General features: G+C 64.7%; 58 protein-coding genes (2 of these 58 cut by a window edge). 28 read left to right on the forward strand and 30 right to left on the reverse strand.

The features are described 5' to 3' along the window. On the forward strand, positions 1-1,070 hold the 3' portion of the coding sequence (locus tag ACIBI6_RS16510; RefSeq protein ID WP_364351468.1) for a dihydrodipicolinate reductase. It extends 10 nt beyond the left edge of the window; only the last 1,070 of its 1,080 coding nucleotides appear in the window; its start codon lies beyond the left edge, outside the window; it ends in the stop codon at positions 1,068-1,070. Then, on the forward strand, positions 1,067-1,552 hold the full coding sequence (locus ACIBI6_RS16515) for a carboxymuconolactone decarboxylase family protein (RefSeq protein WP_364351471.1): 486 nt from the start codon (positions 1,067-1,069) through the stop codon (positions 1,550-1,552). The genes ACIBI6_RS16510 and ACIBI6_RS16515 overlap by 4 nt, the downstream gene beginning before the upstream one ends. Positions 1,553-1,624: 72 nt before the next feature. Here the strand turns inward: ACIBI6_RS16515 and ACIBI6_RS16520 are convergent, their stop codons facing one another. Then, complete coding sequence (locus ACIBI6_RS16520; protein WP_364351474.1) at positions 1,625-2,308, reverse strand: hypothetical protein; 684 nt, start codon at positions 2,306-2,308, stop codon at positions 1,625-1,627. A gap of 97 nt (positions 2,309-2,405) precedes the next feature. On the opposite strand from ACIBI6_RS16520, the gene ACIBI6_RS16525 reads away from it, so the two are divergent. Both ACIBI6_RS16525 and ACIBI6_RS16530 read left to right on the forward strand, forming a co-directional pair. Beyond that, positions 2,406-2,684, forward strand: a complete 279-nt coding sequence (locus tag ACIBI6_RS16525) for a metalloregulator ArsR/SmtB family transcription factor (RefSeq protein ID WP_364351477.1) — start codon at positions 2,406-2,408, stop codon at positions 2,682-2,684. Beyond that, positions 2,684-3,073: a VOC family protein gene (locus tag ACIBI6_RS16530; RefSeq protein WP_364351661.1), complete on the forward strand. Its 390-nt coding sequence runs from the start codon at positions 2,684-2,686 to the stop codon at positions 3,071-3,073. Before ACIBI6_RS16525 ends, ACIBI6_RS16530 begins: the two co-directional genes overlap by 1 nt. 3 nt (positions 3,074-3,076) lie before the next feature. Here the strand turns inward: ACIBI6_RS16530 and ACIBI6_RS16535 are convergent, their stop codons facing one another. Together ACIBI6_RS16535 and ACIBI6_RS16540 are read right to left on the reverse strand one after the other, a co-directional pair. Then, positions 3,077-3,997: an LLM class flavin-dependent oxidoreductase gene (locus ACIBI6_RS16535; protein WP_364351480.1), complete on the reverse strand. Its 921-nt coding sequence runs from the start codon at positions 3,995-3,997 to the stop codon at positions 3,077-3,079. A gap of 57 nt (positions 3,998-4,054) precedes the next feature. Continuing rightward, the gene (locus ACIBI6_RS16540; RefSeq protein ID WP_040690789.1) at positions 4,055-4,564 is read right to left on the reverse strand and encodes a GtrA family protein; all 510 of its coding nucleotides are present in this window, start codon (positions 4,562-4,564) and stop codon (positions 4,055-4,057) included. A 194-nt stretch (positions 4,565-4,758) separates the two neighbouring features. On the opposite strand from ACIBI6_RS16540, the gene ACIBI6_RS16545 reads away from it, so the two are divergent. Next, positions 4,759-5,562, forward strand: coding sequence for an aldose 1-epimerase (locus ACIBI6_RS16545; protein WP_364351483.1), 804 nt, complete (start codon positions 4,759-4,761; stop codon positions 5,560-5,562). A gap of 3 nt (positions 5,563-5,565) precedes the next feature. On the opposite strand, the gene ACIBI6_RS16550 is transcribed toward ACIBI6_RS16545, so the two are convergent. After that, entirely contained in the window at positions 5,566-6,318 is a 753-nt protein-coding gene (locus tag ACIBI6_RS16550; RefSeq protein WP_364351486.1) for a TetR/AcrR family transcriptional regulator, read from the reverse strand. A 105-nt stretch (positions 6,319-6,423) separates the two neighbouring features. Here ACIBI6_RS16550 and ACIBI6_RS16555 point away from each other — a divergent pair, with 105 nt between their 5' ends. Both ACIBI6_RS16555 and ACIBI6_RS16560 read left to right on the forward strand, forming a co-directional pair. Next, a complete protein-coding gene (locus ACIBI6_RS16555) occupies positions 6,424-7,626 on the forward strand; it encodes a DUF418 domain-containing protein (protein WP_364351489.1) in 1,203 nt (400 codons plus the stop codon). Positions 7,627-7,645: 19 nt separating this feature from the next. Then, positions 7,646-8,287 (forward strand): AAA family ATPase, encoded by a 642-nt coding sequence (locus ACIBI6_RS16560; protein ID WP_364351492.1) that lies wholly within the window; start codon positions 7,646-7,648, stop codon positions 8,285-8,287. A 12-nt stretch (positions 8,288-8,299) separates the two neighbouring features. Here ACIBI6_RS16560 and dapA read toward each other — a convergent pair whose 3' ends face one another. Further along, a complete protein-coding gene (gene dapA, locus ACIBI6_RS16565; protein WP_364351495.1) occupies positions 8,300-9,193 on the reverse strand; it encodes a 4-hydroxy-tetrahydrodipicolinate synthase in 894 nt (297 codons plus the stop codon). 72 nt (positions 9,194-9,265) lie between these two features. Here dapA and ACIBI6_RS16570 point away from each other — a divergent pair, with 72 nt between their 5' ends. Continuing rightward, positions 9,266-10,153 carry a LysR family transcriptional regulator gene (locus ACIBI6_RS16570; protein ID WP_364351498.1) on the forward strand — a complete coding sequence of 296 codons (888 nt, stop codon included), beginning with the start codon at positions 9,266-9,268 and terminating at the stop codon, positions 10,151-10,153. 70 nt (positions 10,154-10,223) lie between these two features. On the opposite strand, the gene ACIBI6_RS16575 is transcribed toward ACIBI6_RS16570, so the two are convergent. Beyond that, positions 10,224-11,714 (reverse strand): carboxylesterase family protein, encoded by a 1,491-nt coding sequence (locus ACIBI6_RS16575; protein WP_364351501.1) that lies wholly within the window; start codon positions 11,712-11,714, stop codon positions 10,224-10,226. Positions 11,715-11,795: 81 nt separating this feature from the next. Between ACIBI6_RS16575 and ACIBI6_RS16580 the strand changes: the two genes are divergently transcribed. Together ACIBI6_RS16580 and ACIBI6_RS16585 are read left to right on the forward strand one after the other, a co-directional pair. Further along, a complete protein-coding gene (locus ACIBI6_RS16580; RefSeq protein WP_364351664.1) occupies positions 11,796-11,969 on the forward strand; it encodes a heme-binding protein in 174 nt (57 codons plus the stop codon). Positions 11,970-12,047: 78 nt separating this feature from the next. Further along, positions 12,048-13,565, forward strand: a complete 1,518-nt coding sequence (locus tag ACIBI6_RS16585; protein WP_364351504.1) for an FAD-dependent monooxygenase — start codon at positions 12,048-12,050, stop codon at positions 13,563-13,565. A 51-nt stretch (positions 13,566-13,616) separates the two neighbouring features. Here ACIBI6_RS16585 and ACIBI6_RS16590 read toward each other — a convergent pair whose 3' ends face one another. Beyond that, on the reverse strand, positions 13,617-14,027 hold the full coding sequence (locus tag ACIBI6_RS16590) for a nitroreductase family deazaflavin-dependent oxidoreductase (RefSeq protein ID WP_364351507.1): 411 nt from the start codon (positions 14,025-14,027) through the stop codon (positions 13,617-13,619). A gap of 132 nt (positions 14,028-14,159) precedes the next feature. On the opposite strand from ACIBI6_RS16590, the gene ACIBI6_RS16595 reads away from it, so the two are divergent. Then, positions 14,160-14,927 (forward strand): trans-aconitate 2-methyltransferase, encoded by a 768-nt coding sequence (locus ACIBI6_RS16595; protein WP_364351510.1) that lies wholly within the window; start codon positions 14,160-14,162, stop codon positions 14,925-14,927. Positions 14,928-15,129: 202 nt separating this feature from the next. Here ACIBI6_RS16595 and ACIBI6_RS16600 read toward each other — a convergent pair whose 3' ends face one another. The 7 genes from ACIBI6_RS16600 to ACIBI6_RS16630 form a co-directional block, all read right to left on the reverse strand. Beyond that, complete coding sequence (locus ACIBI6_RS16600; RefSeq protein ID WP_396956828.1) at positions 15,130-15,567, reverse strand: nuclear transport factor 2 family protein; 438 nt, start codon at positions 15,565-15,567, stop codon at positions 15,130-15,132. A gap of 87 nt (positions 15,568-15,654) precedes the next feature. Further along, on the reverse strand, positions 15,655-16,551 hold the full coding sequence (gene murQ, locus ACIBI6_RS16605) for an N-acetylmuramic acid 6-phosphate etherase (protein WP_364351516.1): 897 nt from the start codon (positions 16,549-16,551) through the stop codon (positions 15,655-15,657). Between the two features lie 16 nt (positions 16,552-16,567). Next, complete coding sequence (locus ACIBI6_RS16610; RefSeq protein WP_364351519.1) at positions 16,568-17,431, reverse strand: MurR/RpiR family transcriptional regulator; 864 nt, start codon at positions 17,429-17,431, stop codon at positions 16,568-16,570. Between the two features lie 3 nt (positions 17,432-17,434). Further along, on the reverse strand, positions 17,435-18,595 hold the full coding sequence (locus ACIBI6_RS16615; RefSeq protein WP_396956830.1) for an anhydro-N-acetylmuramic acid kinase: 1,161 nt from the start codon (positions 18,593-18,595) through the stop codon (positions 17,435-17,437). Beyond that, positions 18,595-20,124, reverse strand: a complete 1,530-nt coding sequence (locus ACIBI6_RS16620; protein WP_364351525.1) for a sodium:solute symporter — start codon at positions 20,122-20,124, stop codon at positions 18,595-18,597. Before ACIBI6_RS16620 ends, ACIBI6_RS16615 begins: the two co-directional genes overlap by 1 nt. A gap of 63 nt (positions 20,125-20,187) precedes the next feature. Next, entirely contained in the window at positions 20,188-21,117 is a 930-nt protein-coding gene (locus ACIBI6_RS16625; protein WP_364351528.1) for a BadF/BadG/BcrA/BcrD ATPase family protein, read from the reverse strand. A 10-nt stretch (positions 21,118-21,127) separates the two neighbouring features. Beyond that, on the reverse strand, positions 21,128-21,367 hold the full coding sequence (locus ACIBI6_RS16630) for a hypothetical protein (protein WP_364351531.1): 240 nt from the start codon (positions 21,365-21,367) through the stop codon (positions 21,128-21,130). Between the two features lie 120 nt (positions 21,368-21,487). On the opposite strand from ACIBI6_RS16630, the gene ACIBI6_RS16635 reads away from it, so the two are divergent. From ACIBI6_RS16635 to ACIBI6_RS16670, 8 genes are all read left to right on the forward strand, one after another. Beyond that, entirely contained in the window at positions 21,488-22,075 is a 588-nt protein-coding gene (locus ACIBI6_RS16635; RefSeq protein ID WP_364351534.1) for a hypothetical protein, read from the forward strand. Positions 22,076-22,133: 58 nt separating this feature from the next. Further along, entirely contained in the window at positions 22,134-22,541 is a 408-nt protein-coding gene (locus tag ACIBI6_RS16640) for a TIGR03668 family PPOX class F420-dependent oxidoreductase (RefSeq protein ID WP_364351667.1), read from the forward strand. Positions 22,542-22,641: 100 nt separating this feature from the next. Beyond that, complete coding sequence (locus ACIBI6_RS16645) at positions 22,642-23,472, forward strand: mycofactocin-coupled SDR family oxidoreductase (protein ID WP_364351537.1); 831 nt, start codon at positions 22,642-22,644, stop codon at positions 23,470-23,472. Between the two features lie 399 nt (positions 23,473-23,871). Further along, positions 23,872-26,223, forward strand: a complete 2,352-nt coding sequence (locus ACIBI6_RS16650; protein ID WP_364351540.1) for an arylsulfatase — start codon at positions 23,872-23,874, stop codon at positions 26,221-26,223. A 47-nt stretch (positions 26,224-26,270) separates the two neighbouring features. Continuing rightward, positions 26,271-27,179 carry a formylglycine-generating enzyme family protein gene (locus ACIBI6_RS16655; RefSeq protein ID WP_364351670.1) on the forward strand — a complete coding sequence of 303 codons (909 nt, stop codon included), beginning with the start codon at positions 26,271-26,273 and terminating at the stop codon, positions 27,177-27,179. Positions 27,180-27,994: 815 nt separating this feature from the next. Continuing rightward, positions 27,995-29,056, forward strand: a complete 1,062-nt coding sequence (locus tag ACIBI6_RS16660) for an acyl-CoA desaturase (protein WP_364351543.1) — start codon at positions 27,995-27,997, stop codon at positions 29,054-29,056. Positions 29,057-29,358: 302 nt separating this feature from the next. After that, positions 29,359-33,531 carry a TIR domain-containing protein gene (locus ACIBI6_RS16665; RefSeq protein ID WP_396956832.1) on the forward strand — a complete coding sequence of 1,391 codons (4,173 nt, stop codon included), beginning with the start codon at positions 29,359-29,361 and terminating at the stop codon, positions 33,529-33,531. Next, complete coding sequence (locus ACIBI6_RS16670; RefSeq protein ID WP_396956833.1) at positions 33,528-34,412, forward strand: DUF4231 domain-containing protein; 885 nt, start codon at positions 33,528-33,530, stop codon at positions 34,410-34,412. Before ACIBI6_RS16665 ends, ACIBI6_RS16670 begins: the two co-directional genes overlap by 4 nt. Before the next feature lie 19 nt (positions 34,413-34,431). Here ACIBI6_RS16670 and ACIBI6_RS16675 read toward each other — a convergent pair whose 3' ends face one another. Next, complete coding sequence (locus ACIBI6_RS16675; RefSeq protein WP_396956834.1) at positions 34,432-35,331, reverse strand: glycoside hydrolase family 43 protein; 900 nt, start codon at positions 35,329-35,331, stop codon at positions 34,432-34,434. A 456-nt stretch (positions 35,332-35,787) separates the two neighbouring features. On the opposite strand from ACIBI6_RS16675, the gene ACIBI6_RS16680 reads away from it, so the two are divergent. Then, the gene (locus ACIBI6_RS16680; protein WP_364351555.1) at positions 35,788-36,834 is read left to right on the forward strand and encodes a M4 family metallopeptidase; all 1,047 of its coding nucleotides are present in this window, start codon (positions 35,788-35,790) and stop codon (positions 36,832-36,834) included. Between the two features lie 29 nt (positions 36,835-36,863). Next, positions 36,864-37,181, forward strand: coding sequence for a protealysin inhibitor emfourin (locus tag ACIBI6_RS16685; RefSeq protein WP_396956836.1), 318 nt, complete (start codon positions 36,864-36,866; stop codon positions 37,179-37,181). Positions 37,182-37,240: 59 nt separating this feature from the next. Here ACIBI6_RS16685 and ACIBI6_RS16690 read toward each other — a convergent pair whose 3' ends face one another. The 4 genes from ACIBI6_RS16690 to ACIBI6_RS16705 form a co-directional block, all read right to left on the reverse strand. Continuing rightward, a complete protein-coding gene (locus ACIBI6_RS16690) occupies positions 37,241-38,233 on the reverse strand; it encodes a TIGR03557 family F420-dependent LLM class oxidoreductase (RefSeq protein WP_364351561.1) in 993 nt (330 codons plus the stop codon). Between the two features lie 165 nt (positions 38,234-38,398). Next, positions 38,399-38,872: a CinA family protein gene (locus ACIBI6_RS16695; protein WP_364351564.1), complete on the reverse strand. Its 474-nt coding sequence runs from the start codon at positions 38,870-38,872 to the stop codon at positions 38,399-38,401. A gap of 63 nt (positions 38,873-38,935) precedes the next feature. After that, positions 38,936-40,003, reverse strand: coding sequence for a CHAP domain-containing protein (locus ACIBI6_RS16700; protein WP_396956839.1), 1,068 nt, complete (start codon positions 40,001-40,003; stop codon positions 38,936-38,938). A 285-nt stretch (positions 40,004-40,288) separates the two neighbouring features. Next, positions 40,289-42,454 carry an acyltransferase family protein gene (locus ACIBI6_RS16705; protein ID WP_396956841.1) on the reverse strand — a complete coding sequence of 722 codons (2,166 nt, stop codon included), beginning with the start codon at positions 42,452-42,454 and terminating at the stop codon, positions 40,289-40,291. Positions 42,455-42,640: 186 nt separating this feature from the next. Here ACIBI6_RS16705 and ACIBI6_RS16710 point away from each other — a divergent pair, with 186 nt between their 5' ends. Together ACIBI6_RS16710 and ACIBI6_RS16715 are read left to right on the forward strand one after the other, a co-directional pair. Further along, positions 42,641-43,342, forward strand: coding sequence for an SDR family oxidoreductase (locus ACIBI6_RS16710; RefSeq protein WP_364351573.1), 702 nt, complete (start codon positions 42,641-42,643; stop codon positions 43,340-43,342). 28 nt (positions 43,343-43,370) lie between these two features. Continuing rightward, positions 43,371-43,793: a tautomerase family protein gene (locus ACIBI6_RS16715; protein WP_396956843.1), complete on the forward strand. Its 423-nt coding sequence runs from the start codon at positions 43,371-43,373 to the stop codon at positions 43,791-43,793. A 77-nt stretch (positions 43,794-43,870) separates the two neighbouring features. Here the strand turns inward: ACIBI6_RS16715 and ACIBI6_RS16720 are convergent, their stop codons facing one another. From ACIBI6_RS16720 to ACIBI6_RS16735, 4 genes are all read right to left on the reverse strand, one after another. Continuing rightward, positions 43,871-44,518 carry a hypothetical protein gene (locus tag ACIBI6_RS16720; RefSeq protein WP_364351579.1) on the reverse strand — a complete coding sequence of 216 codons (648 nt, stop codon included), beginning with the start codon at positions 44,516-44,518 and terminating at the stop codon, positions 43,871-43,873. A gap of 338 nt (positions 44,519-44,856) precedes the next feature. After that, a complete protein-coding gene (locus tag ACIBI6_RS16725) occupies positions 44,857-45,636 on the reverse strand; it encodes an enoyl-CoA hydratase-related protein (protein ID WP_364351582.1) in 780 nt (259 codons plus the stop codon). Positions 45,637-45,825: 189 nt separating this feature from the next. After that, on the reverse strand, positions 45,826-46,395 hold the full coding sequence (locus ACIBI6_RS16730) for a hemerythrin domain-containing protein (RefSeq protein ID WP_364351585.1): 570 nt from the start codon (positions 46,393-46,395) through the stop codon (positions 45,826-45,828). Positions 46,396-46,502: 107 nt separating this feature from the next. Beyond that, positions 46,503-47,699 (reverse strand): Ig-like domain-containing protein, encoded by a 1,197-nt coding sequence (locus ACIBI6_RS16735; RefSeq protein WP_396956844.1) that lies wholly within the window; start codon positions 47,697-47,699, stop codon positions 46,503-46,505. A gap of 290 nt (positions 47,700-47,989) precedes the next feature. Here ACIBI6_RS16735 and ACIBI6_RS16740 point away from each other — a divergent pair, with 290 nt between their 5' ends. The 3 genes from ACIBI6_RS16740 (at position 47,990) to ACIBI6_RS16750 (ending at position 49,236) form a co-directional block, all read left to right on the forward strand. After that, positions 47,990-48,163, forward strand: coding sequence for a CsbD family protein (locus ACIBI6_RS16740; RefSeq protein ID WP_364351591.1), 174 nt, complete (start codon positions 47,990-47,992; stop codon positions 48,161-48,163). A gap of 78 nt (positions 48,164-48,241) precedes the next feature. Next, a complete protein-coding gene (locus tag ACIBI6_RS16745; protein WP_364351594.1) occupies positions 48,242-48,706 on the forward strand; it encodes an SRPBCC family protein in 465 nt (154 codons plus the stop codon). 374 nt (positions 48,707-49,080) lie between these two features. Beyond that, a complete protein-coding gene (locus ACIBI6_RS16750) occupies positions 49,081-49,236 on the forward strand; it encodes a DUF6131 family protein (RefSeq protein WP_364351597.1) in 156 nt (51 codons plus the stop codon). Positions 49,237-49,401: 165 nt separating this feature from the next. Here ACIBI6_RS16750 and ACIBI6_RS16755 read toward each other — a convergent pair whose 3' ends face one another. Continuing rightward, positions 49,402-49,842 carry a hypothetical protein gene (locus ACIBI6_RS16755; RefSeq protein ID WP_396956845.1) on the reverse strand — a complete coding sequence of 147 codons (441 nt, stop codon included), beginning with the start codon at positions 49,840-49,842 and terminating at the stop codon, positions 49,402-49,404. 282 nt (positions 49,843-50,124) lie between these two features. On the opposite strand from ACIBI6_RS16755, the gene ACIBI6_RS16760 reads away from it, so the two are divergent. Continuing rightward, the gene (locus tag ACIBI6_RS16760) at positions 50,125-50,523 is read left to right on the forward strand and encodes a hypothetical protein (protein WP_364351606.1); all 399 of its coding nucleotides are present in this window, start codon (positions 50,125-50,127) and stop codon (positions 50,521-50,523) included. A 183-nt stretch (positions 50,524-50,706) separates the two neighbouring features. Here the strand turns inward: ACIBI6_RS16760 and ACIBI6_RS16765 are convergent, their stop codons facing one another. Both ACIBI6_RS16765 and ACIBI6_RS16770 read right to left on the reverse strand, forming a co-directional pair. Then, entirely contained in the window at positions 50,707-51,705 is a 999-nt protein-coding gene (locus tag ACIBI6_RS16765; protein ID WP_364351609.1) for an Acg family FMN-binding oxidoreductase, read from the reverse strand. Between the two features lie 124 nt (positions 51,706-51,829). Next, a complete protein-coding gene (locus tag ACIBI6_RS16770) occupies positions 51,830-52,282 on the reverse strand; it encodes a CBS domain-containing protein (protein ID WP_364351612.1) in 453 nt (150 codons plus the stop codon). A 268-nt stretch (positions 52,283-52,550) separates the two neighbouring features. On the opposite strand from ACIBI6_RS16770, the gene ACIBI6_RS16775 reads away from it, so the two are divergent. Continuing rightward, the gene (locus tag ACIBI6_RS16775) at positions 52,551-52,994 is read left to right on the forward strand and encodes a pyridoxamine 5'-phosphate oxidase family protein (protein ID WP_364351615.1); all 444 of its coding nucleotides are present in this window, start codon (positions 52,551-52,553) and stop codon (positions 52,992-52,994) included. 70 nt (positions 52,995-53,064) lie between these two features. On the opposite strand, the gene ACIBI6_RS16780 is transcribed toward ACIBI6_RS16775, so the two are convergent. The 4 genes from ACIBI6_RS16780 to ACIBI6_RS16795 form a co-directional block, all read right to left on the reverse strand. Continuing rightward, the gene (locus ACIBI6_RS16780) at positions 53,065-53,664 is read right to left on the reverse strand and encodes a hypothetical protein (protein ID WP_396956846.1); all 600 of its coding nucleotides are present in this window, start codon (positions 53,662-53,664) and stop codon (positions 53,065-53,067) included. A gap of 5 nt (positions 53,665-53,669) precedes the next feature. Beyond that, entirely contained in the window at positions 53,670-54,854 is a 1,185-nt protein-coding gene (locus ACIBI6_RS16785; protein WP_396956847.1) for a hypothetical protein, read from the reverse strand. 358 nt (positions 54,855-55,212) lie between these two features. Then, positions 55,213-56,085, reverse strand: a complete 873-nt coding sequence (locus ACIBI6_RS16790) for a universal stress protein (RefSeq protein ID WP_396956848.1) — start codon at positions 56,083-56,085, stop codon at positions 55,213-55,215. Between the two features lie 246 nt (positions 56,086-56,331). Next, positions 56,332-57,049, reverse strand: partial view of a GAF domain-containing protein gene (locus ACIBI6_RS16795; RefSeq protein WP_396956850.1) — the end only. It continues 1,037 nt past the right edge of the window; 718 of the gene's 1,755 nt are visible here — the last part of the coding sequence; its start codon lies off the right edge, out of view — the gene reads right to left on this strand; it ends in the stop codon at positions 56,332-56,334.

Below are 57,049 nucleotides of genomic sequence, written 5' to 3' on the forward strand. Positions count from 1 at the left end.
CGATTGTCTGGGGCACCGGCAATGTCGGCCGCTCGGCCATCCGCGCCGTCGACGCACACCCGGCGCTGGAACTCACGGGCGTGCTCGTCCACAATCCGGATAAGGTCGGCCGCGATGCGGGCCGGCTCGCGGGGCTCGACTACGACCTCGGCGTCCCGGCGACCGCCGATATCGAGGCCGCCCTGGCCGCGGGACCTCGAGCTGTGGTGTACGCAGCTTCGGGTGATATCCGCCCCGATGCCGCGCTCGCCGATATCGTCCGCGCCGTCGAGTCCGGCGCCGTCGTCGTAACACCGGCGCTCTACGCCCTCTACGATCCGCGCAGCGCCCCACCCGAAATGCGCGATCCGGTGCTCGCGGCGGTCGCGCGGGGCCGTGGGTCCCTGTTCGTCTCCGGTGTCGATCCCGGCTGGGGCAATGATGTGCTGCCGCTGCTGATGAGCGGACTCGGCGGCACCGTGGAAGCGATCCGCTGCCAGGAGATATTCGACTACACCAGCTACGACCAGCCCGATTCGGTGCGCTATCTGGTCGGCATGGGCCAACCGATGGACTATCTGCCGCCGATGGTGGCGCCCGGCATCCCGACCATGGTGTGGGGCGGCCAGATTCGATTGATGGCGCGTGCGCTGGACGTCGAACTCGAGGAGATCCGCGAAACCCTGGACCGGCGCGCGCTCGATACCACGGTGAACACCGAGCGGATGGGGGAGTTCGCGGCGGACACGCAGGGCGCATTGCGATTCGAGGTGCAGGGGATCGTCGAGGGCGAGGCGCGCATCGTCATCGAGCACGTCACTCGGATCCACCCGTCCTGCGCGCCGGACTGGCCGAGGCCACCGGACGGCGAGGGCGCGCACCGTGTGCTCATCGAGGGCCATCCGCGCATCGAAATCACCATCGAGGCCGCCGACGAGGACGGAAACCGTGCCGCGGGCGGCAATGCCACCGCGGTCGGTCGATTAGTGAATGCCATCGACTGGCTCGTCGACGCCGAACCCGGACTCTATGACGCGCTCGATGTCCCACTGCGTCCCGCAGTCGGCAAGCTCGGAAGGAAACATTCATGATCATCGACATCCCCGAGGGCAAGGACCCGATCGGTTACGTCTGGGGCGAGATGGTGCCCGGCATCGGCCTGGCCGCCTCGAACTTCTCGCTGTCGGTGTATTCGCATTCGACCCTCGGACTGCGCGAATTCGAGGCGGCGCGACTGAAGATCGCCCAGGTCAACGGCTGCATCTTCTGCCTGGATTGGCGCACCGAACGCGACGGCCAGAAGGTGGAGCCGGAGTTCGCGGACGCGGTCACCAACTGGCGCACCACCGACCTGTTCGACGAACGCACCCGACTGGCCGCCGAATACGCCGAACGCTACGCCACCGATCACCACAATCTCGATGACGAGTTCTGGGAGCGAATGCGAGCGCAATACAGCCAGACCGAAATCGTCGAATTGAGTATGAGCATCGGATCGTGGCTGGCCTTCGGACGCCTCAATCATGTGCTCGGTCTGGACGCGGTGTGCGTATTGCCCGGCCATTCGGCGTAGGCGAATACCTTTGTCCCAGAGATGGATACGAACAGCGTCGGCACGAATTATCCAGTGGCGCTGATTATTTCATTACAACGGTACCCAATCTACGCCATCGAGGCGGCTCCAATCGTCGCAGGCCCAGTCCCAGATGAGTTGGGCGACGGTTGCGCCGTCGCTCAGCGTGGCGCCGAGGCGTTGGTTGCGGGCCGGGTGGTGTAGTTCGAGGGTGTAGTCGGTCGGGGAGTTGCGGCGGGTCTGGATGAAACTCTTTGCGTCGTTTCCCTTTTCGGCGATCAGGAAGGGGGTGGTGGCGAGCAGATGGAGTTGGCGGACCCAGTCGAAAATCTCGCGCTGGGTCAGTGAGGAATATTTGCGTTCACCGCCGATATCGATCGAGGCGTAGCGGCGAATTTCGGGGCTGGTCAAGGTGTTGGTTCGCGCATCGTAGATTTCGTATGCGAAACCCGCGATGAGGGCTTCGATGAGCTCGCGTACCCGCGGTGCGGCGTAGTCCATGGCGGAGCCGCGCGTCCTGCGGCGATCCACGCTGTCGGCGGCGGTCACCCGAACCGAATCTCCGGCCGCCTCGATCCGCAGCCTGGCATGTCGGGCCGCGGCCGGGATTCGGCTGTTCCAGCCGTGTAGTCCGGCGATGACGGTCTGGTAGAGGTGGTCATCGGCGGGTTGCCCGCGTCTGGATCGAAAATAAGGAAGTACGTCCCCCGGCGATGCCGCCGCTCCCGCGGGTAGCACCACGAACTCATAGCTCATCAACCCAATTTAACTCGGCCCCCGACACATTCGCCCGCCCTGTTTTCGACCCGAACCGCACTTGATAGGCAAGTATTTACTTGCCTATAGTGTGGGGGTGAGCGGTGATGTATTCAAGGCGCTGGCCGACCCCACGCGTCGGGCGATCCTCGACGAACTGGCCGATCGCGACGGACAGACATTGTTCGAGCTCTGCACGCGGCTCACCGTGGGGCACCAGCTCACTTCGAGCAGACAGGCGATATCGCAGCATCTGGATGTGCTGGCGGCCGCCGGTCTGGTGACCACGCGCCGGGACGGCCGGTACAAGTTCCACCATCTGAATCGAGAACCGCTGCGGCGGCTCACTCACCGTTGGCTCCAGGAGGACCCATGATCCGTATCAATATCACCAGTGTTCTGGTCGATGATCAGGACAAGGCATTGCGCTTCTACACCGAGGTGCTCGGCTTCGTGAAGAAGACCGAGGTGCCACTCGGCGAGGCGCGCTGGCTGACGGTCGTCTCGCAGCAGGAACCGGAAGGCGTTGAACTGCTGTTGGAGCCCGATGGGCATCCGGCGGTCCGGCCGTTCAAGGAAGCGCTGGTCGAGGACGGGATTCCGTTCACCTCGTTCGCGGTGGACGATCTGTACGCCGAGTACGAGCGGTTGCGCGGGCTCGGCGTGCGATTCACTCAACAACCGCTCGATCAGGGGCCGGTTGTGACCGCGGTGCTCGATGACACCTGCGGCAACCTGATTCAGATCGCCCAGCTGAAAAGCTGAGACTCAAGCCGTTCGGAGTATTGCGTCGGCGAGGAGATCCAGTTGGCGGCGTGCCTGCAATGAGCCGATGCGCAGCACCAGATGCTGTGCACCCGCATCGAGGTACCGTCCGAGCCAGTCGACGCATTCTTCGGCCGAACCGCCGAAATAGGCTTGGATCGTGGACATTTCGTCGAGCGAGCGGCGGTAGTACCGGCGGACGTAGCCGTCGAGTTCGGTGCGCGCAGCGGCGGAGTCCGGGTTGATATTGATGGTGGCGTAGAGGGCTGGGGTGATGTTGCGGGTGGTCTTCTCGCGCAGGGTATGCCATGCGCGGGCGTAGGCTTCCGGGTCCGGTAGGAACGGCAGCCAGCCGTCGTAGTGGCGGGCCACCCGTTCGAGCACCCGCGGTGTGTCACTGCCCGCCAACCACAGCGGGGGACCCTCTGGGCTGGCGGCGGGCAGGGTGCGCTTCAGGTCGTCGAGTTGCCAGTAGCGGCCGTCGAATTCTGTTCCACCGGACCAACTCCGACGCCAGATGGCCACCGTTTCGTCGAGCCGGCCGACACGTTGGTCGAAAGGTACCCCGACAGCGGCGAATTCGTCGCGGCTCTCGGGCAGCGGGAATCCTGCGCCGAGACCGAGGATCAACCGACCGTTGCTGAGCTGGTCTACGGTGGCGGCGGTGTGGGCGCCAAGCAGTGGATGACGCAACGTCGCGGTGAGTGCGGCGGTGCCGAATCGGACGCGCGTGGTAGTCGCGGCGACGGCGGCGAGTAGCGGCAGTGGATCGACTCGGGTTCGCGCCAGCGGCGAATCGCCGATCCACACCGAATCGAACCCGGCATCCTCGGCGGCGCGCGCGAATCCGACCAATCCGGCGGCATCATGTTCGCCGGTCATCGAAGTTTCGCGGCTGGGTAGCAGCAAGCCGATCTGTGTCATACCGGCGATCTTCACCCCCGTTGCCGAATCGGGGCAATTACCTCGAAGGTAAGCGACCTAGCGTGGTTCGAGCTCGGATTGAACGAGATCGTCGGGGAAGGCATACCGCCGAAACGCCCAGTACCGGAACGCCATGGCGAGCAGCACGCCCAGAATCTGGCCGGTAATGAAGTTCGACACGGCCTGGGTGACCGGACTGACGTGCGGCACCCGGATATCGAGCACATACAGCGCGACCGCCTGCGGCAACAGCGTGACACCGATACCGAGCGCACTGATGGCGAAGAACAGCGCCGCCTCGTGGTGCCGCTCGCGACCGCCCCTGGTCCGGAACGACCACTCGCGATTGAGAACATACGAAACGATGGTCGCGATCAAGACACCGAGCACGCGCGCGGTGAGCGGCTTCTCACCGAGCACGGTCAACTTCAGCGCATAGACGATTCCGGTGTCGATGAACCAGGTGATCCCGCCCACCACGGCGAACTTGAGCAGTTCACGTCGCTGGATCAGATACGACCGGTACGGCTCCGGGATCCGGTCGAGCGCAAGCTGGACGAAGGACACGCCCCGCACTATATCCAGCAAATCTGTCACCTCACGTTTTCGACCGGCGATGCCGCCCTAACCCAAGCATGCCCGCACCCGCCGCGCCAGGAAAGTCACCTCGACGGTTTCGGGCGCGCCGCGTTGGTCAGCGTGGCAGTGCTGGTCGTGGCACTGTGTCTTACCTGACCCCATAGTCGCAAGGAGGAGCGCTCATGGCCGATGCAGGCAATTGCGGTGTTGTGCTGACCGCGGGCAAGGCGCAGGTCAGCATCGACCCGGAGAATGGCGGGCGGCTGAGGAGTTTCCGGGTCGGCGATCTGGAGCTATTGCGGCAGGGCGCGCGGTACGGCGCGTTTCCGATGGCGCCCTGGTGTGGGCGGATGGGATCGGGGCAGTTCCGGAACGGCGCAACGTTGCATCAGCTGCCGATCAACGCCGATCCGCACGCAATCCACGGCACCGCCCGCGACAGGGCCTGGCATGTCCTCAGCACAACGGTATCCACCGCCGCGCTGGGCTGCGAACTCACCGACCCGTGGCCGTATCGCGGGCGTATCACCCAGGAGTTCCAGCTCACCGAGCACTCGATCACCCTGACCATGCGGGTCGAAACAGCGGGCGAGTCGTTTCCGGCTCAGGTCGGTTGGCACCCGTGGTTTCTGCGAAATCTGGGCTCCGGCAAGGACATCCAACTCGACTTCACCCCCGCCTGGCAGGAGGAGCGCGGCCCCGACTATCTCCCGACCGGACGCCGCATCGGCCCACAACCCGGCCCCTGGGACGACTGTTTCGGGATGCCCGATGGCACTGCCGTGACCCTGACCTGGCCGCACGCTCTCGAGCTGACCATTACCAGTCCCGCCGAGTGGGTCGTCGTCTTCGACCAACAACCCGAAGCCGCCTGTGTAGAGCCGCAATCCGGTCCGCCCAACGGCATCAACACCCATCCACGTCCGGTCACCGCGAGTGACCCGTTGGAACTGTCCACCACTTGGGCGTGGCGTCTGCTCGACTGAACCCTATGCGCCGTCGATCTCGGCGGCCACGCCGTTGAGGATCAGCTCCAGCGCGAATACGAAGTCCTGGTCGGCCGCATCGGTATCGCCGTCCGACGGCGATTCGAACAGCGGACTGGCGAACAGTGCGGCCGCCTCGGGGAAGCGGTCCGGATCGACGAGGACGGCGAGCGTGCGGCGGTAATTTCGATTTGCCTGCACCTCGTCGAGACCAGTGCCGCGCCGCGCCGCGGTGATCTGCTGGGTGAGCAGACTCGCTTGCCGCACATGCCCGCTCACCAGCGTCAGGATGCCGACCTTGGTCGCCCAGTCGAGTCCGGTGTCGGCGAGTGCGCGCAATGCGGCATCCATCCAGCCGATCGTGTTCGGACCGCGAGGCGGCCCGGAGATCGGTAACTGCGGCAACCACGGATGCTCGGCGTAGACCGCGCGCATCGCGTGTGCCCACTGCCGCATCCCGGCCCGCCAGTCGAGGGATCCGGTCCCGAGATCCGGTGTCGGACCGGTCGCGAAATCGGCCATCAGCTCAAAAAGTTCATCCTTGGAACCGACGTGGCGGTAAAGCGCCATTTTCGTGAAACCCAGTGTCTGCGCGACCTTCAGCAGCGTGACCTCGCCGAGCCCGGCGCGATCGGCGAGGTCCACCGCGGCGCGCACGACCCGGTCGACGTCCAGTTCCGCCGGTCGTCCGAGCCGCGCGGGTGCCGGGAGTCGCCAAAGCCTGCCCAGGTCGGCGGGCACCGCCTCGTCGGCCATGGCCTTACCTCCTCGGTATCGCCGATGCTTCTGCGGGATATTAGTCCGAGAGATAGTATATGGTAGATAGTATCCCTCAGATACTATCTATTTGCGGAGAATGTAATGACCGATCAGCTGGTCGCCTCCAGATCGCGAGTACACGACGTCGACGCCATGCGCGGTTTCGCCCTGTTGGGCATCTTCATCGTCAACATCACCTTCATGGCCTCGGGTTATCCCGGCAATCTGGTTACCGACCCCGCGTACACCTCCACCCTCGACGACGCCGTGCGTGCACTGTCCGAGGTCTTCGTCGAGATGAAGTTCTATCTGCTGTTCTCATTCCTGTTCGGCTACAGCTTCACCCTGCAGATGGAGTCGGCGGCCGCAGCGCGAGCCGCCTTCGAACCACGGATGCTGCGCCGCGTCGGGGGCCTGTTCGTCCTCGGTGTACTGCACATCGTGTTCCTGTACGCCGGCGACGTGCTCACCACCTATGCGGTGGCGTGCTTGGTGTTGTACTGGATGCGGCGGGTCAGCGACCGAACCGCATTGCGCGTTGCGGCGATTCTGTACGGCTTGGTCGTGGCGAGCCTGCTGCTCGGCGCGGTGTTTCTGGATGCGTCGGCACTGCTGCCCTCGACCGCCGAGGCGCAAGCCAATGCCGAGCACGCGACCCAGGCCATGCTCGGCGGCTGGAGCGAGGTGATAGGCGAACACCTCGACGGCCTCGGACTCCTTGTCCTGCAAGCCCTTACCCTGCAGGGACCGACCGCGTTGGCGATGTTCCTCCTCGGCATGGTCGCGGGCCGGCGCAAACTGCTCGCCGAGGTACACGGCGACGAACCGATCCTGCGTCGAATCCAACTCATCGGCTTCCCCATCGGCCTCACAGGCAGCATCCTCTTCACCATCGGCGGCGGCACCGGCCACACCCTCCCGGTCGCAATCAGCGTCGCCACCGCACCCCTGCTCACCGCCGCCTACGTCGCGACTCTGCTCCGCGCAATGCACAGCCCTCGCACGTCTTTCGTCCGCACAGCCTTGGCCCCCGCTGGCCGCATTGCCCTCACAAACTACCTCGCCCAATCGGCCATCGGCCTACTGATCTTCACAGGAATAGGCATCGCCGCCGCCGGCACCTTCTCCCCCCTCGCCACCATGACCACAGCTCTGTTCGTCTTCACCCTCCAACTAGCTCTGAGCGCACTCTGGCTCCATTGGTTCCGCTACGGCCCCGCCGAATGGACCCTGCGCTGGATCACCAACGCCCACCGTCCCACCTGGCGCAGAACCCCACCCGAAGCGCTGCTGAATCAACCATGAGGCCGGCAAGAATGTCGGGGTGACGCAACGAGCGGAGGATAAACTCCTAGTTCTGGTCAACGGGATACCCGGCTCAGGTAAGTCGACATTGGCGGCTCTGCTTGCCCGCATTTTGGATGCGCAGCTGCTCTCCAAGGACACCGTGAAAGAAGCCTTGGCGGAATGCATTTCCCGACCCGATGCCGTGCCGTCGCTCGGCGCGATCGCGATGGAAGCTGTCTGGGCGATGGCTACAGCGATACCGCAGACGGTGGTGGTCGACTCATGGTGGTTCCGGCCACGCGACCTCGAGTTCGCGCGAGCGGGCATTCACCGAGTCGGCGCCGATCGGGCGATCGAGATCTGGTGTGACGCTTCGGTGGAAACGGCGCGGGCCAGGTATACGCAGCGGCAGCGGGCTGCGGTGCATGACGATGGGCTTCGCCTTGTGCGCGATTGGGACACGTGGGCCGAGCACGGCCGACCGTTGGAACTGACCCCAGTGATCCATGTCGATACCACGAAGCCGACAGATACCGCTGGCCTCGCCCGCCAGATCGAGACGACCGCAGCTTCGGTTCATCCGACCCGAGCCGGCGCCCCCGCGCGGTCAGCGACGCACGGAGGAACTCCGGTGAGAGTGCTGCCGTCGCGGAATTGTGACTCCGATCAGCCGCGCTGAGGGATCGGACGATCAGGCGGGGATGGTTGCGGGGAGGCGGCTCAACGCTTCGAGGGCGGCGGTGGTTGTTTCGGGGGTGGCGGGGAGGAGAGGGAGGCGGACGGTAGGGGTCGGAATGCGGCACTGGGCGGCTAGCGCGGATTTGATGACTACCGGGTTGGGTTCGGCGAAGAGGGCTGCGGACAGGGGGGTGAGACGGTGGGTGAGGGCACGGGCTTCCTGGACGGGGCCGTCGCGCCACAGGTCGATCAGAGTGGCGAAGGCCGAGGTGGCCAGGTGCGCGGTGGCGAGGATTGCGCCCGGGGCGCCGAGGGCCAGCAGTGCGGCGGCGTGCAGGTCGTCACCGGCCAGGACGGTGACGTCGGGTGGGAGGGTTGCCATGAAAGTGGTTGTGGTGTCGTCGATGCCGCCGACGGCGTGTTTGAAGCCGATGATGTTCGGGATGCGGGCGAGGTCGAGGAGGGTGTCGGCGCCGAGGATGCGGCCGGTGCGGTGGGGGATGTTGTAGACGATGAGGGGGACCGGGCTGGTGGCGGCCAGGTGACGGAAGTGCGCGAGGACGCCGGCTTCGGAGGGGCGGGTGTAGTAGGGGACAACGGTGAGCGCGGCAGTGACAGTGGAGCCGAGGGTGGCTAGTGCTTCGGCCGAATCCGCGGTGGAGTTCGTTCCCGCTCCGGCGATCAAGGGGGCGTTGCGTTCTCGGCAGACGCCGCCGCAGATATCGAGGACGCGATGGCGCTCTTCGGGGGTCAGAGTGGCGGTTTCGGCGGTGGTGCCGAGGGCGACGATGCCGGTTGCACCCTCGTCGAGTACCTGATGAGCCAGGCCCGCCAGTGTGTCGGCGGCGAGTTCGCCGTTGGCGGTGAACGGTGTGATCAGGGGGATGAAGAGGCCGGTGAGCGTCATGGTCTCAAGCCTGGCCCGCCGCGATACGTCAGGTCCAGTTCGCGTTTCTTCCGTTGAGCATAAGCTGAACTGATGCTCGACGTTCGAAAGCTACGCCTGCTGCGCGAACTGGCCCATCGCAAGACGATCGCGGCGGTCGCGGAGGCTATGAGCTACACGCCATCGGCAGTCTCCCAACAGCTGACCGCGCTGGAGCGGGAAGCAGGAGTACCGCTGCTCGAACGGACCGGGCGACGCGCCACTCTCACCCCCGCCGCACTCACCCTGGTCGAACACGCGGAGACGATCCTCGCGGCCCTCGAACAGGCCACCGCCGATCTCGCCGCCTCCCGCGCAACACTCACCGGAACGCTGCGCATCGGCGCTTTCCCGACGGCCGTCGCCACGATCCTCGCCCCCGCCCTGGTCGCACTGAGCCACGACCATCCGCGACTGGAATTGCTTGTGACAGAACTGGATCCGATTACGGTCCCGGACGCACTCCGCACCGAAACCCTCGACGTCGCGCTGGTCCAGGAATACGACTACGTACCCGCCGAACCCGATCCCGCCCTGGACACCGAGCCGCTCCTCGAGGAGACCATCTACCTGGCCGCCCCGACCGCCACACCGCTCGAAGACCACCGCGACGCCTCCTGGATCGTCGGCACTCCCGGCACGCTCTGCCACACCATGACGATCCGGGCCTGTCAGGCGGCCGGATTCACCCCGCGGGTCCGCCATCACGTGGACGACTTCAGCACCGTCCTCGCCTTGGTCGCCGCCGGTCAGGGCGTTGCCCTGGTCCCCGAACTCGGCGCACTGACCCCACCGCCGAACATACTGCTCACAGCCCTATCCACCCGACGCAAAACCCTTCTGGCCTACCGGCGCGGTACCGGCCGACACCCGGCCGTCGCCGCCGCCCGAGCCGCCCTACGCACCTCTGCCACCACGATTTCCAGCACTCTCGGCAAATAGGGGTGCCCATGCGCCCGACCAGCCCACAACAATTCCACCCGATCTCGATCGGTGCGATCCAATCGCCGTGCTAGGCGACCGACTTCCGCAACGCCGCCAATTCGTCCCCACGCGGATCACTCACCACACCCGACTCCGGACTGTCGAAGATCTGCACCAGCCGCGAATCCTCCTCGAAGCGCGCCCACCCTGGATCACCCGACTCGGCGAAAGCCACCCACGCCGAATGGATTTCATCGGCGAGCGGTTGCGGCGGATTGGGACCGGTCAGGGTGCGCGCGCCCGCGAGTGCGTCGAAGACGAACGGCACCTCCAGAACGTGACAGGCACCGAGCCCCTCGATACCGGATGACCACGCGAACTCATAGGCGTAGCTCGGCGCGCCCGCGGCGGCGATCGACTGAGCGATCCGCAAGGTGTCCGAGCGGAAGGCCCGATCGGTAATGATCGCGGCGAACACATCCGCCGCCGAGGCGCCCGGACGATTCGCACCGTAGATATCCCCGAGCCCGGGATCGAGTCCGTAGCGGGTGAGCACGAAAGGCAGGGTCTCTGTGGTGATCCCGGCTGCGATACCCGTCGGCACCGTAAAGAACCGGAACTCCTCGGCGGTGCATCCGGCGATGAGCGGCACGGCCCGATCAGGTTGCGCGGCAAGCACTTTGACGGGTTGCCCGTCGAGCACCTCACCATCGATCACCGGAAGCAGACTCATGATCCCCATCCCGTTGGCAATGATCGAGGACCCCCACCGCGCCGGATCCGGATCGCTCATCAGCGCCAGCGCGAGTGTATCCTGCGCCGCGCGCAGCTCATCGGGACCCAACTCGCCGAAATCCGCCGCGGTGGGGCTGATACCGAGACTCGTAGCCAATTCTCCGGCGAGTTTGCGCGCATCCTCGACGGCCACCGCGGCGGATCCATTGCCGCTCTGCATGATCGCCTGCCGGAACAACCCACGCGAGAGCGGCGAAGCCATCAGCGTCGCCACACTCATTCCACCCGCCGACTCCCCGAATACGGTGACCCGGTTCGGATCTCCGCCGAAGGCCGTGATGTTTTCCTGCACCCACCGCAGCGCGAACAACTGATCGTGTAACCCCCGGTTCAGCGGTGCGTCCGGCACCGCAGCGAAGCCGGATATACCGAGCCGGTAGTTGATCGAGACCAGCACGACCCCGTCGCGCGCGAACGCCGCACCGTCGTAGATCGCCCTGGCGTTGGATCCTCGGGTGAATGCGCCGCCGTGAATCCACACCATGACCGGCAGTCCGGCACCGCCCGGATCCGGTGTCCACACATTGACATTCAGATATTCCTCGCCCGGTATCCCGTCACTGCCGATCAGCGCGTGGATCGGCGGGGGATAAGGGGTCTGCACGCAGGTCGCGCCGTGGGTGAGCGCATCACGAACTCCCTGCCAGTCCGGCACCCGCGTCGGCAGACGGAAACGCGCGGGACCGACCGGCGCCGCCGCGTACGGAACGCCGAGGAATGCGGTGATCCCCGCGGTCGTCCGACCGCGGATCTTGCCACCGGTGACGGAAACAATCGGTTCCATGAGACTCCTTCGCTCGACTCGATTCTCTACGCAGCCCCCCGCGTCGGACCACGGTTTCGAGCACCTCGCAGAACTTCCGGAATCTCTTCGGCATCGGACTCGGCCTCGCCGGCGCACGTTCGCTGGTCCGCCTACGGTGGAGGTGTGCTCATTCGCTCAGGCGATACCGTCATCGGCGCATGGGGCGTCCCCGGCGCCGCGTTGTCGCAGACCGACCACGAGATCGCCGTGGCCGCCATCGATCAGCTCGACTGAGGCGGGTTCCGGCGCGATGCAAGGCGCATGCAAGGCGATGTAAGCCAGCCGCAACCGCCCATCTGCAGAGTCGAGTTCATGAACGAGACATTCGATGTGGCCGTCGCCGGTGCCGGACCGGTCGGACTGATGCTGGCCTGCGAACTTCGCCTCGGTGGCGCCGAGGTGCTGGTGGTCGAGCGGCTGGCCGACCCCGATATGACCATCAAGGCCGCTGCGATCAATGTGCCCACTGCGCAGGCGTTCTACCGCCGGGGCATGCTGCCCGACCTGCTCGAACAGCAGAATGCGACGGTGCAGCGCATCCGCGCGGCGGGCATGTTCCCGAATGCCGCGACCCAGCGTCTGCCGATCGCTGGTCATTTCGCGGGCATCATGCTTCGCGCAGACGAAATCGACTTCGACGACCCGGTTTTCGCCGAACTCGGCCCGGGCGCCGAGGCGGTGCTGGTGGCCCAGCAGGCCATCGAGGCGATCCTGGCTCGGCGTGCCGACGAACTCGGGATCGAGATCCGGCGCGGTGCGGAGTTGACCGAATTCGACGATGACGGAACCGGTGTCACTGTCCGCCTCGCCGACGGCACCGTCCGCGCGAACTGGTTGGTCGGCTGCGACGGCGGCCGCAGCACGGTCCGCAAGCTGGCCGGATTCGATTTCCCGGGTCTGGACCCGGAGATCACCGGCCATCAGGCGGTCGTCGAAATGACCGGCGCGGAGGGCTTGCGTCCGGGCTGGAACACCACCCACACCGGGATCTACACCAGCGGTCCGACACCGGGCCGGATCCTGACCGTCGAACTCGACGGCCCGCCCGCCGACCGGACAACCCCGGTCACCGCGGCCGAATTGCAGGCCAGCCTACGCGCGGTGTCGGGTGTGCCGGTCGAGATCACCGCAGTGCATTCGGCAACGCGATTCACCGATAACACCCGCCAGGTCACCGACTATCGCAAGGGCCGGGTGTTGCTCGCCGGCGATGCGGCCCACGTGCATTCGCCGTTCGGTGGGCAGGGACTCAATCTCGGCATCGGCGATGCGGTCAACCTCGGCTGGAAATTGGCCGCGGTGGTGCGCGGCGATGCGAGCGAAACCCTGCTCGACACCTACACCGCCGAACGTCATCCCGTCGGCGCATGGGTGCTGGAGTGGACCCGCGCACAAGTGGCGCTCATGCGACTCGACCAGCGCAGCAAGGCATTACGCAAAGTGATGACCGATCTGTTGGCCACCCGCGATGGCAGCACCGCGATCTTCAAGAGGATCTCCGGTGTTCTGCACCGCTACGACCTCGGCGGTGGCCACGAGCTGATCGGCGCGGTCGCACCGGATATCGAGCTGTCCGATGGCAGTCGGGTCGGTGCGCACTTCGCCGATGGTCGGGCGATTCTGTTGGATCTGACCGATTCCGCGCAGCTGCGGACGATCGCCGCAGCGTGGTCGGATCGGGTACGCGTGGTGACCGCGAAACCCGTTGCACCACGCAAGCTTTCGGCAATGCTGATTCGACCGGACGGTTACGTTGCCTGGGCAGCGGATTCCGGCGATCGCGATGGACTTGCCGAAGCGCTGTGCCGCTGGTTCGGCGACAAATCCTGATCGGCTGGTGCCGGCCCGGCGATCAGGGACCGGGCTGGCACCCTCGGAGCATCAGGCCTCTTGGCGATACACCGCGACGACCGGAATCACCCGAGACGTCTTCGCTTGGTACTCTCCGAAACCCGGCATGATCTCGACCATCCGCGCATACAGCTCATCGCGTTCGGCACCGGTCACCACCTCGGCCTTCGCCGTATAGCTTTCGGTACCGAGTTCCACGGTGAATTCCGCATTCGCGCGCAGATTGTGGTACCAAGCCGGATGCTTATCGGCGCCGCCGTTCGAGGCGATCAGCACGATTCGCTCACCGTCAGGGAGATAGACCAGCGGGCTGGTGACCTGGCGACCGGATTTGGCGCCGATCGTCGTGATCAGCACCATCGCCGCACCCTCGAACATGCCGCCGACCTGGCCCGCATTGGCGCGGAACTCATTGATCACCTGCGCGTTGAAGTCGTTCACTGCACTCCCATCGGTTGTTTTCCGCACCAACCCGCGGATAGCGCCGGAAATTCCGCCCCGCTCCTTGCCGGACCAGTCGGGGCAGAATACAGTACGTCCGTACGGTTTGGTTGAATCGACTTGGAGCTGCCGATGTGGGATCCCAAGAAGTACCTCGCCTTCGATGACCACCGCTCGCGTCCATTCTTCGAACTACTCGGCCGGATCGGGGCCGAGAATCCGCGTCGCGTCGTCGACCTCGGATGCGGCCCAGGACATCTCACCACTTCGATTGCCGAGCGCTGGCCAGGCGCGGTCATCGAGGCATCGGATTCTTCGCCCGAAATGGTCGCCGCGGCAAGGGGTCTCGGCATCGACGCACAACTCGGGACGGTGCAGGACTGGCAACCGGCACCGGATACCGATGTCGTGATCAGCAATGCCGTATTGCACTGGGTCCCGACGCACACCACTCTGCTGCCCCAATGGGTGCGCGCGCTGCCTGCAGGCGCCTGGCTCGCGCTGCAGGTGCCCGGCAACTTCGACGCACCGTCACACCGCGCGATTCGCGAACTCGCGAGCCGCGAAGAATGGCGCGACCGGCTCACGCCCGCGGGCATACTGCAGCCGCGGGATGTTCTCGACCCCAGCGGATATGCCCAGGTGCTCACGCTCACCGGTTGCGCGGTCGACGCATGGGAAACGACTTACCTGCAACGGCTCTCGGGGGAGAATCCGGTCCTCGAATGGGTCACCGGAACCGCCCTGCGCCCGGTGCGCAACGCACTCGACGACACCGGCTGGCAGGAGTTCACCGCACAGCTGGCGCCACTGTTGCGCGCGGCCTACCCGCGCCAGCTCGACGGCACGACCTGGCTGCCGTTCCGGCGGGTCTTCGCCGTGGCACACAAGGACGGCTGAGCCCTGATTATACTTCCCGGCTATAGCTCAGGCGGCAATCCCTACTTCGGAAAGGTTTGCGATGGTTCCCAGCGTTCTCCCCTGTGCTTGCGGTCCGGACTGCCGGTGCGGTTGCCAGGATGGCGGCAAATGCTCATGCGGAGATATATGCCAACACGAATGACCGATCGATGCTCCCGAATTCGGGAGCATCGATTCGTGTTCAGGCGGTGCCCGGCGCGACGAACATGAAGCTCTTCTCCTCGACGCGTTGCTTGATCCGCCACCGGCCCTCGACGCGAGCGAAGGTGTCGTGATACCAGAGCCCGCACAGCATCAGACTCTGCCGACCTTCGCCAGTCGAGACCAGCATCGGGTTGTGACACATGGTGCGCGCGGTGGCGGTGTCGCCGTCGACGGTGATGGACGAATTGCTGATCAGATGTTGAAACGCAAGGAAATTCGGCATCACGCCGGCGAGGAACTTCTTGGTGGATTCGAGATCACCGACCGCGCCGCCCATGGCCGAATAGTCGATATGCGCATCCGCGGTGAAGATCTCGTCGAGCAGATTCCACTGATGGGTGTCTACCGCATGTGAGTACCGGACCATGAGGTCCTCGATCTCCATGCGGTCGGAAATCTCCTGTAGGGACAGCATGGTGCCTCCGAATTGCCGACACATCGTTCCGGCGGTGGCGCGGAACTGTGGGTCAGGGTAGCGGTTGGTTGCGCGGCGAATGGGATATCAGTGCGGTACGGCGTCGCGCACCCGCCCGTCCGCGTCGTGCAGTAGTGCGCGGGCCGCCGACACGTCGACTCCGGTCAGGCGCATGACGATAGCGGTTTTCACTTGGCCGTCGGCGGCATCCAATAGGGCCGCGGCGGTGGCGGAATCGGTTCCGGTCGCCTCAGCGACGATGCGGCGCGCACGGTCGACGAGTTTGGCATTGGTGGGCTGCACATCCACCATCAGGTTGCCGTAGACCTTGCCCGACCGCACCATGGCGGCGGTGGAGAGCATATTGCACACCATCTTCTGCGCCGTGCCTGCCTTCAACCGGGTGGAGCCGGTCAAAACCTCAGGTCCCGTATCGATTTCGATGCCGACGTCGGCGTAGGTGCTGGCTTCCGCGTTGCGGTTGCAGGAGATCGCGACGGTCGCGGCACCGATCGAGCGGCCGAATCGCAGCGCACCGATGGCGTAGGGGGTCCGGCCGCTGGCGGCCAGTGCGACAACCACATCGTCGCTGGTAAGTGCGATGGCGGACAGGTCGGCGGCGGCCAGCGCGGGATCGTCCTCGGCACCTTCGACGGCGCGCAGCAAGGCGACGGGTCCGCCCGCGATTATGCCGAGAACCTCGCCGGGATCGGTGCCGAAGGTCGGTGGGCATTCGGCCGCATCGAGTACGCCGAGGCGGCCGCTGGTGCCCGCGCCGAGGTAGATCAGTCGACCGCCGTGCCGCCGTGCCGCGACGATCAGCTCGACCGCTCGTGCGATCTGCGGAATCGCCTGCGCCACAGCCGAAGCCACACCGGCATCCTCGGCGTTCATGGTGTGCAGCAGCTCGTCGATCGGCATCGAATCCAGCATGCTGGTGCGTGGATTCGACGCTTCGGTTGTCAGCGAACCGATTTCGGTCACCGCGACACCGGGTAATTCATTCGGCCTCCTTGGTTCGACGATCGGCTACCGCCTCGTAGGTGCGCCGCAGCGCCCTTGCCGCCGACGGCGTGCGTTGCAGGACGCCGACATACAGCGCATCGACGATGAGGAGCTGACTCATACGACTCGCCATTGCCGCGGAACGGAATCCGTCCTCACGTCCGGCCACGAGCACCGTGTGCGCGGCGGTATTCGCGAGTCCGGATCGAGCCCCGGCCGTCACGGCGACAGTGCGCACGCCCGCGTCGGCGGCCCGGCGCACGGCTTCGACGATAGCGGCGGTCTCACCCGAATGCGAGAACGCGACGGTTACATCACCGGTCTGGAGCAGGCTGGCCTGCACCAGCGCGTCATCCTCGGATGTGCATGCGCCGCACCACATTCCGATGCGGGTCAGCTTCTGCGCCATATCCATCGCGACGAGTCCGGACGCCCCGATGCCGACCAGATGCACCCGTCGCGCGCCCACCAGTGCGTCGACGACGGCTTCCATGGTCGCGGGATCGGCGAGTTCGGCGGTCGCCATCATGCCCTCGGTTTCGAAGGCGGTCAGTTTGTGCAGTACCTTCGATAAAGGGTCGTCGGCATCGATATCGGTGGCGAATACCGGCGCGTTGTCGTCGCCGCCGACCGCGGCCATTGCCAGTCGCAGCTGCGGATAACCTTCGTAGCCGAGGGTTTTCGCCAGTCGGACCACCGCGGAGGTGCTGGTCGCGGATCGCTCGGCGAGCTGGCTCACTGTGAGCTGTGCGGCGGCAGCCGGATCGTGCCGGATCACCTGCGCGACGCGAAGTGCGGTCGGGGTGAGTCGTGGTAGCGCCGCCAGCAGGCGAGTGCGTACGTCGTCGGAATCGGGCATCGTTCACCCCGCCAGCGTGAGTCGTCGGGGCATGGTTACCGGCGCGCCGGGCAGTGTGAATCCAGCCGCACCCGGGGTGATGGAACCGAGCACCGCCGCGCGACTCGCTCCGGTACAGGCGGGATGGCTACCCGCCAGACCGTGTGCGGTGAGGAAGCCGAGCACGGCGAATGCGGTGGCCTCCTTCGCCGCCGACGGTAGGCCGAGTTCGTCCGATGTACGCAATTTCGTGGGGCCCAGAGATGCGCCGAGCATTGCCATCAGGGTGGGATTGCATGTCCCGCCGCCCGACGCGACGACCTCGGTCGGGCGCAGTGGTGCGAGGGCGTCGGCGATGGTGCGGGCGGTCAGCGCGGTCACAGTGGCGACAATATCGTCGGCGGAGGCCGCGGGGCCGTCCAACACGCGCTCCAGGTAGCTGCGGTTGAACAGCTCCTTGCCGGTGGACTTGGGGGCCGGTGCGCGGTAATAGGGTTCCGCGAGAAGGGTTTCCAGCAGATCGGTATCGATGTCGCCGCGGGCGGCACGTACTCCGTCACGGTCTAAATGCTCGACACCGCCCGTGCACAATTCGACGGCCGCATCGATCAGCGCGTTGCCAGGTCCGGTGTCGAAGGCGACCGGCTTGTCGCCGGTGACTGTGACATTCGCGATCCCGCCGATATTCAGCGCGGCCGCGCGTTCGGGACGTCCCGCCAGCCACAGCAGGTCGAACAGCCCCACCAGCGGTGCGCCCTGTCCGCCTGCGGCGATATCGCGCGAACGAAAGTCGCTGACGACCGGCAATCCGGTGCGTTCGGCGATCCATGCGGGCTGACCCAGCTGCAGCGTGCCCTTTACCGCACCGTCGCTCACCCAGTGGTAGACGGTCTGCCCATGGGAGGCAACGAGATCGGCTGTGCCGCCGAAGAACTCGTACATTGCCGCCAGAGCCGCATCGGCGAAGGCCTGGCCGATCGCGGTATCCAGACGGCACACGGTCGCCATGTCCATGGCATTGGGCGGCAAGGCGGCGATGAGTTCCGAGCGCAGTTCGTCGGGATACGATCGGCTGAGCTGTCCGACGAGTCGCACCTGAATCGTCGTGTCCCGCAATACGATGTCCGCCCCGACGGCGTCGATCGCATCGTGCGAGGTTCCCGACATCAACCCGATGACGCGCACTAGGCCACCACCGCAACAGGTTCCGGCTCATCCGGTGCGGACGCCGAGTGGAACAGGCTCGCGATGCCGCCGACGATCAATGTCACGAGTACACCGATCGGCACCAACCACTGTGCCGCGATCCCCTTTTCGACCACCTTCCCGGCGACGGTCACATCGATCTTGACCACCCGCACCACGAATGTCATCACGATCACCGTGGCAATGAAGGCGACGATCGCGTCGAACTGGTTGGCGCGCGCGACCAGTCGCCCGAGCAGGAACGCGCCGAGCAGCGCACCGTAGGTGTAGCCGGCGATGGTGAGCGCCGTCAGGTACACATTGCCCGTCGTCGCACTGAAACCCATGGCGAACAGCGCCATCAGCGCCGCCCACACCAGTGTCATCACGCGCGCCAGACGCAGCAGCGTGGCATCGGCGAGCGTACGTCGGGAGAAGCCGCGAATGATATCGGCGACCGTCGAATTGGCCATGGAATTCAACGCCGAGGACAGCGACCCCATTGCCGCGCCGAGGATTCCGGCGACCAATAGCCCGGAGACCACCACCGGCAACCCGTGCAGAATGAAGTTGGGATACAGACTGTCCGCGCTGGCCAATCCGAGTTCCTTGGCCGTCTTGCCGCTGTTGTATGACCACAGCAGCACACCGACCAAGGAGAACGCGGCGAATTGGATGGCCACGAAGATGCCCGAACCGATCATCGCCTTCTGACTGTCGCGCAGCGACCGCGTCGCCAGAATCCGCTGCACGATCAGTTGATCCGAGCCGTGCGAGGCCATCGCGAAGATCGCGCCGCCGATAACCGCGGTCGGCAGGGCGAATGTGCTGGTGAGGATGTGCGCGAGACCGAAATCGGTATCGAAGACGCGGAACTTGCCCGCATGCAACGCATCCGACCAGCCGGAGGCGCCGACATGGCCGGTGAGCACACAGATCGCGATAAGTGCACCGGTGAGGTAGAGGCCCATCTGCAGCGCGTCGGTCCAGATCACCGCCTTGATGCCGCCGAGGTAGGTGTAAACGACGGTCAACAACGTCAGCGCCACGATGATCGCGTCGTAGCCGAAGTCGAGTCCGAATTCGCTGAGCAGCAACTTGATCGGAATGGCTGAGGCGAACAGTCGCACACCCTCCGCGAGCAGCCGGGTGAACACGAAAGTCACCGCGGCCACGCCCTGCAGATAGCGACCGAAACGAAGCTCGAGGTACTGGTACGCGCTGACGAACCCGCCGCGCTTGTAGAGCGGGATCAGCACGATCGCCACCACCGTGCGTCCGATGATGTACCCGATGGCCAATTCGACATTTCCGAAGGCCTGATCGGTGTAGGCGCCACCCGGAATCGAAATGACGGTGAGCACACTCGTTTCGGTGGCCACCACCGACAAACACACTGTCCACCACGGCATACGGCCCTCACCGACGAAATAGTCGCTGCTGGACTTCTGTTTTCCGGACAGCCGCAGGCCGATCCACGCGACGGTGACGAGATAGACGACGATGACGGCAAGATTGAGTGCGTTCAACGCAGCTCCCCGGTGACGCGGCGGACTGAGTGCAATTAAGTGTCAGTGGTCACGCATGTCCTGTCAATAAGTGTCAGAGATTCGGGTGACCAGCGCTTCGAGCGCGGTGGTCGGGTCGAGGCCGAGCAATGCGGCACCGTCGATCGGATCGCCGATCGGATCGCGGCGGTCGATCGCGTGCGCGATCCGGTGGTCGAGCGGCTCCAGGAGTGGCGCGCCGAGCTTGGTGAGACCGCCCGTGATCGCATAGGGGACCGGTGGACGAATTCCGGATCGTTCGATCGCGGCGAGGACGGTGCGAGCGAGTGCACCTGCAGCGGCTGCCATGATCGCGGCCGCGATATCGTCGACAGCGGCGGCTACGAAGGGTGCGAACTCGGCGGCGATCAGGGCCGGATTATCCTGTTCGCCAAGATATTTCGGCAGTGCTTCCAGTTCGATGCCGTAGCGTTCGCGGGCCTTCTCGGTCAGGATCGTGCGTTGCCCGCGGCCATCATGGGCACGTAGTGCGGCGCGTAGACCTTCGAGGCCGATCCAGCCGCCGCTGCCCTCATCGCCGAGTTGCGGTCCCCACCCGTCGACTCGGGTAAACCCGCCGGCATCGTCGACGGCGGTCGCGACGGCCCCGGTTCCGATAGCCAGCACGACACCGGGGGATCCTCCCAGCGCCCCGGCGTGTGCGGTGACGGCGTCGGAAGTCACGGCGACCGCTGCCGCGCCGGGAACCTCCGCCAACCGCCGGGCAAGTGCCGCCGCCGCGTCCGGTGCCGATGCGGCACCCGCCGCGCCGACAGACAGCGTGAATGTTGTTGGTAGCGAATCGATCTGCCTTGTCACCGCGTAGATCGCACGCTCCGCCGCAATGACACCCGTCGCGTATGCCAGCCCCGGCGCACCCGGTGCTTCCGCATAGCCGACCTGACTTCCGTCGACGCGCAATGAACCGCGACAGCCCGTCTTGCCGAGATCGATCGCGAGAACATGGCTGGTCATGGGAACATCTTTACCCTGTGCTCGGCGAGATTGAGGCCATCGCTGAGTGTCGACGCCGCGACGAGCAGACGAGTTCGGCCTCCGAGTCCTTGACCGCTGCGTCAGCATCGAGGACCACGTCGATGCGATCGGGATCGACAACGATCACGCCTTCCTCCTCGGCGAGGATCAGGTCACCGGGGGATACCTCGACGCCACCAGAGGTCACCGGAGTCTGTAGCTCACCGAGTTGTGCGGTGGTGCCCGCCACAGGCGTGACGAAGCGGCTCGTTGATCTCGGCGGATTTCCAGCAAACTATTGGCACACCACCGTATGATGCGTCAAGAATTCGGTTTGCCCTGCTGCGATGACATCCAGGAGGTCATGCGCGTGGAAGACAACCGATACCTGGCCGAGGACGAAACGGCACGCGAAATGCGTCGCAGAATAGCGCTGGCGCTGCCCGCATTGGGGCTGATGGAGCCCGTTGTCTGGAACGGCTCGAACGGTAACGCAGCCGAGCCGTTGACCGTCGAATTCCCGACTGTCCAAGACCGGTCCCCGGGGCCGGGCACCACGATTCACGGCTTGGCCGACCTGAACTGGCAGCCTGTACCCGGCGCACCACCGCAAAGCTTCGAAACCGCCGACGTGCTCGGTTCCTATCGAACCCCCGGCTTCTACGCGAGCTATGCCCGCTGGCACCCCGGTTGGATGAGCGCCCCGCACGCCTACACCTTCGATCGCCACGCCGTAATGCTGTCGGGCGTATGGACGGTCGGCGCGGGCCCCACCATCGACCTCACCGCCACCCTGCCCATGTACCCTGGCGAATTCGCCACGCGCACAGCGGGTACACCGCACTACGACGGAACTTTGGGCGACAGCCCGGAGCCCGCGGTTTTCATCCTGTTCGGAATCGGGCCTGCCGTACCGATTCCCGTGGACCCCGCGCGGCCGCTGTTCGTCCGCATCTAGTCGCGAACCAGGCGAGAATGAGTGTGTGGCCGATCGTTGATGCGGAGGTTCGGTGCGACTGAATGCGAAACTGGCGCGGGAACGGTTCATGGCAGAACCGGTAGCCCGACTCGCCACCGTGTCCACCGACCTGCGTCCACATATCGTGCCGATCGTATTCGCGGTCATCGACCACATCATCTACAGCGCCGTAGATGCGAAGCCGAAGACGACAACAGCCTTGCGCCGCTTGGCGAATATCGCCGCGAACCCCACCGTAGCCGTGCTCGCCGACCACTACAGCCAGGACTGGACGCACCTGTGGTGGACCAGAGCCGACGGCACCGCGCGAATCGTTGACGCCCCCGAAGCCGAGCAAGCCCTGGAGCTTCTGACCGCACGGTATCCCGTCTACCGCACCCAGCCGCCCCCCGGACCGGTGCTGGCCGTCGACGTCACCCGCTGGTCGGGCTGGTCCGCGAGCTGACCTGTCGATCTACTCGCCTCGCGCAATGGACGTAGCCGTTCCTGCCGAGTCACACCACGGATCGTGAAAGCATGGGATCACCGGTCGAGAGGGGACACGCGTGGGGCAGCTGGAGGGCAAGGTAGCAGTGATCACCGGGGGCGCGCGCGGTCAAGGGCGTTCGCATGCGGTCACTTTGGCCGCTGAAGGCGCCGACATCGTGCTGTGCGATATCGCCGAGCCGATCAGCAGCGTGCCGTATCCGCTGAGCTCCGAAGACGATCTCGCCCAGACCGTCAAGCTCGTCGAGGAGACCGGGCGGCGCTGCCTCGCGGTACAGGCCGACGTGCGCAGCCGCGCGGCGATGGACGGGTTGGCCGAACGGGCCGTCGCCGAATTCGGCCGGATCGACATCCTGCTCGCCAACGCCGGTATCGCCTCGGGTGCGGCCATCGCCGAGATGGACGAGCAGATGTGGCAGGACATGATCGATGTCAACCTCACCGGCGTCTTCCACAGTTTCCGTGCCGTGGTGCCGCATATGATCGAACGCCGGTGGGGCAGAATCGTTGCCACCTCGTCCATCGTCGGCCGCATGGGAGCGGCGAACTCGGGCCACTACGCGGCAGCGAAATGGGGTGTCATCGGTTTGGTCAAATCGCTTGCCCATGAAGCAATTCCGCACGGCATCACCGTCAACGCGGTACTACCGGCCGGTGTGCGCACCGATATGATCATGAATCCGGCAATGTATTCGGCGATGGTGCCCGATATCGAGAATCCCACCCTCGAGGATGTGGAGGCGATGTTCGCCTCCGGTCCGCCGAATGGCGACCTCATTGTGCCGCAAGAGGTTTCCCAAGCAATCCTACTTCTGGTCGGCGAATCCGGGCGCCACTTCAACGGCGAAGCGATCACCATCTCCGGTGGCATGAGCGCGGGCACCATCTGACGCGCGCCGCAAATCAACCGAAGTCGCCCTTTACGTCGACTGAACACTCCCGCCGGCGCGACTAGTCACCCAACAGCTGCCCGTCTTTTTCGTCGGTGCGAGGTGTAGGCCGCCCTGTGGGACTGACCGCAAGTGGTGACACAGCGCCGTCCGACGCCGTACTCTCTGAGTACGGAACGCGTTGATCAGCGAATATTCGGACATCATGTCCGCGAAGTACGTGACCACCACACGTCGAATCGAATATCCGAACTCTCCGCCGCATCACCGGAGCTGGGCGCGCCTGTCCCGACACCACGGCCGCACCGATCGGCGTTCGCGTTTCAACCCGCATGAGGTCCGGAGCCTGGACAACAGGACGAATGGCAAACCAACAGCTCTCGTTATCGGAGGTGGATGATGGCCAGGAAGTTCGAGGGGAAGGTCGCGCTCGACATACGTGATTCGGTCCCCGATTGGGGGCCTTACGCAGAGCCGACGGCGCCGCGGGGCGCGCCGAATGTGTTGTATCTGGTGTGGGACGACATCGGGATCGGCACCTGGGACTGTTACGGCGGTCTGGTCGAGATGCCGAATATGAAGCGCATCGCCGATAGCGGTGTGCAGTTCACGCAGTTCCACACCACCGCCCTGTGTTCACCCACACGCGCCTCCTTGATGACCGGCCGGAATGCGACCTCGGTCGGTATGGCGACCATCGAGGAGTTCACCGACGGGTTCCCGAGTATGTGTGGGCGCATACCGGCCGAAACCGCGCTGTGCTCGGAGGTTCTCGCCGAGCGTGGGTGGAATACGTACGCGGTCGGCAAATGGCATATGACTCCACTGGAAGAGGAGAATCTGGCCGCATCCAAGCGGCATTGGCCGCTGGGGCGTGGGTTCGAGCGATTTTACGGTTTCCTGGGCGGCGAGGCCGACCAGTGGTATCCGAATCTGGTGTACGACAATCACCCGATTTCGCAGCCTTACCCTCCGGAAGACGGATATCACCTGTCGAAGGATCTGGCGGACAAGGCGATCGAGTTCATCCGCGATTCGAAGGTGGTTGCCCCCGACAAGCCGTGGTTCACCTACTTGTGCCCGGGAGCCGGGCATGCGCCGCACCACGTACCACGGGAATGGGCCGACAAGTACCGCGGCCGGTTCGACATGGGCTATGAGAAGTATCGCGAGATCGTCCTGGAGAACCAGAAGCGCATGGGTCTGGTGCCGGAGAACACCGAATTGTCGCCGATGAATCCGTATTCGAATGTCACCAGCGCGGACGGCAAGCCGTGGCCGGCGCTGGATACGGTGCGGGCGTGGGATTCGTTGTCGGAGGACGAGAAGCGGCTGTTCCGACGGCAGGCCGAGGTATTCGCCGGATTCCTGTCCTACACCGACGCGCAGATCGGCCGACTACTGGACTATCTCGAAGAAAGCGGCCAACTGGACAACACCATCATCGTCGCCTTCTCGGACAACGGTGCCAGCGGCGAGGGTGGGCCGAATGGCACCGCCAATGAGATGAAGTTCTTCAACGGCTACATCGACACGATCGAGGACAGTCTGGGCAAGCTCGACGAGCTGGGTTCGCCGACCACCTACAGCCACTACAGCATCGGCTGGGCGATGGCGTTCAACACCCCGTACAAGCTGTACAAGCGATATGCCTCGCACGAAGGCGGCATCGCTGACCCGTGCCTGATGTCATGGCCGGCCGGTGTGGCGGCCCGCGGCGAGGTGCGCCACCAGTACCTCAACGTCTGCGATGTCACCCCGACCGTCTACGACCTGCTCGGCATCACACCCCCGGATACGGTGAAGAACGTACGACAGCGTCCTTTGGAAGGCATCAGTTTCCGGGCGCTGTTCGATGACGCGAACGCGGACGTCGGTAAGCACACGCAGTTCTATTCGATGCTCGGCACGCGCGGGATCTGGCAAGACGGGTGGTTCGCCGACACCGTTCACGCGGCATGTCCGTCCGGCTGGGGGCATTTCGACCAGGACCGCTGGGAACTGTTCCATATCGAGCAGGACCGCAGCCAGATGCACGACCTGGCCGATGTTCATCCCGAGAAGCTGGAGGAGCTGAAGGCGCTGTGGTTCTCGGAGGCGGAGAAATACAACGGCTTCCCGCTCAACGATCTCGACGTCATCTCCATGATGACGCGTCACCGCCCGACGTACGGTGCGAATCGGGACAGCGCTGTCTACTATCCAGGCGTCGCGGATGTGGGCCCCGGGGCGGCGCTGGAGATTCAGGGACGGTCGTTCGCGCTGCTCGCAGAGGCGACGATCGACAATGCCGATGCCGAAGGGGTGCTCTTCGCTCATGGCGGCCGACTCGGTGGACACACCCTCTACGTCAAGGACGGCCACCTTTGTTACACCTATAACTTCCTCGGTGAGGAAGAGCAGACCATCGTCTCCGATCGAACGGTCCCGCTGGGCGACCACATCCTCGGCATCCGGTACGAGCGCCACGGTACCCGCCCCGATAACTTCACACCCACCGGTGAGGCCGTCTTGTACATCGATGAGAACCCGGTCGGCTCTCTCGATGACATGCGGACCCAGCCCATCGTTTTCTCCGGCGTCGGAGAAGGAATCCGCGTCGGCCGCGACAGCGGTCAGTCCGTATCCGCGAGCTACCGCTCACCGTTCCCGTTCACCGGGGGAACGATGCACCAGGTCATCGAGGACGTGAGCGGCAAGCCCTACCAGGACCTGGAAATGGCGGCGGCTGCGGCATTTTCGCGCGATTGAGGCGGCGATCCGTGGCTACCGCAACCCGTCACGATGTCCGGCGAGGCATGGTCCGGATATCCGGCGGCAGCTTCGCGATGGGATCGGAGGACTTCTTCCCCGAGGAGCGGCCGGTGCACCAGGTGCGGGTCGATTCGTTCTGGATCGATCCGCATCCGGTGACCAACGCCGCGTTCCGACGCTTCGTGAAACAGACCGGATACGTCACGGTCGCCGAACGTACTCCCGCGGCCGAGGACTACCCGGAGGCGGAGCCGGAGAACCTGATTCCGGGGGCACTGGTATTCCAACCCACCAAGGGACCGGTGCCATTGGACAACTGGCGCCGTTGGTGGCGGTATGTGCCCGGCGCATGCTGGCGCCACCCGCGCGGGCCCGGCAGCACACTCGACGGGCTCGACCGCCACCCGGTCACCCAGGTCGCCTACGAGGACGCCACTGCATACGCGGCCTGGGTCGGTAAAAAGCTGCCGACCGAGGCCGAATGGGAGTATGCCGCCCGCGGCGGACTGGACGGGGCCACCTACGCCTGGGGCGAGCAGTTCGAACCCACCGGCCGGCGCATGGCCAACATCTGGGTCGGCGCATTTCCGTGGCAATTCCACCCCGGTCGCGGGCAGACCGGGACGCCCGGCACCACAGCGGTCGGGACTTATTCACCGAACGGCTACGGTCTGCACGATCTGACCGGCAATGTCTGGGAGTGGACTGTGGACTACTTCCGCCCGCAGCACCCGACGCCGACCTGCTGTGCCCCACACAATCCGCGCGTGGACACCCCCGAACCAACAGCGCCGCAACGATTTCCACGCCGCATCATCAAGGGCGGATCGTATCTGTGTGCGGCCGACTACTGCCTTCGGTACCGGCCCGCGGCCCGACAAGGTCAGACCGAAGACACCGCTACCTGCCATCTAGGCTTCCGGTGCGTCGCGCACGACGCACCGGAAGCATGAAATTGCTTCCTCGACCGGCTAGCCGGTCCTCGACCGGCTAGCCCAGTTCGAGCGTGCCGAGAATCTCAGATGCACCAAACGACGCTACCGAGCGGGAAACACAACACGACCGAACCGGCCGGAGTGGCGGATGCCGACGGTGATTCGGCAGAAGCTGCGGGAGCTGCGAGGACTAGCAGAGGCAAGGCCATAACAGTGGCGGCAACGGTTTTGACTGTCTTATTGGACATTTTTCATCCTTCAACTAAAGGTTTGAATCGAGAATTATTCTCAACATCCCCGTAGTCGCCCTGTTGGGCCCATACGCACCTTTTGTCTGGTACGCCGAATTCGGTGATGTAGACCCCGACGAGCTCTATGAAGTCCGCGAACCAGGCGACGCTGCCAAGTTGCCGGAATCAAGCTCTGAATGCATCACGTGCCGATCGAATGCTGCTGGCACGCGGTTGGTTGCTTGGTGAAGTTCACATGATTTGCCCCGGATGGAGCACATCCTCCGGCGAGGCCGACAGTTGCTTCATCGGCCGGACCGAACAGGGACGCCATCTGGTAAACGGTAAGGCGTCAAGTAGAGCTTACCGCTGGCTACCACACGAATCGGTGGAAACTGGGGAACATTTCGAAGACAACTCTCCGATTTATGACGAGGCCCCGAGGCCGAGTCGCCCTCGGTCGCCGTGGTCGGAGCTCCGTTCGGCAGTTCGATCGCCACACCGACCCCCAGTGTTCGAGCTATATCAGGCTATTGTTCGGTCCACACCGCTAGGTTTGCGGGCATCCTTCGCAGCCGGTGATGTATCGATAGGGGCCAACGCGTGACACTGACCGAAACCGACCCGCGCGTCGAACGCGACCGATCAGGGGAGCGGGGCAGCGACTACGCCAGGTTGTCTCGCCGAGTGCGACAAGCGGGACTGCTCACCCGGCGGCTGCGCTACTACGGTGGGCTGATCGCGGTCACGGTGGTGGGGCTGGCCGCCGGATGGACGGCGTTCGCACTCATCGGTGACTCGTGGTGGCAGCTGGGCACCGCGGTGTTTCTGGCCGCGATCTTCGCTCAGTTCGCCTTCCTCGGCCACGACGCCGGGCATCAGCAGATCTTTCGCACCCGCCGAGCCAATCAGCTGTTCGGCATGATCTGCGGGAATCTCGGCATCGGGTTGAGCATCGGCTGGTGGGTCGGCAATCACAACCGGCACCACGCGAACCCCAATACCGAGGGCGCCGACCCCGACATCATGGGCGTGCTGGCACACTCCGATGTGCGGGCGCGGGCCAGCCGCGGCATCCGGCGGCTGATATTCCGATACCAGGCATGGCTGTTCTTCCCGATGCTGTTGCTCGAAGCGGGCAGCCTGCACACCGCCAGCGTTCGAGCCGTGGCACGACGGGCGACGCCGTACTGGGCTTGGGAGGCCGCGCTACTGTGCGCCCACGCGATCTTGTATCTGTCCGCGGTGTTCCTGGTGTTGTCCCCGGCTAAAGCGATTGCCTTCCTCGTCGTTCAGCAAGGCCTGTTCGGGTTCTACATGGGGTGCACTTTCGCACCCAACCACAAGGGGATGGCCGTACTGCCCACACCTGGTTCCACCGACTTCCTGCGCCGTCAAGTGCTCACATCTCGCAATGTCCACGGCGGGTGGTTGACCGATGCCGCCCTCGGCGGCCTGAACTACCAGATCGAGCACCACCTGTTCCCATCCATGCCCCGGGCCAACCTGCGCCGAGCCCAACCGCTGGTCGCCGCATTCTGCGCTGAAATCGGTGTTCCCTATCGCCAGACCAGCCTGTTCGGCTCATACGCCCAGGCGCTACGTCACCTGCACACCGTCGGTCGATCGGCCGGCGCGGCCTCCTCGTCGCGTTCGACGAGCTGATCGATTCCGGACAGCCCGGCAGTCAGCACATGAATGAACTTCGCCGCTGGTCCAGCCGCTCAACTAGCAGCCCGGCGAACCACACTGTTGGTCACTAGCCCTCCTCGCACTCGATTCCGGCCTGCATCGATGCCGACGACACGAACACCCTGCCAAGTAAACAACCTTGCGTAGTGTTTGCGCAGAATATCGAGTAGCCGATACTCGCGTGCGTCGGTTTGTTCGAGCGCAGGATTTTCGTATGACGCTTGCGATATTCGGCGTGGGCTTCCGCCGGGGTTGACACACGGTGGTGTAGCCCAATGTCCAGGGTCTTTCTCAGTCACTCCAGCCGGGACGATCGCGAAGCGATCGCCCTCAAGACGTGGCTGACCGCAGCCGATCCAGGCCTGACCGGTGAGATTTTTCTCGATCTGGACCGACAGACCGGAATTCCGGTGGGCGTGCGGTGGAAAGACGCGCTGCGCCGCGCGAGCGACCGGTGCGAAGCGGTTATCTGTCTCGTTTCCGATAATTGGGACGCATCGCGCGAATGCAAAGTCGAATACCGCCACGCCGAGGACCTGAACAAGCCGATCTTCGCGGTTCGGTTGCAGCCTTTGACCGGTCGCGATATCACTACCGAATGGCAGCGCTGCGACCTGTTCGGTGACGGTCCGAAAACGGAGATCGCGGTGGACGGTGAGTCACCCCCGGTGCGACTGCTCACCGATGGTCTACTGCGACTCCGGGACGGTTTGCGCGCGGCCGGGATAGGGGCAGATACCTTTGCTTGGCCGCCGCCGGACGAACCGGACCGGACACCGTATCGCGGCTGGCAGCCACTGGAACAGGTGGACGCCGCAGTGTATTTCGGGCGCGACACCCAGGTCGGTCGCGCTCTGAATGCGATACGGGGAATGCGCAATTGCGGCGAGGGTCAAATGTTCGTCATTCTCGGGCCGTCGGGCGTCGGCAAATCGTCGTTCCTGCGGGCGGGCTTGCTACCGCGCCTGCATCGCGATGACCGGCATTTCCTGCCGATGGGCATCGTCCGGCCGCAACGTAACGCGCTCACCGGCGGCAGCGGATTCGCACACTCGATTCACGACCTACGCGACAGCATGGGATTGCACACACCCAGCCTCGGTGCGATCAAGGAAGGAATTCGGGATGTCACCCGTCTGTGTGCATGGCTGACCGAGGCGCAGCAGGCCGCCAAGGATCGCATTATCGACGCGACCGACAACGTGCCACCCACGCTCGTATTGCCGATCGACCAGGCCGAGGAACTATTCGGCGTCGACGCGGGTGAGCAGGCAGGCGCCTTCCTCGGTGTGCTCGCAGAACTGCTCGGCGCGGACGACGCGCTGCCGATGATCGCGATCGCGACAATTCGCTCCGACCGGTACGAGCCACTGCAGACCGCGCCGCAGTCGGCCGCCCTGGAGGTCCGCCCGTTCGATGATCTGAAACCTATGCCGCAGGCTCAATTCAAAGAGGTGATCTGTGGACCTGCTCGACGCGCGCGGGAATCCGGGAGCCGACTCTCGTTTGCGCCCGACCTGGTCGACCGACTGCTCGACGACTGGTCGCGCGGCGCGGATACGCTGCCGCTGCTCTCCCTCACGCTGGCACGGCTCTACCAGGACTACGGCGACGCAGAGATCACACTCGCCGAGTACAACGCGATGGGAGGGCTGCGCCGCGTCGTGCAGTGCGAGATCGACGAGCTGCTCGCCGCGGATCTCTCAGCCAGGCAGCGGCAATTGAAGGTGCTGCGCACCGCGTTCGTACCGTGGCTGGCGACGATTAATCCGGACAACGACCAGCCGATGCGGCGCGCGGCGCGTTGGTTCGACCTGCCGTCGGAGAGCCACCCGCTGCTCGAGGCGTTCATCGCCAGGCGCCTGCTGGTCCGCGACGAGCGCGACGGCGAGGTTGTTGTCGAAGTCGCGTTGGAAAGCTTACTGCGCCAATGGGATACGCTCGCCACGTGGCTGCGCGAGCAGTCCACCGACTTGAAGAACGCCGACGAGTTGGAACGCGCGGCGCACGCCTGGAAAGCCAACGCGCGCAGCGACGAATGGCTGCTCGTCGGCAGCCGACTCGATGATGCCGAATCCCTCGCCGCCGAACCGGGTTTCCGGGAGCGGCTCAACCCGACGCGGGAATTCCTGCTCGCCTCCCGGCGGTGTGCAGACGAGCGCGTCGAGGCAGACCTGCGGGCGGCGCGGGAGCGTCAGGAATCCGCGGAGGCCTTGGCGGCTGCGGAAACTCAGGCCAAGGAAAAGGCGCAGGAGTACACCCGGGTGCTGCGACGGCGGTCGCAAATACTGCGGGTGGCGTTGGCGTTAGCGGTAGTCGCGGCGTTGGCCGCCGGATTCTTGTTCCTCAAAGCATCGAGAGCGGAGAAAGACGCGACCGCGCGCAGCCGGGATGCGACCGCGTTGGCACTGCTCGCGAATTCGCAACTGATGCTGTCCGGTTCGTATCCGGGCGTCAACGACGACGTGCTCGCCATGCAGAGTGTGCTTGCCGCGCGCAGTTTTCCGAACCGCAACAACGGCGAATACTCGTTGCTCAGCGCCGTGAATCAGCTACGCAACCTGCGCAAGATCATCCCCACCGGCGGCGGCGACCTTCGCAGCGTCGATTTCAGTCCCGACGGCACGCGCGTCGTGTCCAGTCATGGTGAGCACATCCAGCTGTGGGACGCCGAAACCTGGAAGCCCATCGGCGAGTTCATGACCGGGCACACGCGGGAGGTGATGCAGGTCGCGTTCAGCCCCGACGGCAAACGCATCGTGACCGCCAGTGTCGACAACACATTGCGGCTGTGGGATGCCGAGACCCGCCTGCCGATCGGCGAACCGCTTCGCGGACACGAAGCACAGGTCACCAGCGTCGCGTTCAGCCGGGACGGCCGCCGAATCGTGTCGGGCAGCTCGGACAAGACGCTACGAGTGTGGGATGTCGAATCCCGCCAGCAGTTCGGTGAGCCTATGCGCGGACACGAGAGAGAGGTGATGAGCGTCGCGGTCGGCGTCGATAACACGGTCGCGTCAACAGGTTTCGATGGCACGGTTCGGCTGTGGGATATCGAGTCCCGTCAGCAGATCGGGGAGCTGATACGCGTACCCGGAGAAGAGTTCAGCAGTGTCACGTTCAGCCAGGACGGCACCCGAATCGCAGCGAGTGGTTCCGAGACCACGATCCGGCTGTGGGATGCCCATACCCGCCAGCCGATCGGCGAACCGCTGCGCGGCCACACCGCCGCTATCGAGCGAGTGGTGTTCAGCCGCGACGGATCCCGGCTCGCCTCGGCAAGCGACGACAAGACGGTGCGGCTGTGGGATACCGCGACCGGCCAGCCGGTCGGAGAACCGTTGGTGGGACACGAATTCGCGGTCAGCGCGGTCGCCTTCTACCCTGACGGACAGCGTCTGGTTTCCAGTGGCTTCGACGAAACGCTGCGCGAATGGGACGCCGGTGGCGGACAGGTTCTCCGCGGGCACAACGGGGGAGTTCTCGCCGCGGAATTCAGCCCGGACGGCACTCGGATCGTGTCCGACGGTGTCGATGCGACGATACGGCAGTGGGATGCCCGTACCGGGGCACCTCTGGCTGCGGTGATCCCGATCGAGGGCGTGCCCGCATGGCACTTCAGCCCCGACGGCACGCAGATCGTCACGATCTCTACCACCATGCTGCGACACTGGGACCTGGCCAGCGGTGCTCCGGTCGGGAACTCGATCGCCATACCGCCGGACACCAAGCGTCTGGCATTCGGCGTCGCCGACCGAAAACTCGCGACGGACAACGGCACTGATATCCAGATACGCGACATCGACACGATGCAGCCGATCGGTGTTCCAATTCGACAGCCCGCGTTGAATGCCTTCGAATTCAGCCCCGACGGTCGACAATTCGCCACCGGCGGCCGGGACTGGAGTGTCCGCCTCTGGGATACGAACTCGGGCCAGCAGATCGGTAAGGTCCTGAAAGGCCAAGGCTGGGTCAAGGACATAGAGTTCAGTCGGGACGGCCACACGCTCGCCGTCGCATACCAGGACAAGACGGTACGGCTGTGGAACGCGCAGACCGGAGATCCCATCGGCGATCCCATGCGGACCGATGGCTGGGTAAGCGACCTCGCGTTCAGCCCCGACGGCCGAACCATCGTCACCGGAGGTGAGGACAGCACCGTTCGTTTGTGGGATGTCCAGAAGCACAGTCAGATCGGTTCTGCCCTCATGGGACACACCCAACCGGTAACGCATGTGGAGTTCAGCCCCGACGGCAAGGATGTCGTGTCGACGAGCTACGACGGAACCATCCGTGTTCGGCCGGTCCCGACCGCATCAACAGACATCTTGTGCGACAAGATGACCTCCAACATGAGCCGGGAACGCTGGAACTCCTGGGTCTCGCCGAAAATCCCTTACCACAAACTGTGCCCGAATCTGCCGATCAAGGGTGAGGAGGGCAAATGACAGTGGCTTCCGATGACGAGCTGGTGAATGCCCTCTGGGAGAGGCGGATTCGCTGGTCCCATGCGGCCACCCGGATGAAACTGCGGATCGACCGACTCCGGCTGACGGTGCTGTACCTGAGCAGTTGGGGAGCGATCGCGGCCGCACTGACGGCTACGGTGCTGCGGCAGTCCGGGCTGAGCTCGCGCATCGTCGCGGCCACCGGTGCGGCGGCACTGGCAGGTGCCACCTATGTCGGAGCACAGTTACTGACCTCGGAAGCGGTCCGGCGCTGGACCCGCGCGCGGGCGGTATCGGAGGGAATGCGACAGCAGATCTTCAGGTTTCGCGCGATTCCGGGCACAGTCGCGCAGCTTCGCGCCGAAGTCGAAGAGCTCGAACAGGCCGCCGAGGACCTCCTGTGCTTCCTCGAGGAGGCGCCGCCCGTGGGACCCGCACCTGGGCCGCTGACACCGGAGCAGTATGCGAGCAAACGCGTCGAAGGCCAGATCACCAATTACTATCGCCCGACCGCTCGACGGTATTGCGCGCGAGCACAATTCCTGCGTCGGGTCGCCATCGCACTGGGGCTGATCGCCACGATGGCGGCGTCGGTCAGCACCGCGGTCAGCGCCGACGCCGCCACCCGAATCGCACCATGGATAGCCGTTTTGACCACACTCAGCGGTGCGCTGGTCGCCTATCTCGCAAGTAAGCGATATGACTTCCTGGTCGTCAGCTATCTCGCGACCGCCAACCGGTTACAGCGACTGCTCGACCACTGGCGAACAGCGGGATCCCCGACCGATCCACCGCAGTGGTCGGAATTCGTCGACGACTGCGAGAACACCATCGCCGTCGAAAACGAAAGCTGGCTGGCAAAATGGGCCGACGCCCGCTGACCATTCGAGCGAGGTCGTATCAACTGTCGGGCTGTTCGATGAACTCCGGGTAGACCGTGAAATGGCGGACCGTGCCTGATAGGTCGGGGAGTTCGACAGGTGTCGTCCATGTTCGGAAGTTGTCGTAGCAGTCGCTGTACAAGTATCGGTGGTCGGTATAGGCGTCGAAATAGATTCGCCAGCCGCCGCCGGGGAGCGCGATGATGCACGGTCCTTCGACGGGCGCGCCCCAACCGGCCCAATCGTCGTTTGCCACAAAGGTGTACGGGCCGAGCAGATGATCGGCGACGGCGAGTTCGATGTATTTGGTGGATTCATTCTTGGTGAAGGCGTAGTAGCGCCCAGCTGCGCGGACCACGGTGGTGTCGATATAGCCGTAGGAGGTGTTGTCGGGCTGGGCCAGCCCGATCAGCGGCCTCGGTGCGCTCCATGAGCGCAGTTTCGGGTCAGCGGTGGTCAGGTGCGGTGTGAACCGGTAGCCGTCCGACAACGAGACGATGACACTGATGCTTCCGTCGGTGTCGATGAACCACTCCGGCGCCCAGGTCGATGTCACGCCCGGCAGCGGCACCATGATGTCGTAGAGATGACTCCAGTTCAGCCGGTCCGCGCTGTAGGCGAAACCGATGGTTCGCCCTTCCCAGCCGGTGGTGTAGGTGAGGTAGTAGTAGCCATCGATATTGCGAAAGACGCTGGGGTCGCGCAGCAGACCCGTCGGCGGCCGGTAGGCGGGCCCGCTCAGCTGCCGGAAGGTGATCGCATCGTCGGATTCGTAAACATACAGATCGGTTTCGCTGTCATCGGTGAACGCGGTCATGGTGTATCGCGGCACCGAAGGTGGCCGCTGCGCGGCCGCCGCGTGCCCGGCGGCAGGTAGCGCCGCAGCCAACGCCAGCAACGATCTTCGGCTGAGCACCATCCGCTGATTGTGCCGCGAAGTCGACTGAACATTTGCCGACACGCCGACGGGGTATGCGAGGCCTAACAGCCAAGGCCCGCGGCACCTTTCACGCGAGGCCGACACGGCACGCCCCGCTTACCCTGCTGGACGCTACTCGGCCCGCTCAATCGCCTCGATAAGAGATAAGGAGTAGTCGCCTACCCGTGTCCGCAGCTATGCGCAGTCCGACAATGAATACGCAGGTCGAAGCCGGTCCAGGCGGTAAGGCACAAGCCAATGATCTGTCCGCTCAACCGTGCGGAAACAAGTTGAATCGACAGCGCCACAAGCGTTTTCGACAGATAAGACGCCCGGGTAACGTCGAGCGGCCGAACGGTCCTGGCAAACCTCGACTCCGCGCTGGCCTTCGCCGCGCCCATACTGGCCCGCCCATCCAGAATCAGCCGCCGCACAGCACCCGAAACGGAGCAGAAAATGCGATACCCAACAGCGTGCATCCTCCCACCCGACCTACTGCAGTCGGTCGCGCGTGAACTTCCGCCGGAACAGCGAGCAGAACTGCTTGCCTCCATGGATCTGGACAACAGCATCCGAATGATGCGGGCCGAAGCCGTCGGCCGACAGGGACCACGACCGCAACAGGCCGTCGGCGCGGTATCGAACGGTATACCGCAGCGATCGATCTTCGACCAGCGGCATTCCACTGCGATGGTGCCGGGCACGCTTGTTCGAGCCGAAGGTCAGCCGCCGGTTGCCGACCCGTCGATCAACTCCGCCTACGACAACTTCGGCGCCACCTACGATTTCTATTGGAACGTATTCCAACGCGACTCCATCGACGACCAGGGCATGCCGATCGCCGCTATGGTGCATTTCAGCGCCAAATACGACAACGCGTTCTGGGATGGACAGGGACACATGTTCTTCGGTGACGGAAGCGGCCAGATATTCACCGACACCACCCGCAGCCTCGACGTGGTCGCGCACGAGTTGACCCACGGGGTCACCCAGTTCGAGGCGAATCTCACCTATTCCAACCAGTCCGGCGCACTCAACGAATCCTTGTCCGATGTTTTCGGATCGTTGGTGCAGCAGTACCACCTCGCCCAGACCGCGGATCAAGCCGACTGGTTGATCGGTGCGGACATCGTGGGACCGCTGCTGTCACCTGCATTGCGATCGCTGAAGGCCCCCGGCACAGCCAACCCTCATGACAACCAACCCGCCGACATGTCCAAATACGTGCAGACCACCAGGGACAACGGTGGCGTCCACATCAACTCGGGCATCCCGAACCACGCCTTCTACGTGCTCGCCACCACGCTGGGCGGGGAAGCGTGGAAGACGCCGGGAACAGTCTGGTACGACGCGCTCGTCGACCCCGGGCTCAAACCCAACGCCACCTTCGGCAACTTCGCCGCATTGACGTTGAAGCAGGCCCGCTACCGTTTCGGAAGGGTCAGCAATGAAGCGCACGCGGTGGAATCGGCATGGGATGCCGTGAAAGTCACGCTGCGCTGAACCCGACGGCCACGAATACCATCGTGTCTATGGCCACATCCGACGTACGTCTCGAATTCCGGCGAAGCGGCGGCCTCGCCGGAATAGAGATGACGACCTCGGTCGACGCGCGCGATCTGCCCGCCGAGCAGGCACCGGTCATCACCGACCTGCTCAACAACACATTGCCCGAGCGGAACACACCGACACACCGTCCACCGATGCCGGATCAGTTCGACTACGAACTCACCGTCACCGACGGCAATCGGAGCAGCACCTATCACTGGACCGACATACAGATCCCCGACGCGGCACAACCGCTGATCGCCGAACTCGCTGAACGTTCCGAACCGGAGCCGACTATCTGAAGCGGATCGCCTGACAAGAAGGCAGCCACCGTAGGCGGCTCGAGCTGTGGCCCATCAGTTCAGGAATCGGTATCGGCCGCGCGGAGTTTCGCCAGCAGGGGTTCGGCTGCCTCGGCGAGGAATCGGTCCTGTTGTTCGTCGCCGATTTCGACGACAGCGATGTCGGTGAAGCCAGCGTCCTGGTAGGGCCGCACCGCCGCCACGATGGCGTCGAGATCGGGACCGCACGGGATCGTCTCGGCGATATCTTGCGGGCGCACGAACTGCGTCGCGGCCGCGAAACTCGCCGGCGTCGGCAGGTTCGAGTTGACATCCCAGCCGCCCGCAGACCACCGGAACTGTTCGTGGGCGCGCTGGATTGCTTTGTCGCGGTCGGTATCCCAGCTGATCGGCAGTTGCCCGGTCACGCGGGACTTCGCCGCAGCGGAGTCGTTCGCGCGTACGCTATGCCATGACCGAACGAGTTCGGCATCGGGACTGGTGCTGACCATCTCGTCGGCCAATGGGGCGAATCGCTGCACCGATCGTGGTCCGGATACCGCGACCGCGATCGGTACCGGCTGGTCCGGCAAGTCCCAGACCTTAGCGGCGTCGACTCGATACCAGTCGCCGAGTCGGCTGACCGTCCCGCCCGCGTGCAGATCACGAATGATGCCGATGGCCTCCGCGAGTCGCTCCAGCCGTTCCTCGAGCCCGGGCCAGCCCGCACCGATCACGTGTTCGTTGAGGCTCTCGCCGCTTCCGAGCCCAAGGGTGAACCGCCCTTCGGCCAGGATCTGCAACGTCGCCGCCTGCTGCGCCACAATCGCGGGGTGGTAGCGCATGGTCGGGCACGTCACGTAGGTCATCAACGGGATTCGCCGGGTCGCCTGCGCGACGGCCCCGAGGGTGGTCCAGGCGTTCGGGGCGTGTCCCTGCTCCTCGAGCCACGGTGCGTAGTGGTCGCTGCTGACCAGGAAGTCGAATCCTGCCTGTTCAGCGGCGACCGCATAGCGGACGAGCTCGCGCGGGCCGCTCTGCTCGGTCATCAGTGTGTATCCGAATCGGGTCACTGTCGCTCCTTCTCGCTCGGCGGTGGATATCGGTGGGCTACCCGTCTACCGCGTAGTTATCGGTGACGCTTTCCACGCATACGAGCAAGGGCAAGTCGTGACCCGGCAATACCCGCCTCGGATCGACAGATGCTTGCTCGGCACCGCGGGCAACCGCCGCAGACGTCAGAGCGAGGCGTCGTCCATTGCCTCGCGCACCATGTCGAGGGCGACTTCGACCGTGCGCCTCAGCACATCTTCGGGTTCGCCATCGAAGAGCTCATGTCGTGCCCAAGTCCCACCCTCGCCGTGGACCGCCAGCCATACCGACCCCGCCGGTTCACCGTCCTGGGGATCAGGGCCGCCGACCCCCGTCACAGCCACAGCCACGTCCGCGCCCAGCAATTTCCGCACGCCGATCGCCATGGCTCGAGCCGCGGTCTCCGACACGACAGGTACGTCGGGAACGCCCAGGACCTGCCGTTTGACATCAGCACTGTAGGCAACCACCGCACCCCGCAACCACCGCGCAGAGTCCGGGGCAGCCCCCAATGCCGCCGACAACTGCCCGCAGGTCAACGATTCCGCAACCGCCACCATCCGTTTCGACCGCATGGCGACCGCGGCAACTCGGCTCGCAGACTCATCGATTCTGGACATCGAAACCACCCTATCGGTTCCGGCAGACCTTCCCCGGTCCTTCCAGCACTGGGCGGCCGGCGGTTACACGTTGGCCGTGGTCTTCGCCGGCGGGTGTATGACGCCGGTGAAATTTCCGCTGGAGAGGTTGTAGGTGTGCTGGCGTACGGCGTCGCCGGAGTTGCCTTCGATGGTGGTGATGCTGTTGCCGTTGCGGGCCACCACGACACCGATGTGGTGTTGGCCGCCGAAAACGACGAGGTCCCCGGGGCGGGCGCTGGACATGTCGCTATCGGCCCAGCCCTTACCTGTGGCGTCGGACCAGACGCTGGGCACGTAGTTCTTGTTGCTCCAGCCGACGTCGATGCCGGACTGCTTCCACACCCAGGTGGCGAAGGACGCGCACCATGCGTCATCGATGTTGTAGGGGCGGTTCACGTGGTTGGTTCCGATTTCGGTGACGCCGAGTTCGTTCTCGGCGAATCCCTTGATCTTGTCGATAGTGCTGGAGTCGGCGGGCGGCACATAACTGTGGCCGGACCACGGTGTCGTCAACGGCGCCGTGGTCCCACCGTAGCCGCTGCTGATCGGGTTGTCGGGGGCGGAGTTGTTGATGTGATCGGCATAGCGCTGGATGTCGGTCGCGGCGTCGCGCATCCGCTGCTCTACTGTCGCGGCGGTGGTGGCGCATGCGGTCCGCAGCGGGCCCTCCACCGATTCCGGCCAGTATTCTCTGCCTGTCGGGTCGACGCGGGGTCCGGGTGTGTTCTTTGCGTCGTCGATGGTGCGTTGGAGCCGGTTGACCGCTGTCTCGATGTCGTCATATGCGTCGCCCGCCACGGAGTAGGTTCCGTAGGTCGAGCTGTCGACACCTTCGTCGTTCGCGTCCATCGAGGCTTCGATGTCGCGCAGCGCGGAGACGGTTTCGTTGTGGTTGGTGGTGGCGATCGACTGATTCTTGTCGTCGATAATCTTGTTGTCGCGCAGTAGTTTCACGAATTTCGGGGCCCTGGACGGAGTGCCCGCGCCCAGGTTGTCGACATTGGCTTGGATCGCAGCGCGGGTGGCGCGGACGGCGCTTTTGAGCGTGTCCGATGCGTAACCGGGAACCGTCAGCTCGACGACTTTATAGTGGTCGACGGTCGGGCTCATCGCAGCGCCTCGTTGTCGCTCGGCTGTGGACCAACGAATAGCGACATCCGTAATCCTCTACTCCCAGGGACCGACGCGATTCGAGTATCGGTCATTCCCAGAATCGGGAAATGATGATCCAACATCCTTGCCCGGTCTTTCGGGTTGTTGACGCCGTCTTTCGCCTGGCGCCCAGGGGAGGGCGGCTCGACGCAGAGGATGCGTGGATCTAAATCCATTGGGCCAGAGACTTTCTGGGCAACCGACCGACGTTTTCGGCCTTCGGCTACCTGAATCGAGCTCGGCTCAGCCGTTGGCGAGCGCGTGGTCAGCGAGTGCGGCGATGACCGGTCCGAGTGTTCTGGCGTAACCGACGGTGAGGTGGTTGTCGTCGCGGTACACCAGGTTGTCACCGATGATGAGGGGGCAGCGGGCGGTCGTGCAGAACAGGGCGGTCAGATCGGCGTACTGGCCGCCGCCGGCGATGGCTGCCGCCTGCTCGGCCCCGATACCCGCATCATCGACCGCGACCGGCCGGGCCGGCGTGCATGCCGCCGGATCGTCGATATGTTCGGATAGGCATACCGGCACGGTGGCGTGCGGATCGGGGATCGGCCCGAGCACGAGGACCGCCGCTCCCGTCGCTCGCAGCTGGCCGACCAGGCGGTTCAAGCTGTCGACCCAGGCCTGGTCGTAAGAGACGAAGCCGAAGTCGGCGCCGTAGCGCCGGGACATGCTCAGCACGATCAGGCGGGGGCGTTCGGCCCGCAACCGGGACAGGATCTGGTCGCGCCACTGCTCGCATTCGGTGTACTCGCGGCCCAGATAGGGACTGGTGATGGGCAACCCGAGCAACGGACAGGTGACCTTGGCCATGGTTTCCAGCCGCCAGTGCCGCTGCGCGGCGATCGGCTCGAACGCCGGATGCCACATCGCGGCGTGTGAATCACCGACGAGGGCCACTGTAGTGGCCGAGTCCGGATCGCCGGAGGCGCACTCGGCCTGTCCCACCTCACGCCACGATCGCACGCAGCCGTCGACGAACACGCCCGCCTTGTCGCCGGGCGCGTCGGCCAGTGCGGGGCTCAGATTCGAAGGGACAGCTCGGATTTCGGCCGAAGCAGCGACTGCGGCCTGCGTCTGCGCGGTCAGCTGCCGGACCGCCGCATCGCGTGCGTCGGCGCTGGGAGCGGCCGGTACCGCCGGCGTGGCGAGTGTGAGAGCCGCGGCCGCCGCGCCACGGCCGACCGGGACAGGTACGAGCATCAGCAGCATCAGTCCCGCACAACCGGCGACCGCGGTGATCGCGCCGCCGCAGGCGAGGCTGCGTACGGCTGACCCTCGCAACGGGGCGGCGAAGCGAACCGGATTCTCGACCAGCCACAATGTGAGCATGGCGAGTCCGCCTGCCGTCATGACCGCGCCCATAGAGCCACCCAGTCCGAGTTGGTGACCAAGCACGCGCGGTGCCAGCAGTAATACCGGCCAGTGCCACAGATACCAGGAGTACGACAGGCGGCCGATGGCCCGCATTACCGGCAGCGCCAGTACGCGACCAACCCCGAATCGTGTTTCCCCACAACCCGATACGATCACCAGGGCAGTACCGAGAACGGGGAGCAGTGCCGCAGCGCCGGGATACGGTGTCGTCCCGTTCAGGTGGGTACATGCCGCGACGATCAGGACCAGCCCGATCCATCCAGCAGGGGCGGCGACCGCTTTCGGCAAACGCGACCACGCAGCGGTCGACAGCGCGACGATGCCGCCGGTGCCCAGTTCCCAGGCCCGCGTCGGCAGCGAGAAGAACGCCCACGGTGGCAGCGTGCTGGTCCAGATCAGCGAGATCGCGAAGGAGAGCGCGGCGGCTACCGCAACAACGATCAGGTACGGGAACACAGCTGCCGATCCGATTCGGCGGCGCCGCGCGAACCAGGCCGTGACCGCGATCAGTACGGGCCACAACAGATAGAACTGCTCCTCCACACCGAGCGACCAGAAGTGCTGAAACGGCGATGGAGACGTGCCGCCCGCCAGGTAGTCGGTGCCGCGTAGCGCGAGCCGATAGTTCCCGGTATACAAGGCGCTGGCGATCCCATCGCCGAGGACCTGGCGAGCCTGCAGCGGCGGCAGTAGCACCGCCGCGCCGATCGCGGTGGCAACCACCACGACGCCTGCCGCGGGCAGCAGACGGCGGGCCCGTGCGCCGTAGAACCGCACCAGCCCGACAGTGTCGGCGGAAGCTGCTTCCCGCCAAAGAATTCCGGTGACGAGGAAGCCGGAAATGACGAAAAAGACATCGACACCAACGAATCCGCCCCCGACGCCGGGCATGTTCACATGAAAAAGCACAACGGCCAGTACGGCGACTGCTCGCAACCCCTCGATGTCGGGCCGAAATGTCGCGCACGGTGTCGTATTGAGCGCCTGATCAGCCTGCCGATCTAGCAATCCGTCGCTCGCCGCCACCGTCATGCGCGGCATTGTTACCGATCCCGCCAGCTATGTCACGGCAACTCACCGCGCACCAGGCTGCCCGACCTCGATCTTTCGGCCCCACACGCGATGAAATTCGGTTGCGACCGTGCTCTGCCGCTGAACCAGAATGTTGGCTATAGTTATGCATAGTCAGCTAAGATGGGGTCGATCAGGAAGGCAGACATGACCAGAATCGAAGGCGCTATCGCACTGGTGACCGGCGGGCAGCGCGGCCTCGGCCGCGCGTTCACCGCCGAGCTCCTGGCGCGTGGCGCGGCCAAGGTCTACGCCACCGCCCGCAAGCCCGAGGCGGGCGATGACGCCCGCGTAGTGCCGCTCGAATTGGAGGTTACCGATCCGGATTCGGTTGCGGCCGTGGCAAATCGGGCCACTGACGTAAACATAGTCATCAACAATGCGGGTGTACTGCGCCCTGCGCCGCTACTGCATGCCGAAATGGCCGATGTGGCCGAAACATTCGAGACCAACGTCTTCGGTCCCCTGCGCATCGCCCAAGCCTTCGCTCCTATCCTCGCCGCCAATGGTGGTGGCGCACTGGTGGATATCCACTCCGTGCTGTCCTGGAGCTCCGGAGCCGCGGCCTACGGTGCGTCCAAGGCCGCCCTGTGGTCTGTGACCAACTCCCTGCGCATCGAATTGGCGGCGCAGGGCACCCAGGTCATCGGCGTCCACCTCGGCTTCGCCGAGACCGACATGGTGAAGGCCATAGATGCCGCCAAACTCAGCCCCGCCATGGTCGCCGCCGCAGTCGCCGATGGCCTGGAAGAGGGGGCGAACGAGGTCCTCGTCGATGAGTTCACCCGGCAGGTGAAGGCCTCCCTGTCCGGTCCCGTCGAGAACCTCGTTCTTCCCTTCCGTCGCTGACACATCGCTTGGCCCAAAGGAATTCACCATGCCGCTCTGGCACATTTACCACCCCGCGAACACCTATACCCCCGAGGACAAGCAAAACTTCGCCCGGGACATCACCACCTACTACGCCCGCTTCGGTCTGCCGGAGTTCTATGCCGTAGCTCTGTTCCACGAACTCGCTGCCGACTCCTTCTACGTGGGCGGCAAATCCACCGCCGCCTCGGTGCGCATCACCATCGACCACCTCGCCCGTCAACTGGACGACCCCGAAATGCGAAAACGCATGACCCGAGGCCTCGACACGCTCATGGCCCCTTACACCCACGATCGCGGCCTGTACCTCGAATTCAATATCAACGAGGTCGCCCGCGACACCTGGATGATCGCCGGCCTCTTCCCGCCACCGGTTGGGAGTGATATCGAGGAGACCTGGGCAAAGGAAAACAAGCCTATCCCGTACTGAAGTCGCCCGCAGGCCGTCTCGCCGCGATCAGCGCGGCGAGACCGGTACCGAATGCTGTGGGCGGGGTCGGCCGTTCCTCACTGGCTCACGACGCTCTTGGCGCCCACCATGCGCACCATGCTGAGGATCGGCAGTCCGATCACCAAATGTTCGATCGCGGTGGAGATACCGATCCAGAGGTGGCTCGACAATGCCAGTGGAATGATCACCGCCGCGGCGGTGAGGATTCCCACGATCCAGTTGAAGAACAATTCCGGTGAGGGAGTGCCCAGGCGCAGCAGATACCAGAGCACCCCGGCCAGCAGCGTGCAGATGAAGGCCACGGCCGCGAACCAGTACGCGTCCTGGGACATGGGGTTCCACACCCCGAACTTGCCGCTCTCGGTCACCCGGGTGGCAATGATCTCGATGATCCAGGCGCACAGCCAGCCCGCGAGCGCGGTCACCACCGCCGCCGCGAACACACCACCAACGAACATACCGATGTTGACGTCAGGACCCTGCTGTGGTCGAGACTGCCGGTCCGGATAATCAGACTGTTGATACCTGCTGTATCCGTTGTCTTGGCTGTATCCGTTTTCTTGGCCGTAGCCGTGATCTTGGCCGTAGCCGTGATCCTGGCTGTATCCGTGATCCTGGCTATACGCCGGGTCACGGTAGTTCCCCGGCTGAAAACCGGATTCGTAACGTGCGGTGTGCTGGTCGCGCGGATCCCTGGGGTTCAACCGCCGATCACCTCCGTCGAGAGCATGCGTGTGCGTCGAGTGTAGGGCCGCCGCGAACAGGCTGCTGCCCGCTTGTCTGTTCCGGCATTCCGTTCACTCGGGGTCGGCACAGCTTGACATACGTCATCGGCGGTAAGGGAAGGCGACACCGGGTGAATCGTGGATCTCGCACGATTCGCGTGATCGATCCAAATCGGAACACGAACGGGTGCTTGATGATTCATCATGTCGCGGGTGTCCTGATCCTGGGCCGATGGCGTCCGGTTCCCGCACTTGGAGGGTCTGCGGATCGAGAGCTTACAACGCGGGCAGCCAAGCGGCCGAAGGCAACTGCCGCGCTAATCGCGCCAGACGGGCGGGCGCTTCGCAAGGAAGGCCGCCATCCCTTCGCGGGCGCCGGGAAGTTGGGCGGCGGCGGCCATGACTTCCAGGGCGAGGGCGTAGGCATCTGCTTCGGGGCGGTCGAGTTGGCTGTAGAGGGTGTGTTTACCGAGGGCCTTGCTGGCCCGGCTGCCTCGGGTAGCGCGGGCGAGCAACTCGTCGATGGCGGTGTCCAACTCGCCGTCCGGCACCGCTCGGTTGATCAGGCCCCACTGCTCAGCGGTGCGGGCATCGATCGGGTCGCCGGTGAGGGCCAGTTCCATCAGGCGTTTACGGCCGACGGAACGCGCCACCGGCACTGCGGGAGTGTGGCAGAACCAACCTCCCTTGCCGCCGGGGAGCGCGAACCCGGCCGATTCGGCGGCGACGGCCAGATCACATGAGGCCACCAGCTGGCAGCCGGCGGCCGTGGCCAGACCGTGCACCCGGGCGATCACCACCTGCGGCACCGACTGCATGGTCGACATAAGCTCGGTGCACAGTGTGAGCAGTTCCCGCACACCGAGCAGATCGCGGGCGGCGACGTCGGCGAAATCATGTCCCGCGGAGAACACCGGGCCGTGCGCTCCCAGCACTATCCCGGTGGCGTCGGTCTCGCCGGCGGCCCGGAACGAGGCGAGCAGTTCGGCCAGATGCTCGCCCGACAGCGCATTGCGCCGCTCCGGCCGATTCATGGTGATGCGCACGGTGGCGCCGTCCCGCGCGACCAGCACATGCCGATTTTCCAAGGCGGTCATATCTCCACCGTAGATCTGCGGGCAACGAGACGACACCTCCGGAGTGATCCAGAACAGCCCGGACGAACGGACTGCGGACCGCTTCGTCGACGCCGCCTCAGCAGTGCCTATCTGCCCACGACAGTGGGACCAACCTCAGCGCTGAACCGGGCTAGGTATGCGGTAGACCCAGAAGCGCGGGGGCGGTGATCATTTCGTGCGAGGTTTGCTGATGGCGTCTTTGGCGCGGTCCATCATGGCCGCGAATGGTCCGACGAGCAGATTCGCGCCCGCGGACTCGACGCCGGCGTGCGGACGTGTCGGCGCCATGGCTTCGGCGAATTTCACCGCTTTGCGGAGACGCTCGAGCTCATCGGGTTCCAGCTGGGAACGCAACCGGTTGAACTCCTCGTGCTCCTCGTGTTCGGCATGTGCGAGCACCCCGTCGCGCAGGGCCGCAAGCTTGGCGTCGAACTCGGGAGAATCGATATCGACCGCCTCGATATCGGCGAGCTGGCGCTTGGCTTTGTTCTCTTCCTCGAGACGCGCCTGAATGATGTCGGCGCCGTCATGAACTTCTCGCCGGAAGCGTGGGTGGACGATTTCTTCCTCGGCGGTTTCGTGGACCGCCAGCAAGCGGCGCAGTTCGTAGAACTTCTGCTCCCGCTGTTCCGCCGTTGGGGCCCGCTCGACCTCGGCGAACAGTTCGCGAATGCGCATGTGCTGCTCGATCAGGAACGTGACGACATCATCGGTGGTATTGATCGACGTTGCTTCCACGATCGTCTCCTTGGACAGGTAGTACGGTCAGCGCGAATTGCGCTGCTGCCGCCTTACCCCTGGAAGGGGACGGCAAACACCTCGCAAGCTGGGTCACCTCGTTTGCGTCATGTGTGTGCACCGCCGCGAAGCCAGTCGGACCAGGGGATGCCCCAATCGCCGTTCTGCCAGATGTCGAGCGGGTCGCCGCCGGTGTTGCGGACCTCGACGACGTCGCCGGAGATGACGAAGTCGTAGAACCATGCGGCGTCGTCGGGGGAGATGTTGAGGCAGCCGTGTGAGACGTTGGTGTTGCCTTGGGCCCACATGCTTGCGGCCAGTTCGTGAACGTAGATTCCGTCGTGGCTGATACGGACCGCATGGTTGATACTGGTGCGGTAGCCGAGTCCGGAGTTGGTGGGCAGGCCGTAGCTGGCGGAGTCCATGATCACCGGGTCTTTTCGGTCCAGCACGGTGTATATGCCCGGTCGGGTCCAGAACGACATGGCTCTGCCGCCGATGGTTGCGGTGCCGCCCCTACCCATCGATGTGGGCATGGTGCGCACCAGGTTTCCGTTGTCGAAGACCTCGATCTGTTTGGTGTCGTCGTCGGCGATCGCGACGTGCGCGGGCCCGATGATCACCGACACTCGTTGGTCGCGCAGGCCGTAGCGGCCTTCGCCGAGCGCGAGGCCGAACAGTTCGGCCGCGACCGTGACCCTGGTTCCCGGTGCGTGATAGTGCTCGGGCCGCCAGTGTGCGTTCTGATCGTCGAGCCAGTACCAGGCACCGGCGACGGCCGGCTCGGTGGTGACCTCGAGATGAGGTTCTGCGGCTGCCCGATCGACGGGTGCGTCGAAATGGGCGACGAGCACGAAACCTACTCCGTAGGTGTCGTTTTCGGCCAGCTCGACGAGATTGGCGGAGCGCAGGGAGACGTCGACGAGTTGTTGGGGTCGCACCGTGGTGCAGGTTGTCGTCGCGGTGACGTCGCCGGTTTCGCCGTGAGCCACGGCTTTCGCGGTGTAGGTATGTCCGTAGCCGAGTGGTTCGGCACTGGTCCAGCTTCGGTTATCGGGTGTCGATGCGCCCGGCAGTGATCTGCCCGTTTCATCGATCCATTCGACCCACCGCAGCGTCCCGTCCGTCGCGGTGATAGTGCCCGTGCTGCGCGCTTGGACATCGTGGGTGCCAGGTGGGGGATCGAATCGGATTGTGGCGGATTTGGGTGGCGGCGCGGGTTCTCGCACCCACCCGCATCCGGCCAGGGCCAGGCCACCCGCACCGGCGAAGCCAATCAGCAGCCGACGACGTCCCAATGCCACCGTCTATCTCCCTTCTTCGGGGTGCTGGGCGGACCTCTGTCCGTCAGCATGCGGCAGCGACGCGCCGGCTGAGACACCGACGACCAGCATCTCCACCGATCCGTCGCACAACCGATACCTTTCGGCGATCGATACGACGGTCATCGGCGGTCTGTGAAACCCCAGATGGTCACACGGTCCCGCGACAAGTCTCCCCAGGAGCGTTGTTTGGCTATCCGAATGTGGGTTATCCGCCAGAAGACCGGCTGGAACCAGCAGGCCGGGCACCTTCGAACAAAGGGGCCGCAATCATGGGCACTGTAGACAAGGCAAGGAATAAGGCTGACGAACTCTCCGGTAAGGCCAAGGAGAAGTTCGGCGAGGCAACCGACGACAAGGACAAGAAGCGCGAGGGCAAGGCCGATCAGACCAAGTCCAACCTCAAGGATGCAGGCGAGAAGGTCAAGGATGCCTTTCGCGACTGACTTGTCCATGAGTGCACGTTCCATCTCGGCCGAACGCATACGCGGCGGCATTCGGGACGAGCCCGTAAAGGAGCCGATATGAGCACTGTGGCCGCGACCGTCGATGTCGAAGTACCGGTTCGCACCGCCTACAACCAATGGACGCAGTTCGAGACATTTCCGCAGTTCATGGTCGGTGTAGAGGCGGTAGACCAACTCGACGACAAGCACACCCATTGGCGTATCCACGTTGGACCGGCGACCCGGGAATTCGACGCCACCATCACCGAGCAGCATCCCGACGAACGTGTCGCGTGGAAGTCCGACAGTGGTCCCGACCACGCGGGTGTGATCACTTTTCATCGTCTGGACGACACCCACACGCGGATCACCGCGCAAATGGAGATCGATCCGGAGGGATTCGTGGAGAACGCCGCCGATAAGCTCGGCGTGCTGAAGCACCGCGTCAATGGCGACATGCAGCGCTTCAAGCAATTCATCGAAGGCCAGCAACATGAAACGGGCGCGTGGCGTGGGGATATTCCACGCCCTGACGCTCGATGAACTCGGATTGTCTGACCGCTCGCGCTCTACGCCCGCTCTTCGAAACGTTGAGATGCCGCACCCAGCGGCATTTCTTCCAGTAGTACGAGCGCGAGCGGGTCCGGGCTCGAATGGGTCTGTCGCCCTTGCCGGTCACGCGTTGGCCAGCAACACACGATCGAGCTGCAACTTCGATAAACGGGGGTGTACATCCTGGATCCTGAGGCGTCTACTGGAATATGTAGTACACGGGTTGATCATCGTGGCTGTGCGACTCCCGTGGCCGTGGCAGGGTGTGCGTAGTGACGCGTGCTGGCATTACGCGCATGACCGATACCAGCACCGAAGGGTTTCTGAGGCCCTTCGAGTACAGCAGCGAAACCAGGTAGCAGGCCATGATCGTTCTCGGAATCATTCTTCTTATCGTTGGATTCATATTCAGCATCCCGATCCTCTGGACCATCGGGATCGTGGTCCTCGTCATCGGCCTCGTGTTATTGCTGTTGGGGTCGACGGGCCGCGCCGTCGGCGGGCGACGCCATTACTACTGACCCTGGATCGCGTTCGCGCGCTGATCCGATCGCCACCATCGCCTGAGCACGCTCAGCGTCGGCGGCCACCGACCTCATGTCAGAGCCAGCTCCACGTGTCGTCCGCCCGCCCTGCAACGCCGTCGAACAGTGATGCACGCAGGGCGAGATGCAGCGCGGACAAGCTTATGCGGCGTTGCGATGTGGACGTTCGAGTGTGTTCCGCGCGCGTTCCAGTACCTGTCGTGGCTCGAAGTGGTCGGCCTGCCACGAGTCGGTGCCGATGCCCACCTTGCCGCGCCAGGCCCGCACGATCTTGACGTGCACCGGCCATCGCACGAATCGGCGCATGTCCTGCTCCGATTCCCACACCGTGATGGATCCGCCACGCCGCGCGGTGGGGTTCCCCCACAGCCACAGGCCCACCGCGCCCTGCATGACCGGCCAAGTGTTCCCCAGTTCGAGCCCGATCTCATAGATACTGCGGACTTCCTCCTCGGACCGGGCCAGGAAATCGGTCACGCTGACGAACACATGCCCGGAAACGTCCTGGCGCGGACCGGGTTTCCATGGCATGAGCACGATGCCGTCCGCGAATGGCTGTTCAGGAAGCTCAATAGTACGCACATGCGTATAGTACGCACACGCGTACCATTATGGGAAGAGTGTGGTTCGAACTCAGCTGATCCGCGCAGGGGAGTGGAACCACGGCAGCGGCCGATCCATATGCGGGAAGCCGGTTCGGACGGCCCCCGGGTCCATCTCCGGTCCTGGTCGAAAGCTCAGAGCCGGTCCAGCGGGTCGAGTTCACCGCGTCGGGCCGTGATCATTGCCGGACGTGGCGAAGTCGGGATTGCGCGAGGACACTGAAGGTGTAGTAGCGCCGAATTCGACTCCAGGAGCAATGTGATGGCACCCGACAGGCCTTTTGGAATCGATCCGGAAGAATTCGAACGCGCGTTGCGAGAGGCGGGGATCGAATTCCGCGACCTCCTCGCAAAAGCCGGCGAGTACATCGATCGCACAAGCGTGAGTACGCTGGCGTCACTGCTGGGTCAGTTCGGTCAGTCGGAGCGTACGCGGCCACCGAAACCGGAGGGCGAGACCACCGGCGAGACCGGCAGTGGAGTGTGGGTCATCTACAGCATCGATGACGCCGGCGAGGCCAGGGTCGAGCAGGTTTTTCCGAGTGAACTCGAGGCCTTGCGTGCGCATCGCGACAATACCGACGAACGCCGTCGCGTGCGGTTCCTGCCCTATGGTGTCCCCGCAACCGCGCTGGGCACCCAAGTGCGCAGCTCTGATTGATAGCGGCGCAATAGACGAGCAGTCCGTGTCAGCGACTCATGTAATTCGGCGTGCGGCCAGGCTCATAACGCCCGGTAAGAGAAGGCCGAATCGTCGGTATCGAGATTGCCGGTGACGGCGCGCAGTCAGTTAACGGCGGAAGCGAGGGGATCGTCGTGGCGCGCGGCATATTCGGCCTCTGTCTCAGGGATGAAGCGCGCGCACCTCGAGTACCTCGTCGAGTGGTCGTCGTGGTGTCGGGGCCGGTTCGCTTTCCTCGGGCGTAATGCCGATGCGGATCACGACCTGGGGCACGTCCGGGTTGGGAATCAGGTCGGCGAGTACCGAACGGCTGGCGACAAGTTCGGTGATATGGGTGAGCGCGCAGGTGGCCAGGCCGCGGGCGGTGCATTCGAGCAGCACCTCCGACAGTGCCTCGCCCGTACGCAGCCATTGTGCAGGCGATTCACCGAGGATGCTGAGCACTACCAATCGGGACTGGTCCTCGAGCTGGCCGCGGCGCAGCGAATAAGGCGCGGATGGAAAGCTGCGGCCGACATCTACCCTCGCCGCCTCGGCATCCGATGCCAGGGCCACCGCGGGGACACCCTCTTTGACATCTGAATGTCCACTCCACCAATGCAATTCGGTCTGATACGGCATATCGTAGCGGCGCAACGCGGTGGCATGATCGGTGGCGGCGGCGACCCGGAATCGCTCACTGTCGGCGACCTCGTCGACGGCCACATGATGTGGTCTCGCCAATTCGCGAATGGCGTCGAATGCCTCGATCCAGCCGGGCGGAGCCAGCATCGGTAACCGGTCGGTGCGGCGTCGGCGAATGGCGCGGATCCGGGCGGCGGTCGTATTCAGCGAGCCGGGCCACGGCCGGAAATCGAGCGTTGCCAAATGCGCCGGCAGATTCGAATCAGGGGTCCGGATTACATCGGCGAACCAGCCCATCGACAGGAATGCCAGACGGGCATGGTCGAGCACGGCACCGCAGCTGATCACCAATTGCCTGCCGAACGGATCGGCCGACCGCAACAGTCGATCGGAATCGCTGAACAGTTGCAATCGCTCACCATCGAACACCCAGCGCCACGGTTGGGTATTGTGCACCGACGGGGCCCGACAGGCGAGCATCAGCGCCATTCGCACAGTGCGCAGCTCGGGAGTGTCAGCACGATCGCTTGCGTTCATCCCTCGAGTCTCGCGCTCGCCCCCTTACCTCACCACGGCCACTGCGCACCCATTCGGGGGCCAATGGTCACCGCGCATGAGGTCCTCGGTCAACCGGTCCGGGCACCTCGGCGCGGGGCTCGCGCTATTGCGCACCTTTGCCGGTGGATGCCGGAAGATGTTGTGCGCATACGGCTTCCACGAATTCGCCGACGGTGGTGTCGGGCAGGCTTCGGGATAGGTCGGCCTCGGTGATGATGCCGACAAGCTTGCCCGCCTCGGTCACCGGAAGTCGTCGGATCCGATGCCGCTCCATCATTGCCAGCGCGGCTTCGATATCGGTGCCGATGTCGACGGTGCGTAGACCGTCGCCCTGGGCCATTTCGCCCGCAGTGGTCGTGCGGGGATTCGCGCCGGTGGCAATGCATTTGACGACGATGTCCCGATCGGTGACGATCCCGACCGGATGTCCCTCGCCATCGCAGATCGGCAATGCGCCGACATCGAGCTGACGCATCCGCTGCGCCGCGTTTTCCATGGTGTCGCGGACCGTAATGCACGCGACGTCGGGCTGCATGATGGCCTGTGCGGTTGTCATGGCTGGCTCCTTTCCGAATGGACCTTCGCGACCATCATGGACAGGTCGAAGTGGATTAACGAGGGCCGATAGTCACCACTGACGGGGGAATCGACACTGGTAGCGGCGAGTCCGCAGCGTCGGTGTGATAAAGCCGGAGTCCTCGATTCAGGGGACCTTCGACCCTGTTCAGCGCTGTTGCGCATGGAGAGACTGCTGAGGTCGTCTGCCGAAGAGGAGGTTGTCTGGTGAGTACGTCCGAGCTGTGGTCGACCAGGGTTGTGCGAGCGTGAGCGAGTTCGCTGCGACCGGCTATCCCGGGCACGCGGTTGTCGAGCTCGATCGCACGACGGCATTGGACCTGCTCGCGACCATCCCGATCGGTCGAGTGGTGTTCAGCCGCGATGCATTGCCGGCGATCCGTCCGGTAAATCATCTGGTCGAGGTGGACGGCCGCATCATCGTGCGGACCCGTCTTACGTCCATGCTCACCTCGGCAGTGCGTGGCAACTCCGATGTGGTGGTCGCCTACCAGGGCGACGAGATCCACCCACACCGGCGCACCGGCTGGTCGGTCGTGGTAACCGGGCTCGCCCGCCCGGTCACCGATCCCGAGCGCATTGCCCGCTACGAGCAACTGCTGCGTCCCTGGGTAGACCAGGTGACAGATTCCGTCATCGAGATCGAGCCCTCGATCGTGTCCGGCATCCGGCTCGTCGACAAGGCCGCGTAATGAAAATCGCGCTGATCATGAGACTGCTTCCGGTACCGATCAGCAGCGGGCGGGTACGACTCGGTCGTAGTCATGAGTCCTGTCCGACCGGCCGACTCATTCCGCGCCATTCCCGGTCCAGCGCCGCATAGCGGCGGATGCGCATTAGCGAGCCGGTGCCATAGCCCAAAAGGGCTGCACCACTCCAGATTACGGCGAGCACCGTCGTGCCGATGCCGATGCCACTGTTGGCGGCGTTGATGGGGCGCACCGGCGGCGTGGTCACTTTGCCATTGCCGTCCAACCACACTCGTACCGCATCGCCCGGCGCGGACTTGTCGGGTACCTCGCTGGTCGTCGTACCGGAGCGGTCGTTCTGATCCCAACGTACGGTCGCGTCGAATCGTTCGGTGGTCGACCCGTAGGCGTCGACGGTCACGATCCGTACCGGCTTCGTCGTAATAGTCGCTGGCACAGCGACTTTCGTCGCGTTCTCGACCCGGATCCGGCTTGCGGCCGCGGTGTAGCCCGCGGTACCTGCCGCCCCCGCGACCGGCACTGCGACAAGCATGACAATGACCGCGAACAGCCACACCAGTGCCTCGACTCGATCCGATACCCGCATCAGCGAACTGGTCTGCCACGGTCGTCGCCGCCATAAGCGGGTCGGCATGGACGGGTATTCCGACACGTCGATCACCTCGTACCCTGTGTCGGGGCGTCCGGCTCGGATATCGATTCCGCGGCCCGGTCCGGATGCGACAGCTCATCTTCGACGATCAGCCAGTCTCCTGGTTGTGCGTGCATGACCGGACCTGCGAGTAGTTCAGGCTGCCTGCGCAGGATGCGGACGAGGAAGTAGCCGGTGACGGCGGCCATTGTGGCGGCCATCAACAAGCCGCCGCCGATGCCGATCAGCACCACGAGCGCCGTGGACTGTCCGGGCTGCCACAGCGGGCTGGTGAACGCGATGAAAACGAACAGCCCGGCCAACCAGGCCAGGGCGGTCGCACCGATCCAGCGGCCCGCACCGACTACAAAGTGGCGCAACACAAACCACTGTGCGACGCCGAGTGACAAGAGCAAGACGATCCCGCCGACCGCTGCTGTGGGCACCAGCACCCATGGCGACCACGTATCGAGTCCGGCACCGGCCAGCACCGGGACCGCACCTATCGACCAGGCCACCAATGCCCCGAATGCGGTGGCGCGAATCCAGTCGCCGGAACGCATTCCGGGCACCGCCGACCGCAACACCGCGGCTTGGAACCAGCCGAGCACACTGCCCTCGACCACGCCGGCCATCAGCAGCGCGACGGCAGCGACGACCGGCGCGGCATCGCGCACCAGCGCGCCGGTCACCGCCGGTGCCGCGAAGCCGAGCAATTCACCCGACGTCACACTCGTGAACCAGCGCCGCCACAGTCCCCACCGTTGCTTCTGCACGGCCGCAGCGCCCATCATCGGCTCGCGCGCAGCAGACAACTCGATCACAACGAGAGGATCGGTCGTCGGCACCTCGGCGCGAGGAAACGCCATCTGATAGATCGCTGCCGCTTCCTCGCGCTGCAGCGAATCGGGTTGTGCCACATGCCCCATACCGCGATACCACCGCCCATCGAGCCACACCGAAAGCGGCCGGGGTGAACAGAAGTTGCGCCACCAGGTCTTTGTGTCGGCGCGAGCGACCCGGACGACCACGTTGTCGCCCGCGCGGGCGTAGGACACGGGTAAGGCGATATGACGACCCGAGCGCCGCGCCTGATATCGCAGTTCGCACAGGTTGTTCCGCAGTACGTGGGCAAACGGGGAGTGCAATGCCGACAACATCACGGATGCGCCGAATCCCGGTGCCTGATATCGAGTCGCGCTGGTCGTCATATGTCAATCGTCACGCCGTCGCGTGCTGCGGCGACAGGACCGAATGGCACCGACGCCGCAGCCGTTGGCCCTCGAGAGTCGTGGTCCCGGGCCATGAGCATGCTGTCCGAGGCCTGCGTGTGATAGCCCCAGGCCCCCGGCATATGCCACTACCTCGGCCCGCGGCAGCGTACATACTCGCCTCCGATGTTGCGGAGATCGACCGGGCCTGCTGGTCGACGATACCGCGCAGGTCGCCAGACAGCTCAGATAATGCTCGGCGACCGGAACCGCTGCCAGGTCTTCCGAATCGGCGGCCCATGACCGACAGGCATGACCGGCTCGTATCGTAGGCCGCCGTGGACCGGATCCCCGTCGGTCAGTCCTGGGGGCGGGCGATGATCACGGGGCAGTCGGCCGCATGCAGGACGGCCTGGCTGGTGGAACCCAAGGTCATGCCGGCGAAGCCGCCGTCGCCGTGACTGCCGACCACGATCAGTTGTGCGCGTTCGGCGGCGGCGAGGATGCGCTTGGCGGGACGGTCCTCGGTGACCACTCGTTGGACGCGGACCTCGGGGTACTTCTCGGTGTAACCCGCCAGACTTTCGGCGAGCAGTTCCTCGGCCTCGTTCGCCATATCGTTGCGGGGGACATAACGATTGAATTCGGACCAGGTGTGCACCGCTACCAGGGCCGCGCGGCGCCGCGACGCCTCATCGAAGCCGACGTCGAGGGCCCGGATGCCGTCCGGGGAGCCGTCGACACCGACCACGACCGGGCCGAGCGCCCGCTCGGGCGCCACGGCCTCCGGAATCACCGCGACCGGGCAGTGCGCATGCCGGGCCAGCGAGGTGCTGACCGAACCGAGCAATCCGCGCCGAAACGCGCCGAGGCCGCGGGTACCGACGACCAGCAGTCTGGCCTCCTTCGATCGGTCGCACAGCACGGGGATGGGCGGTGCCTCGACAACGAATGTCTCGATATCGATCGGGTGGATCGAATCCGATACGGCGACAGCGGTTTTGCGTGCGAGCGCGACCGCGGCGGCACCGGCTTCGCGATAAACGTCGTAGTCGATCTGATTGAAGGCGATACCCGGTCCGTAGTCGACTGGTGCGCCGATCGCGTAGATGATGTGCAGGGGCGCGCCGTGTCGGGCCGCGTCGATGGCAGCCCACCGCACGGCGTCGACGGAATCGGCGGATCCGTCGGCGCCGACGAGGACGGGCGGATTGACGGTATTGGTGGACATGGATTTCTCGACTTTCTGGAGCGGAATCAGCGCGGGCGTCCACGTCGGCACCGACAACCACTGCGGCCGAAGCGATTCGGTGCGCGCTGCTATGCGGGTGAGTCATGGGCTGCCTTCGGGTCCGACAATCGGATACCCGTAGGTTAGGAACTCCGGGAGGGCAAGCACGCCTGTCCAAGGTCACGAATCCGAGGGCCGAAAGGCTGCGCTGTTCGCCCTGCCGCTATCTGCCTGCCGCGAGATATTTCAGGGCAGCGGCGCCGACCAGCGCATCACCGTGCCACCTCCGGGGCGGTTCTCGATGCTGAACGTGCCGCCCGCGTCCTTCGCCCGTGCCGCCATATTGGCCAATCCGCTGCGCCGCGCGATGTCATCGGGGACGCCGATACCGTCGTCGGTCACCTCGATGCTGACATCGTCACGCACTTTCAACTCGACCGCTACGGTGCTCGCCGACGCATGCCGCACCACATTGCTCACGGCCTCGCGCAATACCGCCTCGACATCGTCGGACAGCGGCGGCGCGAGTACCGTCACCGGACCGGCCAACCGAACGGTGGTGCGCAGCCCGGAATCCGCCGTCATTTCGACGATGATCCCGTGCAGGTGCTTACGATATTTGGAGGAATCCGCGGTGGTATTGCTCTGCAGATCGAAGATCGAATGGCGAATGTCCTGCACGATCGCCTGCACGTCGTCGATCGTCTCCATCAGCCGAGACCGCACCTCAGGCGCCCGGGCCCGCTGTGCGGTGCCCTGTAGGGACAGACCGACGGCGAACAGACGCTGGATGACGTGATCGTGCAGACCCCTGGCGATCCGATCGCGGTCGGACAGCACATCGAGTTCACGCATACGCTCCTGGGTATCGGCCAGTTGCAACGCAAGCGCGGCTTGGTCGGCGATGGTGGCCATCATCGTCTGCGCCGCCGCGTCGAGCGGGGCCGCGGCGGCAGGGCGCAGG

This window comes from Nocardia sp. NPDC050412 (assembly GCF_044458825.1).
Taxonomy (GTDB): domain Bacteria; phylum Actinomycetota; class Actinomycetes; order Mycobacteriales; family Mycobacteriaceae; genus Nocardia.

Bases quoted from the DNA above. Each gene is read 5' to 3' on its own strand.
- ACIBI6_RS16740 (WP_364351591.1), top strand. From the start codon at position 47,990: ATGGGCACTGTAGACAAGGCAAGGAATAAGGCTGACGAACTCTCCGGT.
- ACIBI6_RS16610 (WP_364351519.1), bottom strand. From the start codon at position 17,431: ATGCCCGATTCCGACGACGTACGCACTCGCCTGCTGGCGGCGCTACCA.
- ACIBI6_RS16750 (WP_364351597.1), top strand. From the start codon at position 49,081: ATGATCGTTCTCGGAATCATTCTTCTTATCGTTGGATTCATATTCAGC.
- ACIBI6_RS16790 (WP_396956848.1), bottom strand. From the start codon at position 56,085: ATGTCCACCAATACCGTCAATCCGCCCGTCCTCGTCGGCGCCGACGGA.
- ACIBI6_RS16515 (WP_364351471.1), top strand. From the start codon at position 1,067: ATGATCATCGACATCCCCGAGGGCAAGGACCCGATCGGTTACGTCTGG.
- ACIBI6_RS16765 (WP_364351609.1), bottom strand. From the start codon at position 51,705: ATGAACGCAAGCGATCGTGCTGACACTCCCGAGCTGCGCACTGTGCGA.
- ACIBI6_RS16770 (WP_364351612.1), bottom strand. From the start codon at position 52,282: ATGACAACCGCACAGGCCATCATGCAGCCCGACGTCGCGTGCATTACG.
- ACIBI6_RS16685 (WP_396956836.1), top strand. From the start codon at position 36,864: ATGGCCACATCCGACGTACGTCTCGAATTCCGGCGAAGCGGCGGCCTC.
- dapA (WP_364351495.1), bottom strand. From the start codon at position 9,193: ATGACGCTCACCGGCCTCTTCATCCCCCTGATCACACCGTTCACCGCC.
- ACIBI6_RS16695 (WP_364351564.1), bottom strand. From the start codon at position 38,872: ATGTCCAGAATCGATGAGTCTGCGAGCCGAGTTGCCGCGGTCGCCATG.
- ACIBI6_RS16555 (WP_364351489.1), top strand. From the start codon at position 6,424: ATGACCGATCAGCTGGTCGCCTCCAGATCGCGAGTACACGACGTCGAC.
- ACIBI6_RS16545 (WP_364351483.1), top strand. From the start codon at position 4,759: ATGGCCGATGCAGGCAATTGCGGTGTTGTGCTGACCGCGGGCAAGGCG.
- ACIBI6_RS16760 (WP_364351606.1), top strand. From the start codon at position 50,125: ATGGCACCCGACAGGCCTTTTGGAATCGATCCGGAAGAATTCGAACGC.
- ACIBI6_RS16595 (WP_364351510.1), top strand. From the start codon at position 14,160: ATGTGGGATCCCAAGAAGTACCTCGCCTTCGATGACCACCGCTCGCGT.
- ACIBI6_RS16705 (WP_396956841.1), bottom strand. From the start codon at position 42,454: ATGACGGTGGCGGCGAGCGACGGATTGCTAGATCGGCAGGCTGATCAG.
- ACIBI6_RS16665 (WP_396956832.1), top strand. From the start codon at position 29,359: ATGTCCAGGGTCTTTCTCAGTCACTCCAGCCGGGACGATCGCGAAGCG.
- ACIBI6_RS16600 (WP_396956828.1), bottom strand. From the start codon at position 15,567: ATGCTGTCCCTACAGGAGATTTCCGACCGCATGGAGATCGAGGACCTC.
- ACIBI6_RS16575 (WP_364351501.1), bottom strand. From the start codon at position 11,714: ATGGAACCGATTGTTTCCGTCACCGGTGGCAAGATCCGCGGTCGGACG.
- ACIBI6_RS16745 (WP_364351594.1), top strand. From the start codon at position 48,242: ATGAGCACTGTGGCCGCGACCGTCGATGTCGAAGTACCGGTTCGCACC.
- ACIBI6_RS16650 (WP_364351540.1), top strand. From the start codon at position 23,872: ATGGCCAGGAAGTTCGAGGGGAAGGTCGCGCTCGACATACGTGATTCG.
- ACIBI6_RS16625 (WP_364351528.1), bottom strand. From the start codon at position 21,117: ATGACCAGCCATGTTCTCGCGATCGATCTCGGCAAGACGGGCTGTCGC.
- ACIBI6_RS16520 (WP_364351474.1), bottom strand. From the start codon at position 2,308: ATGAGCTATGAGTTCGTGGTGCTACCCGCGGGAGCGGCGGCATCGCCG.
- ACIBI6_RS16785 (WP_396956847.1), bottom strand. From the start codon at position 54,854: ATGACGACCAGCGCGACTCGATATCAGGCACCGGGATTCGGCGCATCC.
- ACIBI6_RS16550 (WP_364351486.1), bottom strand. From the start codon at position 6,318: ATGGCCGACGAGGCGGTGCCCGCCGACCTGGGCAGGCTTTGGCGACTC.
- ACIBI6_RS16675 (WP_396956834.1), bottom strand. From the start codon at position 35,331: ATGGTGCTCAGCCGAAGATCGTTGCTGGCGTTGGCTGCGGCGCTACCT.
- ACIBI6_RS16725 (WP_364351582.1), bottom strand. From the start codon at position 45,636: ATGACCGCCTTGGAAAATCGGCATGTGCTGGTCGCGCGGGACGGCGCC.
- ACIBI6_RS16700 (WP_396956839.1), bottom strand. From the start codon at position 40,003: ATGAGCCCGACCGTCGACCACTATAAAGTCGTCGAGCTGACGGTTCCC.
- ACIBI6_RS16710 (WP_364351573.1), top strand. From the start codon at position 42,641: ATGACCAGAATCGAAGGCGCTATCGCACTGGTGACCGGCGGGCAGCGC.
- ACIBI6_RS16655 (WP_364351670.1), top strand. From the start codon at position 26,271: ATGGTCCGGATATCCGGCGGCAGCTTCGCGATGGGATCGGAGGACTTC.
- ACIBI6_RS16585 (WP_364351504.1), top strand. From the start codon at position 12,048: ATGAACGAGACATTCGATGTGGCCGTCGCCGGTGCCGGACCGGTCGGA.
- ACIBI6_RS16670 (WP_396956833.1), top strand. From the start codon at position 33,528: ATGACAGTGGCTTCCGATGACGAGCTGGTGAATGCCCTCTGGGAGAGG.
- ACIBI6_RS16535 (WP_364351480.1), bottom strand. From the start codon at position 3,997: ATGACACAGATCGGCTTGCTGCTACCCAGCCGCGAAACTTCGATGACC.
- ACIBI6_RS16570 (WP_364351498.1), top strand. From the start codon at position 9,266: ATGCTCGACGTTCGAAAGCTACGCCTGCTGCGCGAACTGGCCCATCGC.
- ACIBI6_RS16680 (WP_364351555.1), top strand. From the start codon at position 35,788: ATGCGATACCCAACAGCGTGCATCCTCCCACCCGACCTACTGCAGTCG.
- ACIBI6_RS16715 (WP_396956843.1), top strand. From the start codon at position 43,371: ATGCCGCTCTGGCACATTTACCACCCCGCGAACACCTATACCCCCGAG.